The sequence below is a fragment of the Fictibacillus sp. NRS-1165 genome (genome assembly GCF_050468105.1).
Classification (GTDB): Bacteria; Bacillota; Bacilli; order Bacillales; family Fictibacillaceae; genus Fictibacillus_C; species Fictibacillus_C terrinigri.
In genome coordinates this window covers 173,014-229,032 of sequence record NZ_JBDPNU010000026.1, presented here as the reverse complement: position 1 = coordinate 229,032, position 56,019 = coordinate 173,014, and the positions used below count along the sequence as shown (strand labels likewise).

Sequence of the window (56,019 nt, the reverse complement as noted above, 5' to 3'; positions counted from 1 at the left end):
TCAGCGTCGCCATAGAAATTACGCTGAAAGTCCAAAGAGAGTTTGATGGGAGCTACTATATTGCTCGTCTAGAGGAATTTAAACAGAATGAGATAAAGACAAAACGCAACGCGTATACATATGTGAATGCGATTGAAGAAGAGATTACTGTTTCATATTGATTAAAAAAAAGCCGGATATCCGGCTTTTATTGTTTTAAGGCTTGGTTGATCTGCTGCTCGCATTGCTCCAGGGTTTCACGTGCATTCTCCAAGAACATGCCATCCATCCCTGTCGGCTGGTTCAATATTTCATTGTATTGCTGTTTGGCAGTATTCAAAGCCTCTTTCGCAGCATGAAGCTGACCAGGGTCCATACTCATGGTCGCATGGCCGATAATTCGTTGTGCACTTTGAATGGACATGTCGACTTGCTTCAGATCGTTATACGGTTCTGACATAAAATTCACCTACCTGTTTTATTTTAGTATGCCTATTGAAACCAACAATTATCATGAGAAAGGGTAAATTCCATGGAAAGTAAAATAATCGAAGAGGCCCAGCAATATGTTAAAGAAACGTTAAGCGGGGAGGGCAGCGGCCATGACTGGTGGCACATTTACAGAGTGTATAAACTGGCTATCACCATCGCAGAAAAAGAAGGCGCGGACCGCTTTATCTGCAGCATGGCAGCATTGCTCCATGATATCGCCGATGAAAAGCTTAATTCTTCTGAAGAAGCAGGAATGCAAAAGGTTTCGTCATGGCTTTCAGACCATAAAATCACCCCCGCTGATAAAATTCATATACTTGAGATCATTTCATCCATGTCATTTAAAGGCGGAAATTCCCAAGGGATGCAGACGATTGAGGGAAAGGTTGTACAGGATGCTGACCGATTAGATGCCATAGGCGCGATCGGCATCGCAAGGGCATTCGCATATTCAGGATATATCGGGCAATTGATTTATGACCCGGAAATTCCTGTTCGGTCCCAAATGACAAAAGAAGAGTACCGAAATGGACCATCGACGGCCATCAATCATTTTTATGAGAAATTGTTGACCCTGAAAGGGCGCATGAACACAGAGCATGGAAAAAAACTAGCGGAAGCCAGGCATCAGCTGATGGAGACGTACCTTGATGAATTCTTTCATGAATGGGAAGGGATCAAATAAAAAATAAAAGAAAAAGGCTCTTTCCAAAAAGAAGAGAGCCTTTCTTCCTATCTTTATTCAGGAGGACGGGGGCCTGCATCAAGACCGTCTTTTGAAACGGTCATGGCAGGGCGGATCTCAGCATCGTGTTCCACTCTTACCTGACAGGATAAACGAATACCTTCGCCTAAACCTTTGGTTTCAATGATGTTCCGTTCAAAGTCGTTCATCTCTCCAAGATCTCCAGCAACAACCTCTACCCGGCAGGTCGTACATTTTGCTTTTCCCCCGCAGCGGTGAAGGATGTCCACACCATTGTCTTCAAGCCCGATTACCAGTTTCTTTCCATTTTCAATTTCATACTCTCCAAAGCCCTGTACCGTAATTTTTGCCATGAAACTCGATTCCTCCTTTATAGGATTACAAGATCATCTATTCTATTATACGATAAACGCATCTTGGTAAAAACAAAATTATGGATAAACTAAATTCATGTGAATCGACAAGAATGTTTACATTTTATAATTGTTTTTTTGTAGAATGAGAACAGGTACATATATAACAGGGGGTATCTAATACATGGCAAAGGAAGTCAAGCATAAATCGGACATTGAGATCGCACAAGATGCGAACATGCTTCGAATTGAAGAAATTGCAGCACAATTGAACATTGAAGAAGAGGACTGGGAGCCGTATGGCCGATATAAAGCTAAGCTTTCTCTCGGGCTGTTCGAAAAACTGAAAACAAAACAGGATGGGAAGGTTGTCCTCGTAACGTCCATCAATCCAACTCCTGCGGGCGAAGGGAAATCTACGGTAACAGTCGGTCTCGGGCAGGCGCTGAACCGGATCGGTGAAAAAGCCATCATTGCATTGAGGGAACCATCCCTTGGACCTAGTATGGGTCTTAAAGGCGGTGCAGCCGGAGGCGGGTACTCCCAAGTCATACCGATGGAAGATATTAACCTTCACTTTACCGGAGACATTCATGCGATAACCACTGCCAATAATGCTTTGGCAGCCTTCATTGATAACCATATCCATAGAGGCAATGAACTGAATATCGATCCCAGGAAAATCGTCTGGAAGCGCGTTCTTGACATGAACGACAGAGCCCTCCGCAGAATTGTGATCGGTCTTGGCGGTCCGGTACAGGGGGTTCCTCGGGAGGAAGGTTTCGATATTACCGTAGCTTCTGAAGTGATGGCTATCTTTTGCCTGGCGAAGAATCTTGATGACCTAAAGAAAAAGCTTGCGAGGATGGTTGTTGGGTATACGTATGAAAATAAACCGGTAACCGTGGCTGACTTAAAGGTCGAAGGTGCATTGACCCTGCTTTTAAAAGATGCGATCAGACCAAACCTTGTACAAACCTTGGAGAATACGCCAGCTATCATACATGGGGGGCCGTTCGCAAATATCGCCCATGGATGCAACTCCATCATCGCAACAAAATTAGCATGCAAACTCGGAGATTATATAGTAACAGAGGCCGGATTTGGTGCCGATCTAGGGGCGGAGAAATTCTTGAATATTAAGGCTCGTTATGCTGATCTGAATCCGAGTGCTGTTGTGATCGTTGCTACCGCACGTGCTTTAAAAATGCATGGCGGCCAGGGCAAAAGCGAGTTATCGTTAGAAGACCTTCAGGCTTTGGCAGATGGAATGTCCAATCTGCAAAAACATATTGAAACCATCCAGGAATTTGGGGTGCCGTTTGTTGTCGCTGTGAACCGTTTTGTGTCCGATCATGATTCTGAAATTCAGTACATCTTAAAGTGGTGCAGCGAAAGGAACATTCCTGTCGAGATTTCCGATGTTTGGCTCAAAGGCGGAGAAGGCGGAGAGGACTTGGCAAGGACGGTACTCGATATTATTGAAAATGGGACCAATAAGTATCAGCCCTTATATACGCTCGATCAGCCGCTGGAAGAAAAAATAATAACGATCGCTGAAAAGGTTTATGGCGCAAGCGGTGTTCAGTTTTCACAAAAAGCCCTGGGCCAGTTGAAAGAGTTTGACTTGCAAGGATGGTCTACCCTGCCTGTTTGTATGGCCAAAACCCAGTATTCTCTTTCTGACGATCCGAAATTGCTGGGCCGCCCAGAAGAATTTATCATTACGATCCGTGAGCTGAAGGCTTCGATCGGAGCAGGCTTTATTGTGGCATTAACTGGCGATGTAATGACAATGCCTGGGCTTCCGAAATCTCCGGCTGCATTAAACATGGATGTAACCCCTGACGGGAAAGCAGTAGGTCTGTTTTAAAAGCTGAACAGGTTTGGTATACTTAGCGGAGGGGAGGCTGATATTATGAAACCTTTACAAATTTCAGCAGAAACAGCTCTTATGCTGTCAAAGAAGCTGAATGTTCCACTTGAACAGATCATGCATATGCCTCAGCATATTTTAATAAAGAAACTGATGGAAATTTCTGAGGAAGAAGAGAGCAAAAAGGAAGAATAATTCGACAGAAACCTACTTTGACAAGTTAAAAGTAGGTTTCTATTTTTCAATGTTAAAGTCAATACTAGTATAAAAAAGAACAAAGGATTTGAGCTGCTATGGAAAATAAGTTACGAGCCGGAGAGGTCTTCACATTAAAAGTTGAGAGGTTGAGCGACTTCGGATATTTTTTAAGTCTTGGCACTGAAGAAGTAATGCTGCATAAAAGAGAGGCGTCTAGAGAGCTTAAAGAAGGGGAAACGGTTGAAGTGTTTTTATACCAGGACCATGAGGGTCGTCTGGCAGCGACCATGACCCAGCCGAAGGTCCGTTTAGATTCACTGGCATGGCTTACAGTCGTGGGATCTCAAAAAAGGTTGGGGGTATTTCTGGATATTGGCATACATAAGGATGTTTTGCTTTCAAACGATGACCTGCCAGGCCCGTTGGAGCTGTGGCCAGAGGCCGGCGACCAATTGTATTGCGGGCTTCGTCTTGATAAAAAAGGCCGCTTGTTTGCAGATCTTGCGAGCGAACAAGAGATCGTTGAACAGGCAGAAGCTGCGGATGAAAGCCATTTTAATCAGATGGTTACCGGACATGTGTACAAGCTGAACGATTCAGGCGCATTGATCTTTACGGAGAACAGCCTGATCGGGTTTATACACCAGGATGAAATGAACCAGCAGGTCCGACTCGGTGAGAAGATAGAATGCCGCGTGACGTTCGTAAGGGAAGATGGCAGGGTAAATCTTTCCATGAAACCCAGGAAGGAACACGCGTATAGTGAGGATGCTGAAAAAATCTACAGCTATCTCAAGGCAAACAAAGGCCAGATGCCTTATACGGATAAATCCAGTCCGGAAGACATAAAAAATGAATTTGATATAAGCAAAGCAGCATTTAAACGCGCGCTTGGCAAATTGATGAAGGAAAACAAAATCAAACAAGAGGACGGAAAGACGTTCCTTAAGATTTAAACAAAAGCATGCAGAACCGTTGGTCTGCATGCTTTTCCTTTGGTCTGACGGTGGTTAGCAGATCTTGGCTTTGGGTTTTAACAGCCCTTGTAGTCGGAAATATGGTTGGTTCGGGAAGTGGTTTCTGAGTCTATGGCTGAAGCGTTTGACTTTGTTATATTTGTTGCTACGCTGGCTTTTCTTGTTCCATATTTAATGGCTTTATAATATCAAATCAAATTGGTCGTTTTAGGCGGGAGACCTGCGAGAACCATCAGAAAGCATGGCATCATCGCTGGTTTTGCAGCGGTGTACTCCTTATGGGTCATAAAAGCAGGAACCGCGGATATAAAAACCTTTCATTTCGGCATGGAACTTCTAGCTTCAGGAATCATTTTTTATCCGGTGGTAAGAAAGCATTTTTGGAAGAAAGAAAAAGGACAGCTTTAGAATAGCAGCTGTCCTTTTTTATGGATTTCATCTTAAGCATTGTCTCGAAGGCCGATCCCGGTATTTACTTTGACTACGATTTCATCAAACTTGCGAGCATCAGATTTTTTGGAGGAAAGAAGCGTACCTGCTATTGCACCAATAAATCCAAGCGGGATTGAAACAATGCCCGGATTTGCCAACGGGAAGAGAGGTTCTCCGACCAAGATCGCCGCACCGGCTTCTGGGGACCAGACGCTCGGGCTTATAGCTACTAAAACGAGAGAACTTATAAGCCCAACCAGCATTCCTGACACGGCACCCGCTGTATTAAACCTTTTCCAAAATACGGTGAATAATAAGATGGGAAGGTTTGCGCTTGCGGCTACAGCAAAAGCAAGTGATACGAGAAAGGCCACATTTAATTTTTGTGCGAATAAAGCGAGAATGATAGATAATACGGCCACACCAATGGAGGACCATCTGGCAGCTTTCATTTGTTCTTTTTCTGTGGCTTCGCCTTTTCGTATGATTTGACTGTAAAAATCATGGGCGAACGCGGAAGCCGCTGAAAGAACAAGACCGGCGACTACTGCAAGAATGGTAGCGAAGGCGACAGCAGATACGAAAGCGAATAAAAAATCTCCTCCCAGTGCTTTTGCCAGCAGTGGAGCAGCCATATTTCCAGCGGCATTCGCTTTTACGATCGAATCTGTTCCAACGAATGCAGCAGCTCCAAAACCAAGAAAGATCGTCATAATATAAAAGATTCCAATCATCCAGGTCGCATAAACAACTGATTTCCTTGCAGTAGGAGCATCCTTTACTGTAAAGAAACGGATAAGGATGTGGGGAAGCCCGGCAGTACCGAGAACCAGTGCCAGATTAAGAGAGATCGTATCGAGCGGATCCTTGTATTTGTTTCCTGGATGCAGGAAACTCTCGCCTAATGGTGTGGCCGTTTTAATATGTTCAAACATTCCCGTGATGCTGTAGCCGAATTTGGCGAATACCATCAGAGAGATAATGAAAGTACCTGCCATGAGCAGTACCGCTTTTACGATTTGGACCCAGCTTGTCGCCATCATTCCGCCAAACACCACATAGACTGTCATAAGCACGCCAACGATCAGAACAGAAGTGGTATACTTTAAACCGAGCAGCAAGGTAATCAGTGCGCCAGCTCCGACCAATTGGGCAATCATGTAGAAAATAGAAATCGTAATCGTGTTTAACGCAGCAACTCCACGCACTTTCTTATCATCAAACCTTGCCGCAATCATATCGGCCATCGTATATTTTCCCAGGTTTCTCAATGGCTCAGCCACAAGATAGAGGACGACAAGGTACGCTACGAGAAAGCCAATGGAATAAAAAAAGCCATCAAAGCCAGAAAGTGCTATCGATCCAGCAATGCCGAGGAACGAAGCGGCTGACATGTAATCCCCGGCGATCGCAAAGCCGTTCTGCCAGCCGGTCAGCCCACTGCTGGCTGTATAGAAATCATTGGCATTATTCGTTCGTTTCGCTGCAAAATAAGTAATCACCAAGGTAATGGCAACAATCGCAAGAAAAAGAATAAAAGCTGTATTCATTTTTTATCAGCCTCCTTTAAAGACTGATGTACAATCTCATCAGCTTGTTTATCAAAAGACTCCGCTTTCTTAGAATAAAGGCTGCATAATACCCATGTCATAATAAATTGTGAGAATGCAAAAACCCAGGCCCAGCTAATATCACCGATTGCAGATGTATTAAGAATTGTAGAGTATGAGGTCATGATGGGGAGAGTAAAATAAAAAACAAAGAAGAAAATGGACATAGGAAGCAGAAATTTCTTTTTTTCCTGAAGTAATTGTTTAAAGGACGCAGAAGAAGCAATCTTTGAATAGTCAATATCCTTCTCATCAGACCTTTTCTCTGCTAGCACTTGATCCCCTCCTGAGCGATAAAATGGATGAACACGCGCAACACTCCTTTTTCTGAAAATTTAATCATTTTCATTATATAAAAATTGTAGTTTTATATCTAGCTTTTTGGAGATTTAGTTGATGTTCACTTACGGATATAGTATTTTAAGGATATTTACTAAGAAAGAAGGGTGGTGAGGGGCAATGAGCATGATTCTTGTTAAGCTGGGTATTTCTGCATTTCTCGGTTTAGTGATCGGTCTCGAACGTGAACTTAAGCGTAAACCGGTCGGCTTAAAAACCTGTTTGGTGATTTCAATAAGCAGCTGTCTATTAACGATTGTTTCCATCGAATCTGCTAAAAGCTTCTCCGATTTAACCGGACGAACGATGATGGACCCTATGCGTCTCGCGGCACAGATTGTAAGCGGAATCGGTTTTCTCGGAGCGGGGGTAATATTACGCCGAAGCAACGATGTCATTTCCGGATTGACGACGGCCGCTATGATATGGGGTGCATCTGGTCTTGGGATTGCCTCTGGCGCTGGGTTCTATATGGAGGCAGCAGCAGGAGCCCTCATGATTCTGATCAGTGTTGAATTAATTCCACTGGTTATGAAATGGATGGGTCCGAAAACACTGAGAGAAAAAGAAGCCCGTGTGCGCATTATTGTTCCTGATGGATGGAACATGACCGAAATGGTAAAAGAGATTAGGAAGAAGGGGCTTAAGATCCTTAATGTCCGGGTGAAAGATCTGGACAATGGAACAAGCAAGATGGAGCTGACTCTTAGTATTTATGAAAAAAGATATACAACTGACATTTATTATGATATTAAAGAGATAAAAGGAGTTCAAAACGTAGAAATCGAGACGTTAAGCTAACTTCGTAAAAGGAGCCATGTGAATGAAAGCACTAATCATTATCGATTATACTTATGATTTTGTGGCAGACGATGGAAAGCTGACTTGTGGAGTTCCTGGCCAGTCCATAGAAAGAAGGTTGACATCCATAACCAAACATTTTATCGAACAAAATGATTTTGTGGTTTTCGCTGTTGACCTGCATGAAGAAGATGACCCGCATCATCCTGAAGCTCGTCTATTTCCGCCCCATAACATCAGAGGATCACAAGGCCGGGAGCAATACGGAAAACTTGGTGAGCTTGTTCAATCACTTACCGTTCAACAAAAAAACAGCATTTTCTGGATGGATAAGACACGCTACAGTGCGTTTGCAGGTACCAACCTGGACATGAAACTGAGGGAGCGAGGCATTACAGAGCTTCATCTTGTTGGAGTGTGCTCTGACATCTGTGTCCTTCATACGGCAATCGAGGCTTATAATAAAGGTTATGACCTTGTAATTCACGAGGATGCTGTGCAGAGTTTTAACTCGGCAGGACACCAATGGGCTCTGAAGCATTTTACAGACGTTCTTGGAGCAAAGATTGTGAAGGACGGTTATTCTACACCTATATCATAAAAGATAAATGAGTTTATTCCTTTAAAGGAATCCGCTATAATTGGTTGTACATACCTATATGGAGGGATACAATGAACGCTTACGAAGAATACATGAGACAAATGGCTCAGCCAATGAGAGATGAGCTGACAAATGCAGGGTTCACTGAATTGACCACATCAGAAGAAGTGGATCGTTTTATGGAAAGTACAGAAGGTACTTCTCTTGTCTTTATAAACTCTGTATGCGGATGTGCTGCAGGATTGGCACGACCTTCCGCAATTTACTCGTTAAACCATGAAGCGAAGCCGGATAACATTGTTACTGTATTTGCTGGCCAGGACAAAGAAGCGACGGCAAGAATGAGAGAATACTTTGATGGCTATCCGCCATCTTCACCTTCAATGGCCTTATTAAAAGGTAAAGAAGTGGTTCATTTCATCCATCGTCATGATATTGAGAACCACAGCGCAGAAGAAATCGTAGAGAATTTGATTACCGCTTACGAAAAAAACAACAGATAAGAAGAACTCGATAAGAGTTCTTTTTTTTTGTGTAAAAAGTCATCAGGTCCCACCTATTTTAAGAAAATATTCAGAAAACAATTGCCATTTTAGCACTTATGTCATATAGTATACCTAATGATGTTAGAAAACATGACATAAGAAGGGTGGAGATATTACATGAAGGAAAGTACGGTTATGATGTTTATGGATTCTCTATGGGTTATGGTGGCTGCGATCTTGGTTATTGGCATGCAGGCTGGTTTTGCACTTTTGGAAGCAGGTTCCACCCGTATGAAAAACTCGGGTCATGTTGCAGGTAAACAAATTCTAAGCTTTGCCATTGCTACCATCGCTTTTTGGGCAGCGGGTTTCGGCATCACATTCGGTGAAGGCAACAGTTTTTTTGGCACATCAGGCTGGCTCATGCATGGGGACAGCAAAACATTTGATTCCTTATCCTGGGCGAACGTTCCGTTATCTCTAAAATTTTTATTCCAACTGGCGTTTGTAGGGGTCTCTTTGGCGATTGCGTGGGGAGGGTTTGCTGAGCGGGCAAAACTATCAGTCTACTTCATCTTCGGAACGGTATTTACTGTGCTGATCTATCCGATTATCGGCCATTGGGTCTGGGGCGGAGGCTGGCTTGGAAAAATGGGGATGCAGGATTTTGCAGGATCGACTGTCGTTCACCTTCAAGGAGCGATCGCTGCCCTTGTCGCTACTTTGCTTCTTGGTCCCCGTATTGGAAAGTTCAATAAAGACCGCACACCGAATCTCATTCCAGGACATAACCAAGTATATACGGTTCTCGGCGGCATCATCCTATGGATCGGATGGTTTGGATTCAACGCTGGAAGCACGATGGGAACTGCAGATGGATTCTTTGGCTATATTGCTTTGACAACCAATCTAGCTGCAGCTGCAGGGGCGATCGGTGCCATACTCACTTCTAAGCTTCTGACTGGAAAAGCGGACATTCCGGCAATGGTAAATGGCGTACTTGCTGCATTAGTGGCCATTACAGCAGCGTGTGCTTTTGTGGAAGCCTGGGCGGCTATCGTAATCGGAGCGTTTGCTGGGGCATTTACGTTCTGGACTTCTGTTTATTTTGAGAGAAAAGGCATCGATGATCCGATTTATGCCTTTTCCGTACATGGTATAGCTGGAATTTTAGGAACCATCTCAACTGGAATTTTCGCATCACCTCGCCTTGTGGAACAAACAGGCGTTGGAAAGGCTGGGCTTTTGTATGGAGGTGGGTTCCATCAGCTTATTGTTCAAACCATCGGTGTCATAGGAGCCGCAGGGTACGTTGCCATCGTTTCATTCATTCTCCTTTTCGCATTGAAAAAACTGATCGGCTTAAGAGTAACACCTGAGCAAGAAATTTCTGGATTGGATATCAGTGAACACGGCTCATACGGGTATCCAGAACATTTAGACCCAGCCATCACTCAGAAAGCTAACTGATTCTTATGCAATATCCTTTTGATGAACCGAATGTACAGACCTCGAAAAAAGAGCCTGATTTGCAAGAACGTCTGGCAAAAGCTGGTTCTCTTGAGGAACTTAGAGAAATTCATATGCGGATCATCCCCATGATTCAAGGGCTTTCGGCTTCTGGCCACTCGATTGAATACCGGTACAATATGCTCAATAATATGCATGATGTACTGACGCGCAGAGCCGTTTCTCTTGCTTATGATGCGGCAAAAAAAACGTTTGGAGAACCACCTGGTGGAAAACTTTGTTTTTTCAGTATGGGATCCAGTGCACGCCATGAACAAACTGTCTGGACCGATCAAGATAATGGGCTCATCTATCAGACGGTTCGATCAGATGAAGTGGAATACCGGGCATTTGCAGAAGAATTTTCCAGAACCGCTGTCCAATATTTAGCGGAAGTAGGCTATCCCTTATGCCAGGGCAATGTGATGGCATCCAACTGTCGATGGAGGCATCATGAAGAAGACTGGAGGGAACAGCTATTATTCTATTTGAATAATGGATCAGAGGAAAATTTGAAGTATATGATGATCATGCTCGATACTAAGCAAGTTTATGGTGTGCCTGCCCTTCTGTTTCGTTTGCGGAAATGGTTTGTCCATGAATTACACCAGCGGCCGATGATTCTAAAAAAAATGCGAGAGCTTGTTACCTCACATGAAATTCCGATGAATATGTTCGGGATGATCTTTACGGAGAGGTGGGGGAAATATTCAGGCCGGTTCGACTTGAAACAGGGCGTGTTTGCTCCCTACATCAACAGCATAAAAATATTGTCGGTTTTGTATGGGAACGAGGCGCAGTCGACTAGGGAACGTATATTGGAATTGAACGAGAAAGGATTTATAACGGCTACTGAAACGGAGCAATACATGGCTGTATACGATTTCCTATTGGAATTGCGTTTAAAGCACTCGATTGGATTGGCGGAAACGGACGACAGGCTCGATTACCATTTACGGCTATCTGAAATGGAGCCTAAAAATGTCCAGGAGCTGAAACGTATCATGAAACAGATTAAAGCCATCCAAAAACAAACAAAAAAGAGAGGTCCTAGTTTTGAACAATCAACCGGGATCTGAAAGAAATCTCAAGTATATCATGAACCGTTTATTCAGCCTTGGGTTGAAAAGGGAGGAAGTTCCTGCCGGCAGCCCCGGTTCCTTTCAGCATGAAGCCTGGATCAGAAAAATTCTGAAAGAGAAAGCTACAAAACGAGCGGATCTAAAAACAAGGCTCGAGGATATTTTATTTATCATTTTGGATACAGAGACAACAGGTTTCCGACCGGAACACGGCGACCAGATTTTCTCGATAGCAGCAGCTAAAATAAAGAATTTCAAGGTCGTTGACCAGTTTAGTCAGCTAATCAATCCTTGTGTCAAAATTCCAGAGGAAATTAGCATTCTTACTGGAATTTTTGAAGAAGATGTAAAGAACGCACCAACATTGGATGAGAAATCAGAGGCATTCCTTCGCTTTCTCTCGGGAGGAATGATCATTGGGTATCATATCTCGCATGATTTGGCTTTCATTAATCACTTTTTGTGGAAAAGATACCGTTCTTCTCTAAAACAGCCGGCTCTTGAACTGGCATTGATTACAGAAAGGTTAGTAGGTTCTGAAACCTTTGAAACATTGGACAGTGCAGCCTCTTATTTCAACATCGAGTGCAGGAACAGGCATAACGCTGAAGGAGATGTCTTAATCATGGCTGAACTATGGAGAAGCCTATTGCGGCTGTGCAATGAAAAAGGGATTGAAACGCTTGAGGATCTTTATGTCACAATGAAATAAGAAAAAGAAAGCGGGGGATCGTTCTCCGCTTTCTTTTTTTAATGCCCCTTTTAACTGCTGCTACTGCTGCTGCTTTCGCAGCATTCTTCTCCTGAGAAACCAGACCAACAGGAGCAGCCGATAATGATCAATAAGATAAACAAAACAATAATTAATGTATAGCCGTGTCTTCCGCCAAAGCCCAATCCGGCTCCATAGCCGTAGCCAGTTCCATAACCATAACCATCATAACCGCCGTGATGATGATGCGCGAACGCAGGCATGCTTGGAGCAACCGGCATGTTCAGTGATTTATTGATGGGTATGTTGACAGGTGCGTTAACCGGGGCGTTTACTGGTTTATTCATCGGTGCCATAGGTACATTTATTTTCTTATTTTCCATTATTGTCCCTCCGTCATTGAATAATATTAGGTATATATCACCATACAGCCTATGTACGTTCGCCCTGCTCGGTAACGGACAAATGCGGATTTTTTGAAAATAAAAAAAGCATTCCTGCCGGAACGCTTATTATAGCCATTTAATTTTCGGTTCGGTTTTAGCGATAATTCTTCCGATGTTGGACCTGTGCCGATAGAGCAGAAATATAAGGAAAGCCGCCATAACAATGATCAACAGAATGTCACGGATGATGACTCCATAGATCACAGCCGCAGTACATGCGACAAGGGAAGATAAAGAAACATATTTCGTGAGGTATAGGACGATGAAGAAAACTGCAACAAGCAGCAAAAACATGACCGGAGCATAGAACAGCAGGATTCCTGCTGAGGTTGCTACTGCTTTTCCGCCCTTAAACTTCGCAAAGATCGGATAACAATGTCCGATGACTGCGGGTATTCCAGCCAATAGAATATGCAGATCCGTATTCAGCAGCCACGGAAGAGATGCTGCAAGTGTTCCTTTAAGAATGTCGGAGATCGTTACAATAAACCCTGCTTTTTTACCAAGAATCCGAAAGGTGTTCGTGCCGCCCAAATTCCCGCTGCCGTGCTCACGGATATCAATTCCATATTTCCATTTTCCTATGATAAGAGCAAATGGAACAGAACCGATGAGATAGGATAAGACCAAAATTATCAGTATCAAATGATTCACCTTCTGCCTGTCTTTTCTTTTTATTATATATTCAATCGTTTCCAGGCAACAGATGTTTTTTTTGCAGGTGTCTTTCTGCAAAAAATATTTGTCATCTAAAAGCACCATCACGCACGACAAAGACACCCTAATGAGCATGGTTCTTTTGCGTATTCTGCTTCCTGAAAGGCAGCCACCAGTTCCAGCTTCCCATCAATCTCATGAGAGAAGGTACGAGAATCATCCTGACTAGTGTGGCGTCAATGAAGATGGCGAGAGCAATGGCGATTCCGATTTGCTTTACTGGCATTACATCGGTAAAAACGAACGAACCGGTAATCACGATCATGATGGCAGCGGCAGAGGTTATGATCTTAGAAGTGGAAGTTAAACCTTCAAGTGTTGCCTGATCATTATTTCCGGTTTCCTGATAGACTTCCTGAATTCTTGATATGAGAAAAACTTCATAATCCATACTGAGTCCAAACACAATGCCGAACGTAAAGACGGGAATCATCAAACCGATACCGACAGGATCCATTAAGTATCCGCTTTGAAAGATCCATACTAAAATGCCGAATGTGGCTGAGAGGCTAAGCACATTCATGACAATCGCTTTTAAAGGGATAAACAAGGATTGAAAGGCGATAAGGAGAACAACGAACGTCGACAGAAGGACAATGGCAAGGCCGGCTGGTGTTTTGTCCACGATCTCATGAAAGATTTCCTGATTAAACTTGGTCGACCCTCCGAGACTAAGTTTTAATCCGTTTTCTTCGCCTTGCCATTTTTCCACCCACTCTTTAGCTGCTTCTGATGTGACTCCAATCGAAAGGTAAGCTCGGATTACTGTTTTGTTATCATTTACATAGCGGTAAATAACGGGTTTTAACTTTTCGTTACCTTGTTCGGTTCGAGTGGCTGCAATAATTTCTGAAGGTGTAAGATGACCAGTGTACGAGAAAAGGGAGTCCACATGATCGATTATTTTTTCCTTTTCCAGCCGTTCAACGAGTTGACAGGCGTTCGTTAATTGCTTTTCGGTCAGTAGCTTACCGCGGGCGGCAGCTACAATCGTTACTGGATACAATTCCTTTTTGCCGAAAGTACCTTCAAAGCGCTCAAACATGATCCTCGATTCATAATCAGGGGGAAGTGATTCTGCCTCAGGAATGGAAAGCTTCAAATGATGGACAGGCATGATAGCCAGTATTAGGATGGCTACCGAGCAAATGAGCATGATCAAAGGCCTTTTCATGATGAAAGAGGCGAAACTTCTCCACCCGGAACGGCCGTTTCTTTTCTTCAACAGCATGAGTGAGTTGATTCGTTTACCGAGCACTCCCAAAACGGCAGGAAGAAAAGTCAGAGCATTAATAACAGAAATAATGACAACGACCATTCCGCCGAGTGCAACAGACCTGAAGATATCAATCTCAATCAGCAGCATCCCTGAAAGTCCCAAGAACACACAAAACCCAGAGAAGGCAATCGATCTTCCAGCAGTCTGAACAGAGATAACGACAGCTTCCTCGATGCTCTGGTGCTCAAGCTCTTCTCTGAACCGGTTGACGAGCAAAAGTGCAAAATCAATTCCAAGAGCAAGCCCGATCATCGGCACGACATTGAGAATAAAAATGGTTAAGCTAAATTCCTGCCCGACAATAAAAAGAATTCCCATTGAGCAGACCACGCTGACCAAGCCGACAATAATGGGCAGACCCGCTGCGATTAGACCGCCAAACGCCAAGAGCAAAATGATTAATGCCGCAGGGAGTCCGATTGCTTCTGCGCGGGCCAGGTCCTTTTGGCTGGCCGTGTTCATATCCTCTGCAATGACAGGGCCTCCTGTGATCCCGATCTTAATATCCTTTGTGCTTTTCGTCTTGTTTCTGATCTGCTTTATGGATTCCTTCAACTCTCCGAAGCTTCTGTCAAAATTCACGGTGGCATAGGCTGTTTTGCCTTTAATCATCTTCTCTGCGGTATAGGGTGATGTTACACTTACCGCATGATCCACAGATTTTAATTTTATTAATGTCTCTTCTACAATCTTTCTGTATTCGGGATTATTGGGTGAATGGCGGCTGGATTGAAACAATATCATGACAGAAGACTTTGGTTGATGAAACTCATCCTGCATGATATTTTCTACTTTTTTGAAGGTGCCTTCCATCTCAAAGCCGCTTCCGCTTAATGAATCTGGAAGTCTGAACGCAAGGACACTTAAAGCAGCGGCCGCTATTACCCATACAACTATTATGAGCTTCCGGAATCTGAAAGCGCCCTTACCAGTTCTATGAAAGATGCCTTTGTCTCTCATTTCATTCCTCCTTTTCGATCATGCCAGACCAGTAGAATATTGCCCTATGCTGATAAATGTGATATAGATGATAAGATTAAATAAAAAGTAACAGGTGAAACGGATATGATCGTAACTACAGCTGGAAAATTTAATGAGCAACTGATTGAAAAGGCCGAAAAGATCAGCCGAATGGTGAACGGACGGCTGGTTTCAAGAAAAAACCAATCTATATCTTCCTTACATACCCAATTTAATGATCATATATTAATGGTAGGAAAAGAAAAATTAACGCTGCATCCATTGGGTCAATCAGAGCCGCTTTTTTTTCATCCCAATTCTTCTATGTTTCGGGTAAAACAAATCCTGCGGGGTGAAGCGGATCCTTTACTTTCAGCAGCTGCACTTGATAAAGGAATGACGTTGCTGGACTGTACAGCAGGACTGGCTTCGGATGCCATTGTTTGCAGTTTGGCTGTTGGCAGCGAGGGAAAGATCGTTGGTATCGAAAAGAACCGCTATATTGCTTTTTTGGTCGAAAGCGGCCTTTGCACATGGGAAAGCGGCTTGCCGGAAATGGATGCCGCGATGCGCCGGATTACCATTCTGAATGAAGATCATTTTTCCTATTTGAAAAAGCTGCCTGACAATTCTTTTGATGTCGTGTATTTTGATCCGATGTTCGAGGAGTCCATCGACTCACCGGGCCTGAAAGGCTTAAAAGGTATGGCTTCCTATGTGCCAATGACTGAAGAAACGATAAAGGAAGCCAAACGTGTGGCAACGAAAAGAATTGTATTAAAGGACCATTTTAGGAGCTCCAGGTTTGAGGAGTTTGGATTTACAGTAATAAAGCGCCCGTCATCCAAATTTCATTATGCAGTTATTGAACTGGCTGAATAAGGAGATTCCTATGTTAACTGGACTACTTTTGCTTCTCTTAGCAGGTGCTGGGATTGCAGGGTGCATTAAAAAACATATTTTTAGAATAAAAGATCCTGATCTGCAGGCCAATTTGAAACAATTAAAAGAGCAGGTATGGTATCAGGAATTGGCTGAAGATCCCAGGTCTTCCTGGTTATTGGCTTCTTTTGAAGAGAACGGTCCTCTAAAGGATGTTTATTATGTAAAGCAGCTGCTGGAAAATGACGGTTCCAAGGATGGCTTCATCCGCTATATACGTGAAAAAACCCAGTAAACCGCCGTTTACTGGGTTTCTCGTATCCATCATCCGGACAGGACGTCTGTATTCATCGCCCATTCATTAATAACAAAATCTCTTGCCCCTGACGTTACGTAGGGGTCCTTCTTGGCTAGTGAAGTCGCTTCTTCCAGGTCCTTCGCTTTATAAATAACCAGTCCGCCCGATCCGTCTGTGAATCGCCCATATGTAAAGATGTTCCCTTGATCTGCTAATGCAGACAAGTAATTCAGATGTTCCTCCCGATAAACTTGGCTTTTCTCTTCATCCAGAATCGGAAGACGTACTGCATAATAATTCATTTTCCAACCTCCTAGTATTCTTATTCTCTCTTATTATGTAAGGAAACCCTAAAAAAGAAAAGTCATTGATTCTGAAAATTCCGAGAAATATTTTTCATTTCTTCCATATGTTTAACGTATAGAACTAATTTTAACACCTATGGAGGAATGTATGGCTAAACACAGATTGTATCCATCCTGGACATCACATGTTCAAACGAAATCGGTAACTGCAGGCGTTGAAGCGACGGCTGGGAATTGGCCGACCCATTTCTTAAAAAGAAATAGAAGGGGAGAGTTTACCGATTTTAAGGGAGAAGTAATTGAATGGAAGGTCAAAGACCCATCAGAAATTGATTTTTCCGGAAAAGAGTTAGCCATCGTCAGATCAGCATTGAATAACCTGACAGCCAAGCAAGAGAAAATAGCAAAATATTATGCGGGGCTTCCAACAACCAATTGGTCTCTCATCGCCGGAAAACTGATCGAAGCGTATCACCTGTCGCCTCCGCTCGCTGCAAGATTGCTGTCTGTGTTGCAGCAGGGCATTTCCGATACCCTTTGTGCTGTGTGGCATTTTAAATATGTCTGGGATGTGGCAAGACCCGTACAGTTGGATCCGGCATTACAAACCGTGATCAACACTCCAAGCTATCCTGCATATGTTTCTGGTCATGCAGCAGTTGCGGGTTGTGCAAAAACAATACTTTCTCATTTCTTTCCTCATGAAAAAGAGAAATTGCAGCAAATAGCCGAAGAGGAGGCGGCTTCCCGATTATGGGCTGGTGTTCATTTCCGCATAGACACTGTTGAAGGGATCAGGATAGGTACGCAAATTGGAAGCCTTGCAGTCTTTTCCTTGAATTATCAGAAAATCATGCTTGAGGTGCAAAAGACGAACAGACACGCGGACCTCTCCGCCAATTATGCAATACCTATGGATGATGTAAAGCCCCGAGCATTGGTCGCAGACCGCCGCTAACATTAACCGAAACCTAAGATCTTGGAGAAATTGTCTAGCTCCAGCGCTTGTCGAACTTTAACAGGGCGCTTGAGCTTTTCTTATTAATTGTCAGATAATTGTGTTACTATAGATAAAAAAACAAAAAGATGTGAGGGCTGTCCATGATTGATCTGAGAAGCGATACGGTAACAAAACCGACGGAAGAGATGCGCAGGGCGATGTATGAAGCAGAGGTAGGGGACGATGTGTATGGCGAAGACCCTTCGATTAATGAATTAGAAGAGACGGCCGCTGAAATTCTTGGAAAGGAAAATGCCTTGTTTGTTACGAGCGGCACCCAAGGAAATCAAGTTGCCATTCTTACCCATTCGGTTTCAGGAAGTGAAGTCATTATGGAAGCCGACTCACACATTTTTATGTATGAAGCGGCTGCAGCTTCTGCCTTTGCCGGAGTACAGCCAAGGGCAGTTAAAGGCGTCAGGGGAACCATACAAACCGAAGATTTATTGCACGCGATCAGAGGTGAAGACATCCATCATCCTGAGACAAGCCTTGTTTGCCTTGAGAACACCCATAATCGGGCTGGAGGAGCGGTTACGTCCCCAAAAGATATGGCTGCTCTTTATAGAATATGCCGTCACCATGAAATACCTGTCCACCTTGACGGGGCCAGACTTTTTAATGCGGCTGCATCCATCGGTGTACCGGTTAAGGATCTCTCAATCTATAGTGATACCGTGCAAATCTGTTTATCGAAAGGCCTGGGTGCCCCGGCCGGGTCGATATTGGCAGGTCCTGCTTCGTTTATTCAGCATGCCAGGAAGTGGAGAAAACGTCTTGGCGGAGGGCTTCGACAAGGCGGTGTACTGGCTGCTCCCGGAATGATTGCTTTGAAGAAGATGGCTGACCGTCTTCATGAGGACCACGAAAAAGCAAAAAGGCTGGCGCAGCACCTGGGGGAACAGCCCTCCCTTTTTATTGAAAACAGGGTAGAGACGAACATTGTCCTTGTGAATATAGGGCAAACTGGTTTTTCGGCCAGTCATTTTCTCCAGCTGCTGAAAGAAGAAGGGGTGCTTGCTGTTGCGTTCGGTCCGCAAACGATCCGTTTTACTACCCATTATGATGTATCCCTTAAAGAGATTGGTCAGGCCATTGATAAGATTTCAAAAGTTGTATCCGCTAGGGTAATTCTTCACTAATCCTGTAATCTCGAAAAAAAACCAATCCTGCATGGCCAGCAGGATTGGTTTTTTCCTTATAGTTTTGGAGGTACTCTGTGAAGGGTGGCCTGTTCAAAGGAATAGGCGAACCTGATTAAGTCCGGTTCTTTAAAGGCGGAAGATGTAAATACGATGCCAAACGGCCTGCCATCGCTGTCATAGCCTGCCGGTACACTGATCGATGGGTAACCTGCTTTCGCTGAAAACCCATAGCCAGTTTCCCCAGGGTAAAGGAGGGCGTCCAGCTGAGATTCTTTCATTGCCCTGTCGATTCCCAGCGCTTTTGATTTTTGAAGGTCGTTCAGCCTGCTGTCCAAGTATTGCGGTTCCGTTAATGTACCCGATGTTTTTTCGCTTTGCTCCAAAAGAACCTGCCCATGCTGAAGGCAATCGGCCGAGTGATCTTTATTAAAGGCAATGATATCTTGTAAGGAAGTAATGGAAGCCAGACTCGTATGCTGCTTTAAATAGTGGTTAATCCCTGATTTGAACTCGTATATAAGTACGTTATAATCCCAAACCTCAGTTTCCAGAGGAGTTACGGAGTCCAGGAGGATAACCTGTCCTCCCTGCTGTTTAATGGTTTCGATGGCATGATCAAAACGCTCTTTTTCAGATGGAGTGAGATCTTTCGTACAATAATCGTAACAAATACCGATCCTCGCTCCGTCCAGCGCTTTGTTTTGAAGATATTTGGTATAGTCCGTTTCAAAGGAGCCGACTGATTTGTTTGTCGCTGAATCACGTTCATCCACTCCCGTTATAGCCCCAAGCAAGATAGCCGCATCCGTTACTGTTCTTGCCATAGGACCGGCTGTGTCCTGGCTTGTGGAAATAGGAATGATTCCAAAACGGGAGAGTAATCCTGTAGTCGGCTTTATGCCTACGATGCCGTTTGCGGAAGCAGGGCACAGGATGGACCCTGATGTTTCTGTTCCGATGGCAGCCACTGCAAAATTGGCAGCGACAGCAGCTCCGGAACCCGAGCTTGAACCGCTGACATCGAATGATCCTGGGCCATACGGATTCAATACTTGTCCGCCACGGGAACTGAACCCATTCGGCATGTTTTCAGTCATGAAGTTTGCCCACTCGGTCATATTCGTTTTACCTAGTATAACAGCCCCGGCTTCCCGAAGTTTTGCTGTTATTCCAGCATCCTCAAGGGCATAGGAATCGGCCAGGGCAAGTGATCCGGCGCTCGTATGCATCGCGTCCCCTGTATTGATATTGTCCTTTAGCAGGACAGGAATGCCGTGGAGAGGTCCTCTTTTGCCTTTTGATAACCGTTCAGCATCCAGTGATTCTGCGATGTGAAGAGCATCAGGATTCATTTCGATCACTGCATTAATTTTCGAACCCAGGAGGTTGTGACGAGAAATTTGTTGAAGATAAAGGCGTACAAGCTGTTCGGATGTCAATTGTTCCCGATCAAATGCATTTTGAATATCTGCAATCGTCGTTTCTTCAAGAACGAATGAAACGTCTTTCACTTCAGTCATAAAAACCCCTGCTTTCTAATTTTGATGATGATAGTAGACCCTATCCTTTTCCGGGCTGCCATTTTTTGATAATTCAATTAAAACAAAAAAGGGTGAGGTTAGCAATCTTCATTCTATTAACTGAGTTTGGTAGGTAAACTAGTTTTATTTTGCATGGACAAGTATATTTCTGAAAATATTGAATAATAATGGTAAAAAGAACGCGAAGGGCAAGGTGAGCGACGATGAAAGGATTTACTAGTCTTACTTTATATAGCAGAAATGCAAAAGACTTTAGTACAGATGATAGAATCATGCTTTTTATCACGAAATTCCATTTAAAAACGAAGAGGGAAAAATGGATGACGCTCAGAAGGCTGCTGATGAAGAAGGCAAGTCCTCTGGTCGCGCATATTTTGATCAGTTCGGAATATCGAAAAGATTTTTCAGAGCTGCTTGAAGATGAAATCATCAGAGATTTTTATTTGGATTTAAAACAGCCTCGAAAACAAGTGGTGCGGGCGTAATCTCCGGATGAATTCCAATTGTTTCCTTGCTGGAGAACATTATTAATGCCAAGCCTCCAAAGTGTTGCTATAATGAAAGTGAACTTTTACACCAGAGGAGTTTTAAGCATGAAATATTTTACTGTTGAAGAAGCGAATCAGCTTTTGCCGGTCATAACACGTGAGTTAGAGGCCCTTCAGCAGCTTCAGCATTCGTTTGTTCAATTTTATGATGAATTAGAAAGATTGCGGCTGTCAGAGAACCCTCCTGATGACGAGTTTTTCACCATCGAAAGCAAGCTGGACTTTATGGAGATTGAAGCTCAATCGTATATCCATAATATTCATTCTTTTGGAGCTGAACTTAAAGACATCCATACCGGTCTTGTCGATTTCCCGGCGATTATCGGTGAGGAGGAAGTACTGCTGTGCTGGCGCCAGGGGGAACCGGCGATTACTCATTACCATGGGAGAGAAGAGAGTTATGATGATCGGAGATCACTGAAAAATTAACGGTAAAAAATCTTTTGAAATTTATTTTTCAAAAAACGCTTGTATTATTCTCGAAAATTGTTTATGATATATCTCGTGACGGTAACCAAGCGCCTATAGTGAAATGGATATCACACGAGATTTCGGCTCTCGTATTCTGGGTTCGAATCCTGGTGGGCGCGCCATTTAAACGTTATAAATACCACGGGGTCATTCCGGTGGTTTTTTATATGCATTTCAAACAAAAAAATTCAACGTTGCAGGTTGGTGATCATAATGTCAAACGAAATGCAAAAGCCTTATCGTATCTTATTGTATTACAAGTATGTCCCTGTAGAGGAACATGAATATTTTGCCCGTAAACACCTAAAGTATTGTAAAGAATTAGGCGTGCTCGGCAGAATTATCGTTGCTCCAGAAGGCATCAATGGAACCATTTCAGGAACAGTTGAACAGACGGAGCAATATATGAGGGATATTAAAAGCGATCCCCGTTTTGCAGACATGGTATTTAAAATTGACGAAGCGGATGGACATGCTTTTAAGAAAATGTTTGTTCGTCCTAAAAAAGAGCTGGTAACCTGGCGATTTGAAGAAGATGTAAACCCGAATGAACTGACAGGCAAGAGGTTAAGCCCCAAAGAATGGATGGAAATGATCCAAAGAGATGATGTTGTCATCGTAGACGGCAGAAATGATTATGAATATGAGATCGGTCATTTCAAAAACGCCATCCGCCCCGATGTCAAAGCATCCCGTGATTTTCCGAAGTGGGTTCGAGAAAATCTCCACCAGTTTAAAGATAAAAAAGTACTCACATACTGCACAGGCGGTATCCGCTGTGAGAAGTTCTCAGGATTCCTTTTGAAGGAAGGATTTGAAGATGTATATCAGCTTCACGGGGGAATAACGACATACGGAAAGGACGAAGAAACAAAAGGCCGTTTCTGGGACGGTAAAATGTATGTCTTCGATGAACGAATTTCCGTACCTGTCAACCGTACAGAGGAAGATGTCGTTATCGCTAAATGCTACTATTGCGGTAAAACAGAAGACCGTTATGTGAACTGTGCCAATCCGGATTGCAATAGACAGCATGTTTGCTGTGAAGAATGTGAGACCAAATATAAACGATCTTGTTCGGTTGAATGCCGTGAGCATCCAGAAAACCGTTATGAGATCGAAAATCAAATGCAAGAATCAAAAGTTCAATAAAGAAACCAAAGGCAATCAGCTATCGCTGGCTGCCTTTTTCATTCAAAATCTTTCATCCTGGTTTTGAACGATAATGACAGAAAATTATGGGTAATGAAGGTTTTTAAATGTTTTTGAAGGTTTATGAAAGCTTTTGATTGATTTTTGAAAGGGCTTACTTTATAATCGGTCTTATGAAGGAGGGCTGGTATGTTATTTACATTGCGGCAGGAAATCATTCTTTCACTTATTGAAAAACAAAAAGTGGTTTCATTAGAAGAACTTGTTCAGGAAACCGGTTCCTCTGAGTCAACCATTCGCAGGGATTTGGACAGACTTGAAAAAGCAAAGAAACTTAAACGCATACATGGTGGGGCGTCGAGAATAGAAGAAAAATCCGAAGAGCCCTCAATCGAAGAGAAAACGCTCAGGAACATGGAAGAAAAGCAAGCCATTGCCCAATATGCAGCTTCCATTATCGATGAACATGAATGTATTTATTTAGACGCAGGGACAACGACACTGCAGATGATCCCGCATTTAAAGCAATCTCAACTTATTGTGGTGACGAATGGCATTCAACTCGTTGGTCCGCTTGTTGAAAAAGGGATACAGACGTACCTCCTGGGAGGGCTCATCAAATCTAAAACCGGTGCCATGATTGGAAGCGGAGCCATAAAAAGCCTTGAACATTACAGGTTTGATAAATGCTTTATCGGCATAAACGGAATCCACGAAGAGTGGGGTTATACGACCCCGGATCCCGAGGAATCGATATTAAAGCAGAAGGTGCTCGAATTATCTCAGGAAGGATTTGTGGTGGCAGATCCTTCGAAATTTGGGAAGAGCACGTTTGCCAAAGTGGCATCACTGCAGGAAGCGTCCATCATCACAGTGAAAAGCAATATTCAACTGACATCTTATGAAAAGAAGACGATCGTAAAGGCGGTGGAATTTTGATTTATACAGTTACTTTAAATCCATCCATTGATTATTTTGTTACAGTCAATCAATTAGTAGAGGGCTCCATCAACCTGGCAGCCGAACAGAATATTGTTGCAGGCGGAAAAGGAATCAACGTGTCAAAAGTATTAAAAAACCTCGGTGTTGAGAGTATTGCCACAGGTTTTATCGGAGGCTTTACCGGTGATTTCATCGAGCGATCTCTTCATGCTTTGAACATAGCGACCCGTTTTGTCAGGGTGGAGGATAACACCAGAATCAATGTTAAATTGAATACAGGAAAAGAAACAGAGATTAACGGTATTTCTCCTGGCCTTAAGGAATCCGACCTATGCCAACTGGAAGAGAACTTGCTTTCTCAATTAAATCCGTCAGATTATGTTGTCCTAGCGGGAAGTCTGCCAGCCAGTTTACCTGATGGGTTTTATGGTCAACTCATATCAAGATTACGTGCTAAAGGTGCACATGTCATTTTGGATACAAAGGGTACACCGCTACAGAAAGCGTTAAGGCATCAGCCTTTTTTGATCAAACCGAATCATCATGAACTCGGAGAACTTGTTGGAGCGGCTATTGAAACACCGGAAGAAGCGGTCATTTATGGCCGGAAGCTGATCCATGAGGGAGCTGAAAACGTATTAGTCTCAATGGCAGGGCAGGGCGCTGTATTTATTTCAAAGACCATAGCTGCTTACGCTAACGTTCCCGCCGGTACTGTTAAAAATTCTGTCGGAGCAGGAGATTCCGTGGTTGCCGGATTTTTGGCCCATTACACACGCAGCAGAAAGCTGTTGGAAGCCTTTAAATTTGGGGTCACAGCAGGCAGCACGTCCGCGTTTTCAACTGGATTTTGTACCATTACAGAAATAGAGAAGTATTTGCCTGAAGTGCATGTACAAGCAATAAAGGGGGAGTAAGGATGAAAATCACAGAATTGATTACAAAAGAAACGATCAAACTTCATCTCGAATCAAAGAAAAAAGCCGATGTGATCGATGAACTCGTTCAGAAGCTGGATGAAGCGGGCAAATTGAACAGCAAGGAAGATTATAAAGAAGCCATTATGGCCAGAGAATCACAAAGCACAACAGGCATAGGAGAAGGCATCGCTATTCCCCATGCGAAGACAGCTGCAGTTAAAACCCCTGCCATTGCGTTTGGAAGAAGTGTGGATGGGCTTGATTACGACTCTCTGGATGGCCAGCCCTCCAAGCTCTTCTTTATGATTGCTGCGAGTGAAGGTGCTAACAATGAGCATTTGGAAACATTATCAAAGCTGTCGACTTTTTTGATGGATACAGCGTTCCGCGAAGGCCTCCTTCGTGCTGCGGATGAAGATGAAATCCTTGCGATGATCAATGCGAAGGAAGAGGCTGAGGCAGAAGAAGACGAGGAAAAATTCCCGGTTGAAACAGAACAAGACCAGCCTCTCATTCTGGCAGTCACCGCCTGCCCGACAGGAATTGCCCATACGTATATGGCCGCAGATTCTTTAAAGGCAAAAGCTGCAGAAATGGGTATGAAGCTCAAAGTGGAAACCAATGGTTCCAGCGGTGTGAAGAACAGGTTAACATCATCTGAAATTGAAAAGGCGACAGCGATCATCGTGGCTGCAGATAAACAGGTGGAAATGGACCGGTTCAGCGGAAAAACAGTGATTCAGGTTCCAGTTGCGCAAGCCATCAGAAACCCCGAAAGACTTCTTACCGATGCCGCGGCTAAAAAAGGAACCGTTTACAGCCATGGGAGCAAATCTTCAAATTCTGAAAGTAAGGAGAATGCAAAGCAGAAATCAGCGTTATACCGCCATCTCATGAATGGGGTTTCCAACATGCTTCCATTCGTCGTCGGCGGCGGTATCCTCATCGCCATCTCATTTATGTTCGGCATCCATTCTGCTGATCCTAAAGATCCTTCTTACAACCAATTTGCTGCTGCTCTGGATACCATTGGAGGGAAAACGGCATTTGCACTGATGGTAGCAGTGCTTGCGGGTTTCATTGCAAGAAGTATTGCTGACAGTCCTGGATTTGCTCCGGGAATGGTCGGAGGGTTCTTGGCATCGACCGGCCAAAGCGGATTTTTAGGAGGTCTCATCGCAGGGTTTCTGGCAGGGTACATCGTCCTCGCATTGAAAAAACTGCTGGCATGGCTGCCTTCCTCACTTGAAGGCGTTAAACCTGTGCTCCTTTATCCTGTTTTCGGAATCCTATTTACAGGGCTCATTATGATTTTTGTCATTAATGGCCCGGTACACGCATTAAATGTTGCGCTTTCTGACTGGCTCCAAGGATTAGGGAAAGGAAATGCGATTTTAGTGGGCTTATTGCTCGGTGGAATGATGGCTATTGATATGGGCGGGCCGGTCAATAAAGCAGCCTTTACGTTTGGTATAGCGATGATTGATGCGGGTAACTTCGCTCCTCATGCCGCAATTATGGCAGGAGGTATGGTTCCGCCGCTCGGACTAGCCATTGCAACCACCATCTTTAAAACCAAGTTTACGAAGCAGGAAAGGGAAGCCGGAAAAACCTGTTATGTAATGGGTCTATCTTTCATAACAGAAGGTGCCATTCCTTTTGCTGCCGCTGACCCAGGGCGTGTCATCCCATCCATCGTTGCCGGTTCTGCAACAGCCGGAGCACTGACCATGCTGTTCGGCATCGGCCTGCGGGCCCCCCATGGAGGAGTATTCGTTATTCCATTTGTTCAGGGAAATCCTCTCCTTTACGGATTAGCCATCGTAATTGGAGCCATTGTCACAGCATTACTTGTTGGGTTCTGGAAAAAACCTGTTCAGCAGCAGTAAGAGAAGGAAGCCGTCCAGCTTTAAAAGGATGGCTTTTTTCTTTTTTTCGAAGTGATGCTATGATAGGGAAGAGGATGTAACAAGGAGTGGTTATGATGGATCCTAAAGAGATCGAGCACAAAATTATCCAAAATTATAAACAAGATGAAGGAATGATGATTCTTGTATTTGCCCAATGGTGCATCAATCATGATATTGATCCGAAAGAGCTCTACTTCCGGGCATACCCTGGTCAGGCTGAAAATGAATTGTTAAATCATATGCTTGAACAAACGGTTCCTAAACAGGAATCAGAAGAAATTCCAGATTCCACCGTTCTTGGAGTATTATCGCTGTTCGGTAATGAAGATCTGGCATTTGAGGTTTCAAATGAAATGGAGAGGAGAGCAAAACATGGAACAGATTGAATCGGGAATGAAAGTGACGGCTCTTTATAAAACAGGAAAGTACATAGGTCAAGCTGAACAAATAAAAAACGGAAAAGTGCTCGTCAGTATTCTTTCTGTGCTTAAACATCCGAAACAAGGCGATCTCCATAACCCAAACCAATCGGAGGTCCCATTTTTTCATCAGCGAAAAGCATTGGCATTTCATGAAAAGACGTGGGCACCGCTGCACACGGTTAAACCGTATGCAGGAGATATCCCTGACTATTCTGGTTCTTTGAAAGCAGCTTACGAGGACCTCCTCCTCGAGTTAAAAGAAACAGATAACGAGTGGGCTTTAAAATCATTGGAACGATTAGAAAATCTAAAAAAAGAGTACATGATAAAATAACAAGTGTTATAATATGATGTGATAAAACCTGACATAGTTTTGAAGTTATTATAAAGGGTAATATATAGTTATCACTCTGATAAAGGTGGATGCATGATGAATGAGACACAGCAAAAAATTATACAAGACCTAAACGTAAAACCTGAGATTAATCCTCGGGAAGAAATTCAGAGCCGTGTAAGCTTTATGAAGGAATACCTGAAAAGGAACGGTCTTCAAGGTTTTGTTCTTGGCATCAGCGGAGGCCAGGATTCATCACTCGCCGGAAGGCTTGCACAGCTTGCAATCAATGAACTAAGACAAGAAACTAACGATGACAACTATCAATTCATTGCCGTCCGGCTTCCGTATGGAGTACAAAAGGATGAGGAAGATGCCCAGCACGCATTAAAATTTATCCAGCCGGATAAAACGATTACCGTTAATATCAAGGGAGCGGTAGATGCTTCTGCTCAGGCTTTTCAAGAGGCAACAGGACAGAAAATCACTGATTTTCTAAAAGGAAACATAAAAGCGAGAGAACGCATGAAAGTACAATATGATATAGCAGCTTCCAATCGTTCGCTTGTTATCGGTACTGATCACGCAGCTGAAGCCATCACCGGCTTTTTTACCAAGTATGGCGACGGGGCATGTGACCTAGTTCCGCTTACAGGCCTCAGTAAAAGGCAAGGAAAAGAATTATTAAAAGAATTGGGCGCTGAAGAGAGATTGTACATGAAAGTACCTACAGCTGATTTGGAAGATGACAAACCACTGGTGCCTGATGAGACCGCTCTTGGAATCAGCTATGAAGAGTTGGACGACTATTTGGAAGGAAAAGAAGTTTCTTCCGAGGTGAAGGAAAAAATCGAACACAGGTATCAAATCACTGAGCATAAACGCCATTTACCTGCTGCTCCCGGTGATAATTGGTGGAAATAAGCAATCCTAAGGAAAGCAGACAAAAGTCTGCTTTTTTTCATGGAAAAGATGATGTATACTTATTTTGGAATGAATTGAGAAAGGAAGCAAGCTGTGAGCAAAAAAGCAAAAATTGTATTTGTCATCAGTACCATCGTTTTTGTTTTTGTACTCTTTTCCTCGATCCAAAGGGAAAATGAGCGGAAAGACAACCTTAAGGCACTTAACAGCTATTTCAACAAAAAGTTTGAGCTGGATGAAGACTTGAAAAATCAGTACGATAATGAATTTAAAGTAAAAGTCGGTAAAGAGCGGTATATCGTCACGGTGAAGAACAACAAAGTGGTATCATCTAAAAAAGAATCCTAAGAAAGAGGCTTCCTTTAAAAAGGAAGTCTTTTTTTAAGACAATGCAAGTTAGAAAGTTTAGAAAACTTAATGTTTTCCGCCAAAAATATTGACAGTAAATGTTATTTTACATATAGTTAGTAAGCTGATATTCAAACACTTTATTTACTAAACCAATAAAAAGAGAGGAGGGTGAATATGCGTTTTAAAGATTTTCACCCCAATATAAAAATCCGCATCTTTGAATCATTGCTTTCCGGCTCGATCGGTGCAATGATTTATCCTTTTATGGCCATTTATTTAGCAGAGAGAGTGGGAGAATCACTGACTGGTATTTTACTGATCATCAACATAGCCGTTGGGTTTCTCGTTGGTTTTTACGGAGGATATTATGCAGATACGATTGGACGCAAGAAAATCATGGCGATCGCGGAAACATTAAGGTTTATAAGTGTAATCGTTATGGCATTTGCAAACGGACCGTGGATTCATTCTGATTTGGCTGCTGCCTACATAACCATAGCCATGATGACGGTCAACAGCATCTGCTGGGGATTGGCCGGACCTGCAGCCAGTGCGATGCTGATCGATGTGAGCACTCCTGAAAACCGAAAATTTATGTACGGCATCACATATTGGACAAACAATCTTTCCATTGCGCTTGGGGGATTGGCGGGGGGTTATTTATTTAAGGACTATCTTTTCGAATTGCTTGTGGGGCTATCGTTTGTTTCGTTGATTTCCGCTATGCTTGTTATATTTTTTATTCAGGAAACCTATGTCCCTGTAAAAAAGGAAATTAAGAAAAACGTGCTGGCCGATATCCTATCCAGCTATCGATTGGTGTTTAAAGATACAACGTTTATATTATTTATCGTTGCCTATCTTTTGGTCTTGTCTCTTGAATTTCATTTATCAAACTATGTATCTGTCCGTCTGAGCCAGGATATGCCGGCCCAGCAGCTGTTTCACTTCTCAGTGGATGGCTTCAACATGCTGGGGATCTTAAGGACTGAAAACACACTGCTTGTGGTACTGCTTGCGGTTCTGGTCAGCAAACTCGCCGCCAGGTTTAAGGATAAGCGAGTGTTCTTTCTCGGTCTGGGTTTATATGCGGTTGGCTACTTAACCATTTCTTACAGCAGCCATGCTATCCTTCTGCTAACCGTCATGGTCATCGCAACTGTAGGTGAATTAATGTTTGTTCCAATTGAACAGTCCTACTTGGCCGACATTCCTCCAGAAGAACTCCGCAGTTCTTACATGGCCGTAAGCGGAATGGTATATCGGGGAGCAATGGCCATAGCCGCCGTAAGCATCACCCTTGGACATTTTATCCCCCGGATGGGTATGACCCTTATATTTATGGTAATGGCTTGCATCGGAATCACCCTTTTTCTGAAAGTCCTGCCAACGCTTGAGGAAAAACGTTTGAAACAAAAACAAACCGCCTAATCGTTAACCTGAGAAAGACAGACGTTTTCCCCCGGTTTTTTTATGACATTGTCAGGAATCTCTTCTTGAGGGTAGATAAATAGTCCGGTGCTGTCATATAATCGATTACGAGGTGATATCAAAATGGAAACTCAATATGTACTCTATGGAGACAAAATTGTTGAAAGAGAACATGCATCCATAGACTTGGAAGACAGAGGCTATAATTTCGGAGACGGGATTTATGAGGTGGTTTACATTTATGGCGGTAAGCCTTTTTCAATGGAGGAGCATTTCAAGCGTTTTGCTGACAGTGCTGCTAAACTGGAGATGAAACTGCCATATACACTCGAAACAGTAAATGATCTGACGGTTAAGCTGATTGAAGCCAACAAGATTCATAATGGCATAGTATACATACAGATGACAAGAGGAGCATCTCCAAGGAATCATCTATATGACAGGGATTCCGCTTGCTTGATCACCGGCTTTGCCAGAAAAATGGATCCTCCCGTGCAGGCTCAGGAAAACGGGATAAAAACCTATCTTACAGAAGATATCCGCTGGCTCAGATGTGACATAAAGACCCTTAACCTGCTGGGCAACACAATGGCAAAGAGAAAAGCGGCAGACCATGGCTGCCACGAAGCGCTTCAGCATCGGGAAGGAACATGTACAGAGGGTTCCTCTTCCAACTTGTTTATCATTAAAAACGGAACATTGTACACGCATCCGGCCACGAATCTAATTTTAAACGGCATTACCCGACAGCATATCTTGAAGATCGCAAACGAACAAGGGATTGACATTGCCGAGGAAGCATTTTCAACCCGTGATCTCATCCATGCAGATGAAGTGTTCATCTCCAGCACGACAATGGAGATCGCACCCGTCATTGCGGTGACAGGTGATGAGGAAGGAGATTTTCCAATCGGGCCTGTCACGCGTCTTCTTCAGAAAAAATTGAAAGAAAAAATAAAGAAGCCTACCGTTTTAAATTAAGGAGTATGGATTTGAAAGCTATTGCAAAATATTTTATTAATGGAATTTTAACTGCGCTTCCCATCATTCTGGTTTTTTATGTCCTCATTAAGGTGTTTGATTTTTTAGACAGCATTCTTGGCGACACCTTGAAGGACTATATGAAAAACGATTATATTCCGGGAATCGGCATATTAGCGACTGTTGTTCTTTTAACCATTTTAGGCTGGCTGTCGTCGCAATATATCAGCGGCAGGTTTATATCTTTGCTGGATTCTGCCTTGGAAAGAATTCCGCTCGTTAAAACTCTCTATTCTGTCATTAAAGATACCTTTCAGTCACTGCTGGGCGAGAAACGATCGTTTTCCACAGTAGTCTTGGTAGAAATGCCTGCGACCGGTTTAAAAAGCATCGGATTTATTACGACTGAGAATCCGGAAGTCCTTTCTGATCATTTCATGGATCATGTAGCGGTCTATATTCCGCAAACGTTTCAGATCGCCGGTTTTACCTTCTTAGTTCCTCGAAGCAGCATAACCGTATTGGACATTAAGCCCGAGGATGCCATGAAATTCATCCTCTCTGGCGGTGTGGCATCGAAATAGGAACTTATGAATAACCTTTACCTCCGGATCAACTTGACGCAGGTAAAGGTTTATTTTTTCATACTCCCTCATACCTTCTTAATAATATAGATTAAGGAGGCTGTGCTTGGATGAACACACGTTATCGATCCTTTTCAAAGACTGTCATTATTCCCTCCGCCTTCTTTATCCGCACCCTTCGCAAGCTCATTCCATCGAAGAAAAACATATTATGGGCCATACCGGAGCAAGACCGTAAATGGATCAGATCTCGATTGAATCACGAGAGTTCGCAAAGCGGACCCTCTTTTTATTATGGAAGCGAAAAAAGTTTGATCCGCTTTATCAAAGAGAAGACTCAAATACATAACAAAAATAATATTACTCGAACAGAAGCGACTATCACTTCTTTAAAAACCACCGTGAAGTACATTGGGCATTCCTTGCACATATGGTATCGAGGAATGCCTGCTATCATATGACAGATTTAAAAGGAGAATTCTTACCAAGACTCCTCAATGAGGAGCAGCTTTTTCAAATTTATTGGACATTGGAGACAGCGAACAGTTTAATCTTTCAGGATGTCTACCTCAGCTTCTTTTATATGAGGAGAGCAAGAGGAGAAGAAGCAGTTTATTTCACTTGCTGAAAGGATTGGAGACATCCGTTTTCATGAAACCCGTTTGGGAGCATTTCTGGGAAAAACGAGAGAGCCGCATTCTGACCATGGCTCTCATTATTAATGAGCAGAACTTTATCCAAGACCGGCTTATCCATAATAGCAACTACTCAAAGGCTTTATACAGCATTCCCTTTCAACTTCAAAATCTTCTTCAACTCACTAAAATTCTCTTTCCGGTGCGCCTCAATCAAACAAAACTTGCTGGAATATCAGTTTCAGGCTTCAACGATTTAGCCAGCAGGATCGAAACAGGCAAAAGCCTTTATTTGCAGCTCTTTCATGAGCGACTGCATCCTGGTATTTTAAGATTTGCCGATCAGCAGCCACATACGGGGTCGCGATCCGATTATTGGAGAGAGGTATTTACTCCTGATGCCTCCGCTTATTCCCCGCATTATAACAAGGAAAGGATCGGCTTGTTTAGAATGAAAAAAAAGGCTGTCCGGCTTTACAGTCCAAGACTGATGGGCTGCTGGGGGGCATTCCATTCAGATGTTCCGGAGCAAGGCGATTGGCACGATGGTATAACGCTGCCTGATTCTTTTCGTTTCTTACTAAACAGCAATCCTTTATTCATAGAAAGAGAACATTGGACCGATCTTCATCATTTGGAAGGGGCAGTGCTTGCCAAACAACTTTTTTTCTGAAAATGAAAAAAAGAGAGCTCAGTAAAGCAAGAGCTCTCTTTGTACCATGGTTATTTAAAGATAGAAATGATAGAACCTAACTGCTGCATCATACCCATAGCCGAGTTGATCCCACTAATTGTTTTGCCCCAGTTGAACGTACTGCCCTGATTGCCTTGAAAAGGCTGCTGGTTAAAGGGGAATTGCTGCCCGCCGGGAAAGCCGCCGGGGCCGAATGGAAAACCGTTTTGCAGATTCGGGAACATTCCATTGCCTGCCTGATTATTTTTTTGCTTATTAAATTTACCGTTTCCCTTAGCTCCTAAATAAGGATTAAAGGGATACGGCGGGCGGGGAGGGAACATAGAGTGGTTCATAAAAGGACCCGGCGGGGGAGGATACGCTGCGAAATAAGGGTTCGGGTTTGCTGCTCCAGCTTGCTGGTTCCCTGATGGGGGAGAAGAAGGAAGCGGGGGACGCGGAGGAGAATGTTCAATCATTTCCGGATGATGCGAGACGGATTCTTTATGAAACGGATCATAGCCTCCGTACGGAAAATAACGCAATGAACCATTATTCTTCCTTGTGTTATACAAATTTTTCACCTCAAATTTTTTTCCCTATATGTATATGCTTGTTTTATAAAAAGGTATAGACAAGGGTCTTTGTTTCATGAAAAGTAAAGACCGCACAAAAAAACCCCCGGGAATTTCTTCCCGAGAGTTTTTTATACAAACAGATGCAAAATTTGATAGATGATGGCTGCAATGATAGCGGAGATCGGCAGTGTAATGATCCAGGTCAGAACAATGCGCCGGGCAACTCCCCATTTAACACCTTTCACACGCTTGGCAGAACCTACCCCCATGATCGCAGAAGAGATAACATGAGTGGTACTGACTGGCAATTTTAAAGCAGTAAACGTAAAGATAATCAGGGCAGAAGATAAATCCGCTGCTGCACCGTTAACCGGTTGAAGTTTCATAATCTTACCGCCGACCGTTTTAATGATCTTCCAGCCTCCAACTGAAGTCCCGACTCCCATTGAAACTGCTGCGGCGACTCGTACCCACATTGGGATGCCTTCTGTGGCGTGGTATCCGCCTGCAATCAATGCGAGAGTAATGATACCCATCGCTTTTTGTGCATCGTTTGTGCCGTGTGAGAAGGATTGCAGAGCAGCGGTGAAAATTTGAAACGTACGGAAACCTTTATTTGTTTTTGATTTGTTGAAGTTTTTAAAGATCGCTGCAAAAAGTGTCATGATAATAAAACCGACAGCTAGAGCAACAAATGGTGAAATGATTAAAGCCTGAATAATTTTTAGAAAACCGTCATAGTTCAAGACACCAAATCCAGCTGCGGAAATGGCCGCACCGGCGATTGAACCGATAATGGCATGGGATGAACTTGAAGGGATCCCGAAATACCACGTGATCAGGTTCCAAGTAATTCCGGCAATCAAAGCCGACAATACAATGAGCAAACCTATCTTTTCGTCATTGAATTGGAATGGGTCAACGATATCTTTACTAACACTTTTGGCTACGCCGGTAAAGGTTAATGCTCCGACAAAGTTCATTGTTGCCGCGAGCGCAATCGCAACCTTTGGCGGAAGGGCTTTCGTTGACACAGAAGTCGCAATCGCGTTGGCTGTATCATGGAATCCATTGATAAAGTCAAACGCCAGAGCAAAGATAACAACTAAAACGATAAGAAAAAACAAAATATCCATTGCCAATCTCTCCTTATGCGTTACGCATGATAATGGTTTCTAGAGTATCGGCAACATCTTCTGTGCTGTCAGAAATAGCCTCAAGAAGCTCATAAAGCTCTTTATATTGCATGATTTTAATAGGATCTTTTTCAACGCTGAATAAGTTTTTGATGCTTGTACGAAGCAAGTCATCAACGACAGATTCAAGATCGTTTAGCCTAATTGCATGCGGACGAATGTCCATTAGCTTTTTCTTGTGCAGCAATTTAGCAGATTCGGCAACTTCATAAGTTGCTTCTAGGATATGGCCAGCGAATTGAACCATGTATTGGTCAGGTTTTGTAATGTTATACATTTCAAATCTGGAAGCACATTGTTCCATGCCATCCAGGATATCGTCCATCTTATTGGCAAGCTCTAAAATGTCTTCTCGTTCTAGGGGAGTAATAAAGGTTTTGTTCAAACCGATAATCAGCTCATGAATGAATTTATCGCCCTTGTTCTCATATTCCTTCATTTTTCTTGCAAATTCCTTTAAATCTTCATCGGATTTGATTTTAAAATCCACAAAGTATTGAGCGGAGTCGCGGACGTTGTCTGCGATGCTTGTTAGTAAATCCAAAAATAAATCCTTTTTTGATGAAAATATCATGTACTAAAACCTCCGTTTGTTAAGAAAAAGTAAATTTCCCCTAAATTTTTTGCTAACCCAAACCATTCGTATTATAACTTTAATGATTCTAAAGATAAACAGCTTTTTTAATTTGAAATAAAACATTTACAAATGATTTACAATCAAGATGCTTCCCTTATAGAGTATACCCCCTAAGACATAAAAAAAGCAGCATTTCGCTGCACATTCATTCGTATGTAGTGGATGAAAGGATTCATGAGAACGGGCTCGCTGCGCTCAAGGCATGTACATCCCTCAATAAAATAGAATTTAACACTCTCTAAAAAAATTTAGCAAGGATTTAATCTCTCCTCATTTTCGTACCCTTTTTTTAGTGTATTCATATTTATATTGTAACCGAGTGTAAAAGGTGGGGAGTACGATGGGTTTATCATGGAAAATTAATTCTCACTATACCGCCTTAGGGGATTCCATTTCGGTGGGAATTGGATCCTCTGATCAATGTGGGAGCTTCGTCCAGCGGTATTCCATTCTCCTCGAACATACGCTTTACAAGACCTATCATCTCTCGAATTTCTCGAAGAAGGGTTTTACTACACATGATGTATTAGCCTCCATCGAACTGCCCAGCGTCAGAAAATCATTGATTAACTCAGAAATCATTACAATTACAGCAGGTGGAAATGATTTGATCAAGGCCGGAAAGAGATATTTATTAAAAAAGGAAGAAGTGGAACTCCTTCAAACGCTGAAAACGTGTCAAAGAAACATGTCTGCGATCTTAAAGAACATCATTCATATGAAAGAAAAAGGAAGGAAAAGTTACATTATCCGCTTGACGAATATTTACAATCCGTATCACAAATGGGATCTTTCCTATAAATGGGTCAACTTATTCAACGCTCATATGCAGACGTTCCAGAATTACCCAAACGTCAAGGTCGCAGATATTTACTCTTTATTCGTCGGGAGAGAAAAAGAACTGTTATCCTGGGACAGTATCCACCCTAATAACATTGGCCATAAAATGATCGCTCAAGCGGTTTACGGTACTGGTTTCGGTCCGCTATACCCGCATTTTGACTAAACATATTTTCGGTAAACATGGCTTAGTGCAGTGAGGGGCCAAATGCGGGTATAGCTATGGTACAACACATAAAATGCACCAGGTAAACCAGATCCCGCCGGGTAATCGAAGGCTGGTGCCATGAGATTTGGAGACAGCAAATAATTCACTCCATCGGCGATGGGTTTTGTGGGGCGAGAATGGATGGAGGCGAGGGCGTCGATCGCCCATGCCGTTTGGACAACCGTTCCATACCCGAGCGGTATATACGTCTTCGCATCATCACTTAAACATGATTCTCCCCAGCTTCCGTCCTTGTTTTGAATCGATTCAAGCCACTTTCCTGCTTTTTCAAGGCTTTGATCATGGATAACCGATCCGCGAACAGTTGCCAGGCCGGTCACTGCAGCCCATGTCCCATAAATATAGCAGACACCCCATCTTCCATACCATGAACCATCAGGCCCCTGATGGGATTTCAGCCAGTTGACCGCCTGTTTAACGGGGTGATCGTTTATCGTCAGATCGGTGTAACTGCCGAGAAATTCAAGGACTCTTCCCGTGATATCTGCATTAGAAGGATCGATTAATGCATCAGCTGCATTTTTTACAGGGATCAATCCTAACCATTCCTTGTTCGTATTTTTTTCAAATGCAGGCCAGCCTCCGTCATCATTTTGCATGGCCAGCAGCCAAGTGATTCCTTTGTTCCAGGACTGAAGGGAAGTAGGAGAGATGCGTACATGTGTGGAAATAGATCGCAAAGCAGCTTGGGTATCGTCCGTATCGGGATGGAGTGTGTTGCTTTCAGAGAATCCCCAGCCCCCAGGAGCGGTATGTCCGCAATGAACCGTCCAATCGCCCTTTTTAGACTGCTGATGATTGAGAAGAAATCGAATACCCTGTTGAATTTGGCGATTTTCGCGAGAAACACCAGCTTCTAACAAAGAATATAGTATTAATGAGGTGTCCCATATGGCCGAAGGAGAATTTTGGACGAAAAGATGAGTTCCATTAGAACATAGAAGCGAAATGATTCCTTCAATCGCCTTTATAAGCGCTGGAGAATTTTTAGAATAGCCTAAGGAAAGCAATCCATAAACCATAAAAAACGTGCTGCTCGCATAACTGAGAAGAGTACCGTCTTTTTCAATTCTGTTCAGCATGTATCTTTCCATTTTTGCAGGAAGGGAAGAAGAGGTCGCTTCTAAATTGCTGAAAAGCCGGCTAACCGTATCATTTTCGAACTCTGGCCAAAATGGGCCGGATTCCCGGTTACCTGATAAAGGACTGAGATACTGGTTACAAGGATGGCTTACGTAAAAATCATTTCGCATGGCTGCAATGATCGGTACAAAATGTGCTCTTGCATAGCTGCTCATATCGTAGAATTTGATGGGTGAAAGGATTGGTGGATCCAACAGAATCCCCGGATCAAAAGGAATACGGGGCCACGGAACGATTCCGTTAACAGACAAAAAGGCGCGTGTTAAAAGATTGGCCTTTTTGAATCCACCTTTTGCGCTTATATATTCTCTTGCCTTTGTCATAAGCGGATCTTCCATATTAACAGACTTTGAATAACAAAGCGCTACATAAGCTTCAATAGTAACTGAAAGATTGCCTTCTTTCTCATCAGGGTATACTCTCCATGTTCCATCCGTTCCCTGTTTTGAGAGAATGCGATTTACCAGGTTTCGCTTTAAAGGCTCATCCCTCCATTTCCAAATGATCAAAAGGACAAGCAGGTACGCATCTGTTGTAACTGGGTTTTCAAAACAAAATCGAAACGATCCATCCGCCTGCTGGCAGGACAAAAGTTCATGACTGCGGCGTTCCAGCTCCATTTTAATCTTACCTAAATCAAGCATGGGGAATTATCCCTCCCGTATAGAAAAGTGCGAAAGAAACGATACATCACGTCTCCAAACTATATGAAGCAGGTGAAGGAAATTATGAATAGTGATCAAGAGACAGAGTTGTTGAAAAAAATGAAAGAACATCTGAACCAGCTTTATGATCCGGCAGATTCTTTTTACATCAGAAGAATAACCGGTGGCAGCATCAATAAGGTTTATGCTGTTCAAACAAAGAAACAGACGTATCTTTTAAAAGTGAATCATCAAGCACCTGCACGTTTCTTCGAATGTGAAGCTGCTGGTCTGGATGAGATTAAGAACACTCAAACCATCAATGTTCCGGAAGTTTTTGCTTATAAAGACAGAAGGACTGAAGGGGAAGCGGGCTATTTACTGGCAGAGTGGATTCAAGGTGAGAAAACGAAAGACACTGAAAGGATGTTAGGAGAAAAACTAGCCGCACTTCATAGCTTCCCTGTACCCAAAAAGTATGGTTTAGAGCAAGACAATTTCATCGGAAGCCTCCCCCAGCTAAATGGCATTTTTTCGTCATGGACCGTTTATTTCTTAAAGAAACGGATATTGCCGCAGGTTGAACGAGAAACAGCAGAAACAGGAATGCATACGGCACGAAAACAAAAGCTGTATAAACTCATGGAGAGGATGGAAAAGGTTATTCCTGAATACCCGAGAGCTTCTCTGCTGCATGGAGACCTCTGGGGAGGAAACTGGATCACCGGAAAGAACGGAGAACCTGTTCTCATTGATCCGGCAGTTCTTTACGGCCATCATGAGATGGATTTGGCTTTCACAGAGCTGTTTGGCGGTTTCTCAAGTGATTTCTATCAAGCCTATACTCATTTTCAGCCACTGGATCAAGAGTATCAGGACCGTAAAGGACTTTATCAATTATTTTATCTGCTCGTTCATTTAAATTTATTTGGAGAAGCATACGGTCCCCCCGTGGATCGGATTTTAAAGAAATATTTATCGTAATCTTTCCAGCTGGTGATCATGAAAGCGGAACAGCAATCCATAGGCAATAAGCGAGCCGGCAAAGGACAGTGACATGTCCCATTGGGAGTCCCAGATATCCCCTTGGGTTCCTAGACAATCTTTGGTAGTACGGCCGGCAATAATGGCAGCCATCCATTCGATGATCTCATATGCAGCCGCCAGGGAAAGGATGATACTTATACTGAGAATTACAAGCCAGAAACGGCGAGGAAGGCCCACTGTCTTAATAAAACTTCTCTTAAGTGTATTACCGTGCCTCCCTTAAAGAAATGTCCGAATCGATCGATTTCGTTTCAGATTAAAGGTGTCCTGACTCGAGTTCAAAGAGGGGAACATCATCGTACGTATACTGGCCGCCAATAAACATCAAGATCAACACGAAAGAAAAAATGCAGTAGAAAAAATGAAGTAGGAAAGAGTGGTAAACTGAAAATATTTATAAGTAAATATGAGGTTAAAAATCGGTAGAACGGCTGGTGCCACTTCAAGAATCCAAGTATACGGACCGGTTGGCCGGATGGCCGACCAAATCAATACAGAAGCCGTTATGGCTAATATACATGCATGATATCCTGCACGTTGTTTTACCATTCGTCCATGTTCCTCCCAAACAGCCTTTTTATCAGTATGACAGACACAAATGGCTGTTATACCTTATGTTGCATTTTAAAAAACATCGCCCGTTTAAGGCGATGTTTTTTTATCATACAGACACTTTTTCATACTCTTTTCGGATGGCAGCCGATCTTTCTTTTGCACTTAAAATGGCCTCGGCAAAAGCCTGGCCTGCTTTGTTTTCTTTTAGTGCTTTTAATCCTGCTGCGGTCGTACCATTTGGCGACGTTACTTTTTTCCTCAGTGATTCAGGGGAAGCCTGAGTATCCAACACCATTTTACTGGCACCGAAAACCGTTTGGGCTGCTATCTCCCTCGCAAGGTCCTCATCGAATCCTTCAGCTTGGGCTGTTTTTTCAATATGCTCCAACACATAGTAAATGTAAGCCGGACCGCTGCCCGCTATTCCTGTAAACACATCCATCTGTTCTTCATCGATCACTTTTACACGGCCGATCGCAGAAAATAACTCTTTTGCCAGTTCAATATGTTCCATTGAAACGGATTGTCCGCCGGTTATCGCTGTGATGGATTCTCCAATGGTACTTGAGGTGTTCGGCATAATCCTGATGACCGGCTGTCCCTCAGGAAGAATTTCTTCCATGAAACCCGTCGAAATTCCAGCGAGAACAGACATTACAATTTGATTAGCCTTTACCTTCGGTTTCAGTTCAATGAGCGCTGTTTCGGCGTCTTTCGGCTTCATGGCCAAGATGATGAGATCTGCTTCTTGTACTTGGACTTCACTGTAAGGAAGAGCAACCACTTTATAATTTTTCATTAGTTCAATTCGTCGCTGATCATTTTGTTTGTTTGTCATCACAATGTTGCTGGGCGGTAATTTTTCCTGATTGACCATTCCGGCAGCAATCGCCTCGGCCATGGAACCTGCTCCAATAAAAAGCACTTTTTTTGTTTTTAACATGCAACCTCTCCTTATTGCTGTGTTAAGTTCACTTAAGGTCCTATCTTAACATGTTAAGAAGAGGTTTCAACCCTTTGATGGAACATCGTCCGTTATAGGCAATAATCTCTTAAGAAAGTGAGAATGAGTGATGATAAATAGGACAGGTTGTAAGAAATTATAGAAAAACCTATTAAATCACTGGATTTGCGAAAATAAAATTATGGCTTGGCATGCTGTGGCGGAAGAAGAATCGTCTTCAGCAGCTGTCGTTGTTCATCCGGCCACCATGCGCCACAATCTTCGGAGACAATGCAAGCTGCACATTTTTCAAGGTCAAATACTTTCATACCTGAAATGGGGGGAGAGTAGACATGCAAGGTGATCAATGGTTTCTTTTCATAAGTACCCATCTTATGGATCATGCCTCTTCCCACATTCAAAAGTGAGCCCTTTTTTTCAATCTCCTTTTTTACCGCCACGGGCAATCCCCCTGGCTGCAATTTATACAGCGTGTGGTTTGAGGATCCAGATATAACTTGTACCCACCCAAACGACCGCCCGTGGTCATGCGGTGAGCAATCCAAGGTCTGAGACCAGGCCATGACCAGAATTTCTACATGGTCGCTCTTAAAAATTAATTTCCTGCCATAAGGTTTATTTTCTGGATTCATCACAAAAGGAGCGGCGTCAGTTTCAGCCGCCTGTAGTTTTTGGATCGCCTCCAGCAAATCGTCTGAAGAGGGAAAAACGAGCGGAGAAAATATTTTTTCGATTCTTTTAAGGAACGGCACGTTATCATCCTCCTGGTGTCATTGATCTATAACCAGTATATTGGATGGTCACAAAATAAATGAAAAATCCGAAACATAACCCTTAGGGGCTGAGCAAGTCCGCAAAAAATGGGTGTACAGGAATCGTCCATAGGCTTTTGACGAAACGAAACGATTCAAGGAGGTACAAAATTTTATGTATAAAAAGATCGGTTTAATTACAGGGATAACAGCCATTGCGCTTTCGATCGCGGGAGGAACATCTGCAAGCGCACATACGGTTAAAGAAGGGGATACGTTATGGAAGCTTGGACAGTCTTATGACGTTTCCTACGAGGATATTAAAAGGGACAATAACCTGGAAGGAAATATCATCCGCCCTGGTCAGCAATTAAATATACCGGCTGTTAAAGGGGTTAGCCAGGAGCGGGCAAAAGCGTCTTCCGCAGATAAAAGACTGCTGGCTTCCCTCGTTGAATCCGAAGCGATGGGTGAAAGTTTCGAAGGCAAAACAGCAGTCGCCGCTGTTGTTTTAAACAGAGTAGAGGCTGACAGCTTTCCGGATTCGATTCAAGGCGTCATTTTTGATAAAGGGCAGTTTCAGCCGGTATTTGAAAACAACCTGAAAAAGCCTTCTTCACAATCTGAGAAGGCGGTGGAAAAAGCACTGGCGGGATATGACAATACAAATGGCTCGCTTTTCTTCTATAATAAAACAACAGCGGTAAGCCGCTGGCTCGACACTAAACCAGTGAATAAAGTGATCGGAAACCACACATTCAGCAAATAATGAAAAACAGCCTCATCCCTGTCATCAGCAGAGATTGAGGCTGTTTTACAATTTACTCGTACTTTTAATGCTAAGACCCGACACCTCAATCTTATGGCTGTTCCGGGCAATCAGTACATCACAAGTCGCATGCCTCGTAATGTATTGTGACACGCTTCCAATAAAAATGCGCTCCATCGCGTTTAAGCCTGTTGCACCGCAGACAATTAAATCAGCGTCATGCATCGAAGCAAATGACAGGATTTCGGTTTTGGGAGACCCGTAATTGGATAAAGTCTTCACATGTTTTAATCCAAGTTTTCTGGCCTTTTGTTCATAATCTTCGAGTAGGGTTCCACCATGGTTTTTGCCAGATCCCTTTTCAATATCCACAGTACCTGAATCCATGGGAGCCGCAGGAATCCGCTCCTCAGAGATATGGACAATCAAAAGCTGGGCATGATATTCCTTTGTTATTTCAATCGCTCTGTAAAAAGCTACTTCTGAAGATTCCGATCCATCTACACCTACAAGAATTTTCTCATAATATGGCATATAAACCCCCTCTTTTTCGTATGCTTTATAAATTCTTTCCCTTAAATTTTATTTGACAAACGTGGGAGAGTACGGTAATTTGGAACATATTAAAGTATTTATTATTTGAAAAATTCATAATTAACTCTTATCAAGAGTGGTGGAGGGACTGGCCCGATGATACCCGGCAACCTTTAGATTTATTCTGAACAGGTGCCAAATCCTGCAAGGCAAAAAGCTTTGACAGATAAGAGAAGGTCACGCCCAAACGGATGATTGCACCTCTCTGAATCTTTTAGAGAGGTGCTTTTTTGTTATATAAATTGGGGGGATATCTGTTGGAAAATACAAAGCTGCCTGCTGTCAATCATACAGCAGCAATAGGAGAACTAACATTAGAATCGGGTAAGGTGCTGAACGATGTACATATCGCCTACCAGCGGATTGGTGCAGCGGACGCGCCTGCGATCTTCGTATGCCATGCACTGACAGGCAATCACTATACATTAGACAGCGAGATAGGAGAAGGATGGTGGACAGGGTTATTAGGAAGCGGGGAATATATTGATTTGGGCCGATACCAGGTGATTACTACAAATGTGCTCGGTGGCTGCGATGGCTCAACCGGAGCACTTTCCATCAATCCCGACACAGGTGTGCCGTACGGACCGGATTTCCCTGTCATCACGATTAGAGATATGGTGCATGCGCAAAAAAAACTTTTAGATGTTCTCGGGATCAGACGATTGGAGGCTGTAATCGGCGGATCGCTAGGAGGCATGCAGGTACTGGAGTGGGGCTTGCTGTATCCAGATTATATGGAGCGCTTAATTCCCATTGCCGTGACACCGACACTAAGTGATTATGCGATTGGTTTTAACGCGGCCGGCAGATCGGCCATCATAAGTGATCCTTTATGGAATAACGGGAGATACAGCCCTGATTGCGGGCCAAGAAAAGGGCTCGGCATTGCCCGCATGATCGGTATGCTCACCTACCGTTCAGGACGTTTATTCGACCACCGTTTTCAGAGGAAACAAACCGGAAATTGGGAAACCATACAGGAGGAAGCTGTGTTTTCGGTGGAATCGTATCTTCATTATCAGGCGGATAAATTAGCCGACCGATTTGATGCGAACTGTTATCTCACTTTATTAAAAGCGATGGATACTCATGATATTGGCAGGGGAAGAGGTGGAGTAGCTGCCGCTTCACAAAATTATAATGTACCTATGCTATGTGTTGGGTTTTCCGGGGATCTGCTTTACCCGGTTGATTCGATGCAGGAGTTTATTCTTTTGGTCCAATCAGGAAATAAAGAGGCACGTTTTCAAGAGGTAAATACAATGTTTGGCCACGATGGGTTTTTGACCGAGTTTGATAAGTGGGGAAACCTGTTCGCGAATTTTATGAGAGAAACAATAAAGACATGAGGTAAATTTCTCATGTCTTTATTTAATGGTTTATTCAACAGCTGGTTTTTCAACAACCATCGACTTATCAGCCGGTGCAGATTGTTCTGGCCGCTGGCGGCTGATTCTCCCGCCACCGACAGATAAAGCGACCAATATACCCGCGCCAATAAAAATCAAGCCCGTTAAAAAGACGGTGGTGAATGAATTGCTCCAGGCAGTCTGTATGGAGTGAATCACCGTATTTTTAATGCTGCCAGGCAGTTTAAGAAGGTCGGGATGGATTAAAAGGCTGAACAGAGCATCCGTTTTGTCTGCGAGTTTTTGAAAGAGCCCTTGAAGCATCGGGTTCGATTGTTCACTCACGACATCTTTCATTTTTGTCTCTAAGGAGTGGTTCATTACTACGTTTAAGACGGTAATACCAATCGTACCTCCGATCGAACGGAAGAACGTAGAAGCGGACGTTACAGCTCCCAGTTTTGATTTTGGAAATTCGTTTTGAATAGCGATCATCAAGGTCGGCATGACGAGACCCATTCCTAATCCCATAACAATCATGTAAGCATAGGCTGTTAATTCCTTAGAATCTACACCCATCGTACTCATTAAGTAGAACCCGACAGCTGTAATAATCATACCGACCGTCAGTACGGTTCGGTAAGGAAGTTTCAATAGAAGTCTTCCTCCGATGATGCTTGCGAGGATAAGAGAGATCATCATAGGTGTCATGGTGGAACCTGCTTGTGTTGGTGTGACACCCAGGATCCCCTGCATAAACATCGGCACGAACATGATCGCGCCAAACATCCCCAAACCAAGCAAGAAACCTAAAGCGTTGGTTGTTGCGAACACACGGTTTTTAAATAAGGAGAGATCCAGTACAGGCTCTTTTGCTCTCTTTTCTACAAACCCAAAAACGATCATGAGAACGATGGAAGAGCCGAAGATCAATCCGCTTTCCATTGAAACCCATTCAAATTTATCTCCGCCAAACGTTAACCCAAGCAGCAACAGGACGATGGCTGGAATCAGTGTGATGATTCCAAGATAATCGATATGGACTTCGTCTTTTGGCCTTACCAATTCATTTTTCATCCCAACGAAGATAAGGATGGCAGACAGGATACCAAACGGTACATTAATTAAGAAAATCCAGTGCCAGCTGATCGTGTCGACTAAAAATCCACCGATGAACGGACCGATGACGGAGCTTAACCCAAAGATTGCTCCAAAAACACCCTGCCATTTTGCACGCTGTTCCGCTGTGAAAATATCACCTATGATGGTTTGGGAAAGGGGCATGATCATTCCGCCGCCTAGACCCTGCAACCCTCGGTAGAAGATCAATTGTTCCATGGAGGTAGCCGTTGCACATAAGCCGGAACCAATGACGAAAATGACGGTACCGATTAAATAAAGTGAACGGCGCCCGTATAGATCTGAAAGCTTCCCGACGATCGGAATAATCGTAGTCGAAGTGATTAAATAGGCGGTTGTTACCCAGGCAAAAATGGAAAAACCATTTAGTTCGCCGATAATGGTAGGCATCGCAGTACCGACGACCGTCTGTTCCATTGCACTGAAAAACATTCCGATAATAAGGCCTAATAAGACCATATTACGGTTGATAGGTTTCTGTTGTTCAATTTTCATAGGATAGTTCTTCTCCATTCTTTTTTATACTATTTGAATCTTTAAGTGCTGTGCTATTTCTTTACAATACGGTTTCAACTCAGAAACTTTTTTTAGATTGGCGAGTACTCCTTGAATGGAAAATCGATCGGGTGCCTTCTGTTCAAGGCACCTTTTTAAATAATCAATGGCTTTGAGGTGTAAGTCGTAATCCTCTTCATCCATTCCGAGTATATCGAGCTGATCCTTCATGTTAGCGACGATTTCCCTCAAGACATCATCAGCGCAGCTGGAATGGTCGGAAAAGTAAGCCTTCACCATTGTTTCTTCCATTAAAGGAGGACCACCTTCAAGCAGAATTCCGTCCACCAAATGATCCATCCGCTTGAGAATATAGGCAGGGAGCCGCTCGATATCCAAAGGTATTTGGCTGACAATCATCAATTTCACAAAGATCGTTCGTATTCCGTCCAACAATAGGGAGAGATCATACAGGTAAGGGGCAGCTTCAGACCCGTAAATCTCCATGAGGGTATCTTCATACCACGTCTTCATTTCCATCTGCATCTTTCTCATGTAGCGGTGAATATCTTCATTCATGGCGACGGCTTGTTCCCGAAAATGCATAATTATAAAATCTTTATGTTCTGCGATTTGTTTCAGTTGTACAAGAATCTGCTGTTTGAATTTTTCCCTCGGGTCCATGTTCAATTTATCCACTGCTGTAATTTGAGCCTTCATGTTTTCATGGTTGTATTTAAAGATCGACAGGAGCAGTTCTTCTTTGGATTTAAAATGAAGATAGAAGGCGCCTTTGGAAATATTGCTTTCTGTGGCGATTTCCTGTATCGAGGTGAATTCATATCCTTTTTTTGCAAATAAAGTTAGTCCGCTTTCAATGACTTTTATCTTTTTACGATTCGTTTTAATCACCTTCCCAGCATGTTCCCCCAGTGAAAACTCTGTTTATTTAACTTTATTAACTAAATAACACTCAATCATTATATTACTGATATGACCAGTCAGTCAATCTTTTTATTTAAAAAAAAACGCTCATATTCTAAAGCGTTTTTTTCACTGTATTTAAGCAAGCAATGACAAACCGCCGTCTACGATAATCGTCTGTCCTCTGATCATGCTGGCAGCTGGTGTGCATAGAAAAAATACAGTTTCAGCGATATCGTTCGGCTCAACAATACGTCCCGCCGGGTTTTTTTGTTTTGCCTCGTTCAGCAACTCCTCACGGTTCGGGAAATGTTTAAGTGCATCCGTATCGACTGCCCCACCGGACACCGCATTCACCACAATTCCTTTAGATGCTAGTTCTACTGCAAGATAACGGGTGATGGCTTCAACTGATGCCTTTGATACGCCAACGGCCACATAATTTGGAAGCGCCCTGATCGAGCCGAGGCTGGAGAGGGCGACGATAGCGCCTGATCCTTTTTCTGCCATAAGCATGGCTGCCTGCTGAGAGGTAAACAGATAAGCTTTTGCGTTGATGTCCTGAGTCCAATCCCAGTGGCTTTCCTCAATCTCCAGCACGGGCCGCAAAACTCCAGAAGCCGCATTGTTTACAAAAACATCAAGCCGTCCAAAGGTTTCTTTTACTTCGGCAAATAAAGCTTTGATCTGGCCAAGGTCACCGACATTTGCTTTCACCAGATGAACCTTGATTCCGTATTGGGATTCAAATTCTTGTTTTGTCAATTCTGCATCTTTCTTTTTTCTCATGAAATTTAACACGAGGTCATAACCTTCGGAGGCAAATTTGGAAGCGATCGCTTTTCCGATGCCTCTTGTACCGCCTGTTATCAGAGCTACTTTTTTCGTCAACAAAAACACGTCCTTTATCACATTCTGCATTTAGTACCTGGTCCTAATATTAAGGCGGTTCCTTCCGAATGTCAATGCAGGACCCTAAACCAGGCAGTTGAAAGGAAAGAAGATGAGATATACTATATAATAGATTTTTATAGTTTTAATGATGAAAGGGATATTTATATGACCATAGATCAATTGCGATTACCGAACGCACTTGCTGAAAAATTAAATGATGAAAGAAACAGGCGGAGGGAAACGACAATACCTGAGTTTAAAGGTCTTATTGGTGCTGAAGGGTATACAGCAGAAGATCCTGAGATTGTAAAAGATGCAGTTATTGCTCTGTTGATGGGAAAGAACGTACTGCTGAAAGGGCCGACAGGATCGGGGAAAACAAAGTTAGCTGAATACTTGTCATTTTTGTTTCAGCAGCCTCTCCATTCCATCAACTGTTCCGTCGATCTCGATGCGGAAGCGTTATTGGGGCACAAGACAATCTCCTATGAAAAAGGACATTCTGAAATTGAGTTTATTCCAGGCCCCGTGACAAAGGCCGCAACATTCGGCCATTTCTTGTACATTGACGAAATCAATGTGTCAAAGCCCGAGACACTTCCGATTCTGAACGGGATCTTAGACTATCGAAGAACCGTGACAAATCCTTTTACAGGTGACATTGTTAAAGCAGCAGCAGGTTTCAGTGTCATCGCAGCGATCAATGAGGGATATATCGGAACCGTACCACTGAACGAAGCATTAAAAAACCGGTTTGTTGTGATTGAAGTTCCATATATTCAGGGAGAAACACTATTCAAGATGCTTCAATTCCAATCTGAGCAGAAAGACAGCGACATTTTATATCAATTCGTTCAATTTTCATCAGATCTGGTCCAGCAGACGAAGACAGGGCAGCTATCGGAAGATGCTGCCTCCATCCGTGCCTTGCTTGATGCTGCAGACCTGTCGGCGTATATGCCTCCAAAGCGGGCCATACAGCGGGCGGTCGCTGATAAATTAGAAGATGCTCGTGAAAAAACATTAATCCATAACATTGCCGACACGCTGTTTGTATAGAAGCGGATGTCCGGGAGGTCGCGTGACCGATGAAATTTCTAACATTTGCAGATACAAAAATCGATCCTTTTTTGCATATGCAGCTGATTGATCTAGCGAAGACGCTTTCTAAAGATCCTAAGATGGATGTGGAATTCTCATTTCATTCGTATTTGAATAAACCAGGCCATGTGCTTCATGTCAGCCAGTTCTGGATGACCTATCCCGGCTCTGTTCAGCTGGATGGGTTAAAAAGCGAAGTGTATTTAAGAAGCTTTGGAAATTTCTTTTTCTCTGACCATGACGAGCTTCAAGAGGCCATGCAATCGTTAAAGATTGAAGAACATTTTCAATTCCTTAAGCATCTGCTCTTGTTCTCTGAAGATTACCGGCTTGAAAAAGTTTGTATATCCAAGCGGCCGGGGATGTCGGCCGCTTTCTCAGAAAGGAAGAGAATTCTTCTCACCCATTTTCAAAGGCAGTATCGCCAGCACATTCAGCAAAGAAGGTGGATGGACGCATTTTTCTGCAGTATATTTTTATTGGCCAACCACCGTCTCGTTCAGCTTCAAACACCGCTCAAAGAATGGTATGGTGAACTCCGCCCTTTCCTGGTGAATTTAAACACTGCTGAGAGCACAGCACATATCATTGCAGAGATTCATGATATTAAAATAGCATTAAGAGCTTTTAAAGAAGGGGACATGACGAGTTCCTATCTTTCGTTCTATGAGTCGGATCCCCTTCATTTCAAAGACATCACAAGAGAGAATGAAGCGAAAACCCCTCATTCAATGACCGAATCAGAAGATGAAAGTAGCGAAGAAACGGCACGGGAGGAGATGCCAAGCTGGCACAACGAAACGTCTTCTCCGTCTGATTCGTTTCTTCAGTTCGACCTGGATCAAGGTACATCAACCGACTTGCTCGGTGAAGGGGGAAGGAAAGCTGAAGAAGGTGACCAGGCTTTCGGTGCCGTACAGGCTGGGGCAAAAGATTCAAAAGGCAACGATTTTAAAGGGGAAACCGGTGCAGGTGTAGACGATGCATCCCCGCGATCTGGTCAAGGTCTATATCCGTACGGACAGATGAATCGTTTTGCGGTGGAAAAAAAAGTCTTTCCAAAGAACTCTTCCTTTCAGGACATGCAGGATTATCAGCAGATTAAATCTGCTGTTCAATCGTCTGTCAGCCTGTTAAAGCAAAGCTTTTTGAAGACCATTGAACATAAAAAAAACGTGCCAAACCACGATCTTCATTTTGGCAGGTTGAACAAAAAGCTGACACGTCTTTTAACGGATAAAAACCCAAGACTGTTCTTTAAAAAAGCGGAGTCGCCTCAGGAGCTGGATGCCGTCTTTACTTTGCTCGTCGATTGCTCGGCGTCTATGTTCGACAAAATGGAAGAAACACACAAGGCCATCGTCCTTTTTCATGAGACCTTGAAAGCGGTGCGGATACCACATTCCATCACAGGCTTTTGGGAAGATGCTTCTGATGCAAAAAAAGACAGTCAGCCAAACTATTTTCAGGAAGTGATCTCGTTCACAAGCTCTTTAAAAAATCAGTCTGGAGCGGAAATTTTGCAGTTGGAGCCACAGGAGGATAACCGGGACGGTTATTCCATCCGCAAAGCGGCAGAGGATCTGCTTCGACGGAAGGAAAAACAAAAGTTTTTACTTGTTTTTTCGGATGGAGAACCGGCTGCGTTTGATTATGAGGGCCATGGCATCCTTGATACGTATGAAGCGGTAGTGAACACACGGAAAATGGGAATCGATACGCTTGGTATGTATATTTCTAACGGAAAAGTAACGGAGGAAGCACAAATCTTAATGAAAAATATATATGGCAGCCATCAAGTTGTCGTGCCGAGCGCAGCAGAACTTGTCAGTTATTTAGTTCCTGTCCTGCGCAAGCTGCTATTTAAAATTGCATAAATGTGATTGAAGAGCCGAATGAAAAGCGTACGGGGATATGCGAGCTAATCTCCGTACGCTTTTAAGGTTCTTCATTGGTTCACTAAATAGTTGGCAGCATCCGTCCCATACTCGAAAATAAGATTTCAAGCATCATGGTGCATCCAGGATTTCCTGGATTTTTTTATTGGATGGAGGCTGTTTTGGTTTGTTTTTTCTGAATATGTGCAAGCCTGAAGTAAAGAGTCACCGCCCCCATCGCAAGGCCTGAAATCAATCCAACCCAATAGCCAAAGGCTTCGAGCGAAGTGTGGTTTGCCAGCACATAGCCGACCGGGAGTCCGATCACCCAATAGGAGATTAAGGACAATACGAGAGTAACGTTCACATCCTTATATCCTCTCAGCGCTCCTTGGATGGGAGCAGCTATCGCATCGGAGAGTTGAAAAAAGATCGCATAAAGGAGAAAATGCTTGGTTAAATGTATGACCTCTGAATCGTTGGAGTACATGAAGGCCACTTGGCTAGGGAAAATCAGCAGTGCCCCGGCACAGAGCAAGGCAAGAATGACTGCTGTTCCAATACCAAGATAGCTGTATTGTTTTGCATCCTTATAGCGGGTCGCCCCGACCTCAAACCCGACTGCGATGGTAAGGGCAAAGGAAATGCTCAAAGGCAGCATATAAAGAAAGGAAGCGAAATTCAAAGCTGATTGATGTGCGGCGATCGTCACTGTGTTGAATGAACTCATCAGCAATGTTACAGCTGCAAAGATACTCGTTTCAAAAAAGATGGAAAATCCGATGGGCAGACCGATTTTCAACTGGCTTTTCCAGGCTGCAAGTGAGAGTGGATAAAATTTTCCAAAAACCTGATATTCAGAAAAAGGCTGTTTTTTGTGAATGATATAGATCGCCATGAATGTAATGAACCAATACGTCAAGGCAGAAGCATAGCCTGAACCGACACCGCCCAATTCCGGAAATCCAAATTTGCCAAAAATGAAAAGATAGTTGAATATTCCATTAATGGGAAGAGCCGTTAACGTAATCAGCATGGAAACCCGCGTACTGCCGAGTGCGTCAATAAAACAGCGAAGTACGTTATATAAAAACAGAGGAATCATACCGAACGAAAGCGCTCTTAAGTATCCATATGCGACTTCTCTGACTTGAGGATCCAAATCCATGGCATTTAAGATAGGGCGAAGCAACAAGAATCCAATAGCGGCTACTGCAAATGACAGTGCAAACGCAAGATAGATGCTCTGGATAACAGAGTAGGGTACTTTTTCCCTTTTTCCAGCACCATTAAATTGGGAAACGATGGGAGTGAGTGCCATTAATATCCCGCTTAATCCCGTGAAAACAGGGACCCAGATGCTTGAGCCGATCGCCACACCAGCCAGCTGTTTTGGGCCTGCATGCCCGGACATCACGGTATCCAGAAAATTCATCGCATATAATCCGATCTGTGTAACCAATACAGGAAGCACTAATTTTATAAACAATAAGAATTTTTGCTGGATCGTTTGAGTTTGTTCCATATTCCATATCGCATTCCTTTTCCAAATCTGTAATAATGGAAATTATATCATATGGACGACGAAGCGAGGTTATTTTATTTCAAATGATGAAAGATATGGTAGGATAAATAAAAAAGATGGCCCAAATGGACCATCTTCATAGAGTTAGGAAGTATGAACAGCTGTGTGTTTCTTCAGTTCGTTCATAAAATCGTGGAATTGTGGAATATTCATTTGCTGTGCAGAGTCAGATAGAGCGACAGCCGGGTCTGGATGGACTTCAGCCATTACACCGTCAGCTCCGATCGCAAGTGCTGCTTTTGCCGCAGGAAGCAATAGATCTCTTCTTCCAGTAGAATGAGTGACATCTACCATAACGGGGAGGTGGGTTTCCTTTTTAAGAATCGGAACGGCTGAAATATCAAGCGTATTCCTCGTCGCTTTTTCATAGGTGCGAATTCCGCGCTCACAGAGGATGATCTGGTCATTTCCTTGAGCAAGGATGTATTCGGCGGCATACATGAACTCTTCAATTGTTGCTGAGAGGCCGCGTTTCAATAATACTGGTTTGTTGATGGCACCTGCAGCTTTTAATAGTTCGAAGTTTTGCATATTACGGGCACCGATTTGGACGACATCCACATAATCCAGAGCTTCCTCAAGATCGTTCGGGTTCAAAATTTCACTGATGACCGCCAGGTTTTCCTCATTGGCTACTTGTCGTAAAATTTTAAGTCCTTCCATGCCAAGACCTTGGAAATCATAAGGAGAAGTACGCGGTTTGAACGCTCCGCCGCGCATGAGGGTCAAGCCTTGATCTTTTAATGCTTTCGCCACTTGTTTAACTTGATCATAGCTTTCTACCGCACATGGCCCCATCACAAAATGCTGTTCACCGGTTCCGATAAGCTCGCCTTTTATGTTAATAATCGTATCATCCGGTTTCTTCTTACGTGATACCAGCAGCGCTTTACGGTGGTCATCTTCCTGAAGCTCCAGGCTGGCTTTAAAGATTTGTTTAAAAATATATTGAAGGGTAGACGTTTCGAATGGCCCTTTATTACGGTCTGCAATCAAGTCAAGAAGCTTGCGTTCACGAACAGGGTCAAAACGCTTAACACCCTGCATTTCTTTTAATTTTCCAATCTCTTGTACGATGGAAGCACGGTCGTTTAACAGGTCTAGAATCTTTTGATCGACGGCTTCAATCTCACTGCGTAGCTCAACCAGTTCTTTTGACATCCTAAGCTCCTCCTCATGATTCATAATGTGTTTACTCCTTCAAAATTGCTTCTTTCATCGGGGCGGCGCCGGCCCCTTTTCCGAATAATTTTTTGAGTATTGTTTGCTACTTTAAAGCACGATAGTGTATCTTGTCAAGGGGTTATTTTCAGATTTATTCAAAGCCTTTGATAATTTTCAAAAAATTGGTCCGTCCCCCTTTACAATCGGCTCTAACCGTGTTAAAACTTGATATAATACAATTAAACGATCGCAATGACAGGCAACAGTAGTATTCTTCTCCCTGTTTTTAAGAGAGCTGGTGGACGGTGCGAACCAGTACAAAGGAGAATGCGAATTACACCCTCGAGCTTCCTTGTTGAACGGTCCGGTAACGGGATCAGTAGAGAAGGACGGTTTTATACCGTTATCCATGAATGAAGTGGCGGAAGGTTCCATGTGTTCCGCAATGAGGGTGGTACCGCGAATGAATTCGTCCCTGCTATTAATAGCAGGGGCTTTTTTGTATTTCTAAAGAATTTAAGGAGGCACAATCATGAGGTATTTAACAGCCGGAGAATCACACGGACCACAACTCACGACTATACTAGAAGGCATTCCATCAGGACTGCCGCTGACAGCAGCAGAGATTAACGAAGAACTGTCCCGCAGGCAGAAAGGCCACGGACGGGGAAGAAGGATGCAGATTGAAAAGGACCAGGCGATTATTAACAGCGGCGTCCGGCACGGCTATACTCTCGGGTCTCCGATTACCCTGACTGTAAAGAACCGGGATTTTAAACACTGGACAAAGATCATGGGAGCTGAACCTCTGGAAGAGGACAGTGATGAAGTAAAACGCCAGATCACAAGGCCTAGACCGGGGCATGCTGATCTCAACGGGGCCATCAAGTATAACCATAGAGATATGAGGAATGTCTTGGAACGGTCATCCGCCAGGGAAACAACAGTGAGGGTAGCAGCAGGGGCAGTGGCAAAACAGCTTCTGAGGGAGCTTGGGATAAAAGTAGGCGGCCATGTGATTGAAATTGGAGGAGTCGTGGCGGAGGAGCTTTCCTTTGAATCCATAGAAGACCTTCAGGAAAGAACTGAAGCATCTCCTGTACGCTGTTTGGATGAAGCGGCTGGAAAGAAAATGATGCTTGCCATTGACGAGGCGAAGGAGAAGGGTGACTCAATAGGAGGCATCGTTGAAGTGATCGTAGAGGGCATGCCGATAGGGGTTGGAAGCTATGTTCATTATGATCGGAAGCTTGATGCGAAGCTTGCAGCGGCCATCATGAGTATCAACGCATTTAAAGGTGCAGAGATCGGCATCGGTTTTGAAGCCGCTCATAAACCAGGAAGCCTCGTCCATGACGAAATTCTTTGGAATGAAGAAGATGGTTATACCCGACGAACCAATAACGCTGGCGGGTTAGAGGGAGGTATGACGACCGGGATGCCGATCGTCGTGAGAGGCGTGATGAAACCCATCCCAACTCTATACAAGCCACTTCAAAGTATTGACATCGATTCTAAGGAGCCGTTCCAGGCCAGTATTGAACGATCAGACAGCTGTGCTGTTCCTGCGGCCAGCGTAGTGGCTGAAGCGGTTGTGGCTTGGGAGCTTGCAGCGGCGATCGTGGAACAGTTCGGTGCAGATAACCTGGAAAGAATCAAAGAAAACATTGAACGGCATAACCGTCAGGCGCGTGAGTTCTAATGGAAACACTGCAGATTAACACGGAATCCAAGAAATACCCCGTTTTCATTGGAAATACTGTTCTCGAAGGCCTGGCTCCATTTATACAGGATCTGTCTCCAAAAGTGACCAGTATCTTAATCATTTCTGATGAGACGGTAAACCGCCTTTATTTTCAAGGAACAGCAGAGAAACTTGAATGTATCAGCCGATCTCTTCATTCCTTCGTGATACCGAGCGGAGATAGGGAAAAATCATTTGATAATTATTATAAGTGTCTTACTTTTGCCCTTGAGAAGGGCTTGGATAGACATTCACTGATTATTGCCCTAGGCGGGGGGATGATCGGGGACCTGGCCGGTTTTGTAGCAGGAACGTATATGAGAGGCATCCGTTTTATACAGCTCCCGACGACTCTATTAGCTCACGACAGTGCGGTAGGCGGTAAAACAGGGATCAATCATCCACTTGGGAAAAACATGGTCGGCGTTTTCCATCAGCCTGAAGCTGTGTTTTATTCTACTTCATTTTTGAAATCTCTTGCAGAAGAAGAATGGAGATCAGGGTTTGCAGAAGTCATCAAGCATTCCCTTATTGCTGATGAGGCATTCTATCATTGGTTAGTAAATGAAGTTACCGAAATACAAAAAATACCGGATGAAAAACTAGCCTATATCTTGAAAACGGCGATAGCAATAAAGGCACAAGTAGTAGCCCAGGATGAGCGGGAAAGTGGACTTCGGGCGATTTTAAATTTCGGGCATACACTTGGCCATGCGATAGAGAGCAAAGCAGGGTACGGTGCAATCTCCCACGGCGACGCGGTGTCCATCGGAATGCGGTTCGCACTGAAGC

The 56,019-nt window shown here is 43.4% G+C and carries 59 protein-coding genes, 1 tRNA gene, 1 pseudogene, 1 riboswitch and 1 other annotated feature (1 of these 63 only partly in view); of the genes and pseudogenes, 39 read left to right on the top strand and 22 right to left on the bottom strand.

Annotated features, from left to right (window positions below; all coding sequences use genetic code 11):
* The first annotated feature begins 11 nt into the window (after nt 1-11).
* Nucleotides 12-161 (top strand): DUF6123 family protein, encoded by a 150-nt coding sequence (locus ABHN01_RS13785; protein ID WP_429876028.1) that lies wholly within the window; start codon nt 12-14, stop codon nt 159-161.
* 26 nt (nt 162-187) lie between these two features.
* Here the strand turns inward: ABHN01_RS13785 and ABHN01_RS13780 are convergent, their stop codons facing one another.
* Nucleotides 188-439 carry a DUF2564 family protein gene (locus tag ABHN01_RS13780; protein ID WP_429876019.1) on the bottom strand — a complete coding sequence of 84 codons (252 nt, stop codon included), beginning with the start codon at nt 437-439 and terminating at the stop codon, nt 188-190.
* A 72-nt stretch (nt 440-511) separates the two neighbouring features.
* On the opposite strand from ABHN01_RS13780, the gene ABHN01_RS13775 reads away from it, so the two are divergent.
* Nucleotides 512-1,156 (top strand): HD domain-containing protein, encoded by a 645-nt coding sequence (locus ABHN01_RS13775; protein ID WP_429876018.1) that lies wholly within the window; start codon nt 512-514, stop codon nt 1,154-1,156.
* Between the two features lie 53 nt (nt 1,157-1,209).
* On the opposite strand, the gene ABHN01_RS13770 is transcribed toward ABHN01_RS13775, so the two are convergent.
* On the bottom strand, nt 1,210-1,530 hold the full coding sequence (locus ABHN01_RS13770; RefSeq protein ID WP_429876017.1) for a 2Fe-2S iron-sulfur cluster-binding protein: 321 nt from the start codon (nt 1,528-1,530) through the stop codon (nt 1,210-1,212).
* Nucleotides 1,531-1,714: 184 nt separating this feature from the next.
* Here ABHN01_RS13770 and ABHN01_RS13765 point away from each other — a divergent pair, with 184 nt between their 5' ends.
* From ABHN01_RS13765 to ABHN01_RS13755, 3 genes are all read left to right on the top strand, one after another.
* On the top strand, nt 1,715-3,403 hold the full coding sequence (locus ABHN01_RS13765) for a formate--tetrahydrofolate ligase (protein ID WP_429876016.1): 1,689 nt from the start codon (nt 1,715-1,717) through the stop codon (nt 3,401-3,403).
* A gap of 45 nt (nt 3,404-3,448) precedes the next feature.
* Nucleotides 3,449-3,601, top strand: a complete 153-nt coding sequence (locus ABHN01_RS13760; protein ID WP_290399389.1) for a YycC family protein — start codon at nt 3,449-3,451, stop codon at nt 3,599-3,601.
* Between the two features lie 98 nt (nt 3,602-3,699).
* Nucleotides 3,700-4,560: a CvfB family protein gene (locus ABHN01_RS13755; protein ID WP_429876015.1), complete on the top strand. Its 861-nt coding sequence runs from the start codon at nt 3,700-3,702 to the stop codon at nt 4,558-4,560.
* Between the two features lie 461 nt (nt 4,561-5,021).
* Here the strand turns inward: ABHN01_RS13755 and ABHN01_RS13750 are convergent, their stop codons facing one another.
* Both ABHN01_RS13750 and ABHN01_RS13745 read right to left on the bottom strand, forming a co-directional pair.
* Complete coding sequence (locus ABHN01_RS13750; RefSeq protein ID WP_429876014.1) at nt 5,022-6,563, bottom strand: solute symporter family protein; 1,542 nt, start codon at nt 6,561-6,563, stop codon at nt 5,022-5,024.
* Nucleotides 6,560-6,898, bottom strand: coding sequence for a DUF485 domain-containing protein (locus ABHN01_RS13745; protein ID WP_290399386.1), 339 nt, complete (start codon nt 6,896-6,898; stop codon nt 6,560-6,562). The genes ABHN01_RS13750 and ABHN01_RS13745 overlap by 4 nt, the downstream gene beginning before the upstream one ends.
* A gap of 184 nt (nt 6,899-7,082) precedes the next feature.
* On the opposite strand from ABHN01_RS13745, the gene ABHN01_RS13740 reads away from it, so the two are divergent.
* From ABHN01_RS13740 to ABHN01_RS13715, 6 genes are all read left to right on the top strand, one after another.
* Nucleotides 7,083-7,763, top strand: a complete 681-nt coding sequence (locus tag ABHN01_RS13740; protein WP_429876013.1) for an MgtC/SapB family protein — start codon at nt 7,083-7,085, stop codon at nt 7,761-7,763.
* Nucleotides 7,764-7,785: 22 nt separating this feature from the next.
* The gene (locus tag ABHN01_RS13735; RefSeq protein ID WP_429876012.1) at nt 7,786-8,364 is read left to right on the top strand and encodes a cysteine hydrolase family protein; all 579 of its coding nucleotides are present in this window, start codon (nt 7,786-7,788) and stop codon (nt 8,362-8,364) included.
* A gap of 71 nt (nt 8,365-8,435) precedes the next feature.
* Nucleotides 8,436-8,867, top strand: a complete 432-nt coding sequence (locus ABHN01_RS13730; RefSeq protein WP_429876011.1) for a BrxA/BrxB family bacilliredoxin — start codon at nt 8,436-8,438, stop codon at nt 8,865-8,867.
* Between the two features lie 159 nt (nt 8,868-9,026).
* Nucleotides 9,027-10,319, top strand: coding sequence for an ammonium transporter (locus ABHN01_RS13725; protein WP_429876010.1), 1,293 nt, complete (start codon nt 9,027-9,029; stop codon nt 10,317-10,319).
* 5 nt (nt 10,320-10,324) lie between these two features.
* Entirely contained in the window at nt 10,325-11,437 is a 1,113-nt protein-coding gene (locus tag ABHN01_RS13720; RefSeq protein WP_429876009.1) for a DUF294 nucleotidyltransferase-like domain-containing protein, read from the top strand.
* Nucleotides 11,415-12,152, top strand: coding sequence for an exonuclease domain-containing protein (locus ABHN01_RS13715; protein WP_429876008.1), 738 nt, complete (start codon nt 11,415-11,417; stop codon nt 12,150-12,152). The genes ABHN01_RS13720 and ABHN01_RS13715 overlap by 23 nt, the downstream gene beginning before the upstream one ends.
* Before the next feature lie 50 nt (nt 12,153-12,202).
* Here the strand turns inward: ABHN01_RS13715 and yjcZ are convergent, their stop codons facing one another.
* The 3 genes from yjcZ to ABHN01_RS13700 form a co-directional block, all read right to left on the bottom strand.
* Nucleotides 12,203-12,535 (bottom strand): sporulation protein YjcZ, encoded by a 333-nt coding sequence (gene yjcZ / locus ABHN01_RS13710; RefSeq protein ID WP_429876007.1) that lies wholly within the window; start codon nt 12,533-12,535, stop codon nt 12,203-12,205.
* A gap of 129 nt (nt 12,536-12,664) precedes the next feature.
* A complete protein-coding gene (gene plsY, locus ABHN01_RS13705; protein ID WP_429876006.1) occupies nt 12,665-13,243 on the bottom strand; it encodes a glycerol-3-phosphate 1-O-acyltransferase PlsY in 579 nt (192 codons plus the stop codon).
* Between the two features lie 136 nt (nt 13,244-13,379).
* Nucleotides 13,380-15,554: an MMPL family transporter gene (locus tag ABHN01_RS13700; RefSeq protein WP_429876005.1), complete on the bottom strand. Its 2,175-nt coding sequence runs from the start codon at nt 15,552-15,554 to the stop codon at nt 13,380-13,382.
* 105 nt (nt 15,555-15,659) lie between these two features.
* On the opposite strand from ABHN01_RS13700, the gene ABHN01_RS13695 reads away from it, so the two are divergent.
* Both ABHN01_RS13695 and ABHN01_RS13690 read left to right on the top strand, forming a co-directional pair.
* A complete protein-coding gene (locus ABHN01_RS13695) occupies nt 15,660-16,436 on the top strand; it encodes a class I SAM-dependent methyltransferase (protein WP_429876004.1) in 777 nt (258 codons plus the stop codon).
* Between the two features lie 10 nt (nt 16,437-16,446).
* Nucleotides 16,447-16,731, top strand: a complete 285-nt coding sequence (locus ABHN01_RS13690) for a hypothetical protein (protein ID WP_429876003.1) — start codon at nt 16,447-16,449, stop codon at nt 16,729-16,731.
* 29 nt (nt 16,732-16,760) lie between these two features.
* Here ABHN01_RS13690 and ABHN01_RS13685 read toward each other — a convergent pair whose 3' ends face one another.
* Entirely contained in the window at nt 16,761-17,036 is a 276-nt protein-coding gene (locus ABHN01_RS13685; RefSeq protein ID WP_429876002.1) for a YciI family protein, read from the bottom strand.
* A gap of 151 nt (nt 17,037-17,187) precedes the next feature.
* Between ABHN01_RS13685 and ABHN01_RS13680 the strand changes: the two genes are divergently transcribed.
* Nucleotides 17,188-17,997: a vanadium-dependent haloperoxidase gene (locus ABHN01_RS13680; protein WP_429876001.1), complete on the top strand. Its 810-nt coding sequence runs from the start codon at nt 17,188-17,190 to the stop codon at nt 17,995-17,997.
* Between the two features lie 143 nt (nt 17,998-18,140).
* Nucleotides 18,141-19,181, top strand: coding sequence for a threonine aldolase family protein (locus ABHN01_RS13675; RefSeq protein ID WP_429876000.1), 1,041 nt, complete (start codon nt 18,141-18,143; stop codon nt 19,179-19,181).
* Between the two features lie 56 nt (nt 19,182-19,237).
* Here ABHN01_RS13675 and ABHN01_RS13670 read toward each other — a convergent pair whose 3' ends face one another.
* Complete coding sequence (locus ABHN01_RS13670) at nt 19,238-20,704, bottom strand: amidase family protein (RefSeq protein ID WP_429875999.1); 1,467 nt, start codon at nt 20,702-20,704, stop codon at nt 19,238-19,240.
* A gap of 224 nt (nt 20,705-20,928) precedes the next feature.
* Between ABHN01_RS13670 and ABHN01_RS13665 the strand changes: the two genes are divergently transcribed.
* The 16 genes and pseudogenes from ABHN01_RS13665 (at nt 20,929) to ABHN01_RS13590 (ending at nt 33,003) form a co-directional block, all read left to right on the top strand.
* Entirely contained in the window at nt 20,929-21,210 is a 282-nt protein-coding gene (locus tag ABHN01_RS13665) for a hypothetical protein (RefSeq protein WP_429875998.1), read from the top strand.
* Between the two features lie 108 nt (nt 21,211-21,318).
* Nucleotides 21,319-21,702, top strand: a complete 384-nt coding sequence (locus tag ABHN01_RS13660) for a DUF2203 domain-containing protein (RefSeq protein ID WP_290399371.1) — start codon at nt 21,319-21,321, stop codon at nt 21,700-21,702.
* 89 nt (nt 21,703-21,791) lie between these two features.
* Nucleotides 21,792-21,866: transfer RNA gene (locus ABHN01_RS13655), tRNA-Arg, on the top strand.
* Between the two features lie 91 nt (nt 21,867-21,957).
* A complete protein-coding gene (locus ABHN01_RS13650) occupies nt 21,958-22,896 on the top strand; it encodes a rhodanese-related sulfurtransferase (protein WP_429875997.1) in 939 nt (312 codons plus the stop codon).
* 189 nt (nt 22,897-23,085) lie between these two features.
* Nucleotides 23,086-23,835 (top strand): DeoR/GlpR family DNA-binding transcription regulator, encoded by a 750-nt coding sequence (locus tag ABHN01_RS13645; protein ID WP_429875996.1) that lies wholly within the window; start codon nt 23,086-23,088, stop codon nt 23,833-23,835.
* Entirely contained in the window at nt 23,832-24,755 is a 924-nt protein-coding gene (pfkB, locus tag ABHN01_RS13640) for a 1-phosphofructokinase (RefSeq protein ID WP_429875995.1), read from the top strand. The genes ABHN01_RS13645 and pfkB overlap by 4 nt, the downstream gene beginning before the upstream one ends.
* Before the next feature lie 2 nt (nt 24,756-24,757).
* Nucleotides 24,758-26,647 carry a PTS fructose transporter subunit IIABC gene (locus ABHN01_RS13635; protein WP_429875994.1) on the top strand — a complete coding sequence of 630 codons (1,890 nt, stop codon included), beginning with the start codon at nt 24,758-24,760 and terminating at the stop codon, nt 26,645-26,647.
* 95 nt (nt 26,648-26,742) lie between these two features.
* The gene (locus ABHN01_RS13630; RefSeq protein ID WP_429875993.1) at nt 26,743-27,054 is read left to right on the top strand and encodes a hypothetical protein; all 312 of its coding nucleotides are present in this window, start codon (nt 26,743-26,745) and stop codon (nt 27,052-27,054) included.
* Nucleotides 27,041-27,424 carry a kinase-associated lipoprotein B gene (locus tag ABHN01_RS13625; RefSeq protein ID WP_429875992.1) on the top strand — a complete coding sequence of 128 codons (384 nt, stop codon included), beginning with the start codon at nt 27,041-27,043 and terminating at the stop codon, nt 27,422-27,424. Before ABHN01_RS13630 ends, ABHN01_RS13625 begins: the two co-directional genes overlap by 14 nt.
* 96 nt (nt 27,425-27,520) lie before the next feature.
* Nucleotides 27,521-28,348 carry an ammonia-dependent NAD(+) synthetase gene (gene nadE / locus ABHN01_RS13620; RefSeq protein ID WP_429875991.1) on the top strand — a complete coding sequence of 276 codons (828 nt, stop codon included), beginning with the start codon at nt 27,521-27,523 and terminating at the stop codon, nt 28,346-28,348.
* 93 nt (nt 28,349-28,441) lie between these two features.
* Nucleotides 28,442-28,696: a hypothetical protein gene (locus ABHN01_RS13615; protein WP_429875990.1), complete on the top strand. Its 255-nt coding sequence runs from the start codon at nt 28,442-28,444 to the stop codon at nt 28,694-28,696.
* A gap of 177 nt (nt 28,697-28,873) precedes the next feature.
* Complete coding sequence (locus tag ABHN01_RS13610; RefSeq protein ID WP_429875989.1) at nt 28,874-30,130, top strand: MFS transporter; 1,257 nt, start codon at nt 28,874-28,876, stop codon at nt 30,128-30,130.
* A gap of 123 nt (nt 30,131-30,253) precedes the next feature.
* Nucleotides 30,254-31,111, top strand: a complete 858-nt coding sequence (dat, locus tag ABHN01_RS13605) for a D-amino-acid transaminase (protein ID WP_429875988.1) — start codon at nt 30,254-30,256, stop codon at nt 31,109-31,111.
* A gap of 11 nt (nt 31,112-31,122) precedes the next feature.
* Nucleotides 31,123-31,695, top strand: coding sequence for a DUF502 domain-containing protein (locus ABHN01_RS13600; protein WP_429875987.1), 573 nt, complete (start codon nt 31,123-31,125; stop codon nt 31,693-31,695).
* Between the two features lie 106 nt (nt 31,696-31,801).
* Nucleotides 31,802-31,933, top strand: coding sequence for a hypothetical protein (locus tag ABHN01_RS13595; RefSeq protein WP_429875986.1), 132 nt, complete (start codon nt 31,802-31,804; stop codon nt 31,931-31,933).
* Nucleotides 31,934-32,125: 192 nt separating this feature from the next.
* Nucleotides 32,126-33,003: pseudogene (locus ABHN01_RS13590) on the top strand (DUF2515 family protein).
* Nucleotides 33,004-33,053: 50 nt separating this feature from the next.
* Here ABHN01_RS13590 and ABHN01_RS13585 read toward each other — a convergent pair.
* The 3 genes from ABHN01_RS13585 to ABHN01_RS13575 all read right to left on the bottom strand — a co-directional run bounded on the left by ABHN01_RS13585 (nt 33,054) and on the right by ABHN01_RS13575 (nt 35,351).
* On the bottom strand, nt 33,054-33,578 hold the full coding sequence (locus ABHN01_RS13585) for a hypothetical protein (RefSeq protein ID WP_429875985.1): 525 nt from the start codon (nt 33,576-33,578) through the stop codon (nt 33,054-33,056).
* A 131-nt stretch (nt 33,579-33,709) separates the two neighbouring features.
* Nucleotides 33,710-34,717: an inorganic phosphate transporter gene (locus ABHN01_RS13580; protein WP_429875984.1), complete on the bottom strand. Its 1,008-nt coding sequence runs from the start codon at nt 34,715-34,717 to the stop codon at nt 33,710-33,712.
* A 13-nt stretch (nt 34,718-34,730) separates the two neighbouring features.
* Entirely contained in the window at nt 34,731-35,351 is a 621-nt protein-coding gene (locus ABHN01_RS13575) for a DUF47 domain-containing protein (protein ID WP_429875983.1), read from the bottom strand.
* Nucleotides 35,352-35,754: 403 nt separating this feature from the next.
* Between ABHN01_RS13575 and ABHN01_RS13570 the strand changes: the two genes are divergently transcribed.
* On the top strand, nt 35,755-36,420 hold the full coding sequence (locus ABHN01_RS13570) for a GDSL-type esterase/lipase family protein (RefSeq protein ID WP_429875982.1): 666 nt from the start codon (nt 35,755-35,757) through the stop codon (nt 36,418-36,420).
* Here the strand turns inward: ABHN01_RS13570 and ABHN01_RS13565 are convergent.
* On the bottom strand, nt 36,417-38,270 hold the full coding sequence (locus ABHN01_RS13565) for a terpene cyclase/mutase family protein (protein WP_429875981.1): 1,854 nt from the start codon (nt 38,268-38,270) through the stop codon (nt 36,417-36,419). The genes ABHN01_RS13570 and ABHN01_RS13565 overlap by 4 nt on opposite strands.
* An 84-nt stretch (nt 38,271-38,354) precedes the next feature.
* Between ABHN01_RS13565 and ABHN01_RS13560 the strand changes: the two genes are divergently transcribed.
* Complete coding sequence (locus tag ABHN01_RS13560) at nt 38,355-39,254, top strand: fructosamine kinase family protein (RefSeq protein ID WP_429875980.1); 900 nt, start codon at nt 38,355-38,357, stop codon at nt 39,252-39,254.
* Here ABHN01_RS13560 and ABHN01_RS13555 read toward each other — a convergent pair.
* The 3 genes from ABHN01_RS13555 to ABHN01_RS13545 form a co-directional block, all read right to left on the bottom strand.
* Nucleotides 39,246-39,494 carry a DUF2238 domain-containing protein gene (locus tag ABHN01_RS13555; protein ID WP_429875979.1) on the bottom strand — a complete coding sequence of 83 codons (249 nt, stop codon included), beginning with the start codon at nt 39,492-39,494 and terminating at the stop codon, nt 39,246-39,248. The two genes, ABHN01_RS13560 and ABHN01_RS13555, sit on opposite strands and share 9 nt — an antisense overlap.
* Before the next feature lie 484 nt (nt 39,495-39,978).
* The gene (gene proC, locus ABHN01_RS13550; protein WP_429875978.1) at nt 39,979-40,815 is read right to left on the bottom strand and encodes a pyrroline-5-carboxylate reductase; all 837 of its coding nucleotides are present in this window, start codon (nt 40,813-40,815) and stop codon (nt 39,979-39,981) included.
* A gap of 200 nt (nt 40,816-41,015) precedes the next feature.
* A complete protein-coding gene (locus ABHN01_RS13545) occupies nt 41,016-41,588 on the bottom strand; it encodes a cysteine dioxygenase (RefSeq protein ID WP_429875977.1) in 573 nt (190 codons plus the stop codon).
* A 175-nt stretch (nt 41,589-41,763) separates the two neighbouring features.
* On the opposite strand from ABHN01_RS13545, the gene ABHN01_RS13540 reads away from it, so the two are divergent.
* Nucleotides 41,764-42,357 (top strand): cell wall hydrolase, encoded by a 594-nt coding sequence (locus ABHN01_RS13540; RefSeq protein WP_429875976.1) that lies wholly within the window; start codon nt 41,764-41,766, stop codon nt 42,355-42,357.
* Nucleotides 42,358-42,402: 45 nt separating this feature from the next.
* Here ABHN01_RS13540 and ABHN01_RS13535 read toward each other — a convergent pair whose 3' ends face one another.
* Entirely contained in the window at nt 42,403-42,891 is a 489-nt protein-coding gene (locus tag ABHN01_RS13535) for a universal stress protein (RefSeq protein WP_429875975.1), read from the bottom strand.
* 124 nt (nt 42,892-43,015) lie between these two features.
* Nucleotides 43,016-43,124: riboswitch (SAM riboswitch) on the top strand.
* 84 nt (nt 43,125-43,208) lie between these two features.
* Between ABHN01_RS13535 and metX the strand changes: the two genes are divergently transcribed.
* The gene (metX, locus tag ABHN01_RS13530; protein ID WP_429875974.1) at nt 43,209-44,303 is read left to right on the top strand and encodes a homoserine O-acetyltransferase MetX; all 1,095 of its coding nucleotides are present in this window, start codon (nt 43,209-43,211) and stop codon (nt 44,301-44,303) included.
* A 30-nt stretch (nt 44,304-44,333) separates the two neighbouring features.
* On the opposite strand, the gene ABHN01_RS13525 is transcribed toward metX, so the two are convergent.
* From ABHN01_RS13525 to fabL, 3 genes are all read right to left on the bottom strand, one after another.
* Nucleotides 44,334-45,938, bottom strand: coding sequence for an MDR family MFS transporter (locus tag ABHN01_RS13525; RefSeq protein ID WP_429875973.1), 1,605 nt, complete (start codon nt 45,936-45,938; stop codon nt 44,334-44,336).
* Between the two features lie 24 nt (nt 45,939-45,962).
* Nucleotides 45,963-46,850 carry a TetR/AcrR family transcriptional regulator gene (locus tag ABHN01_RS13520; protein ID WP_429875972.1) on the bottom strand — a complete coding sequence of 296 codons (888 nt, stop codon included), beginning with the start codon at nt 46,848-46,850 and terminating at the stop codon, nt 45,963-45,965.
* A gap of 150 nt (nt 46,851-47,000) precedes the next feature.
* Nucleotides 47,001-47,753, bottom strand: coding sequence for an enoyl-[acyl-carrier-protein] reductase FabL (fabL, locus tag ABHN01_RS13515; RefSeq protein ID WP_429875971.1), 753 nt, complete (start codon nt 47,751-47,753; stop codon nt 47,001-47,003).
* Nucleotides 47,754-47,921: 168 nt separating this feature from the next.
* Here fabL and ABHN01_RS13510 point away from each other — a divergent pair, with 168 nt between their 5' ends.
* A complete protein-coding gene (locus ABHN01_RS13510; RefSeq protein WP_429875970.1) occupies nt 47,922-48,815 on the top strand; it encodes an AAA family ATPase in 894 nt (297 codons plus the stop codon).
* Between the two features lie 29 nt (nt 48,816-48,844).
* Nucleotides 48,845-50,734, top strand: coding sequence for a vWA domain-containing protein (locus ABHN01_RS13505; RefSeq protein WP_429875969.1), 1,890 nt, complete (start codon nt 48,845-48,847; stop codon nt 50,732-50,734).
* 163 nt (nt 50,735-50,897) lie between these two features.
* Here the strand turns inward: ABHN01_RS13505 and ABHN01_RS13500 are convergent, their stop codons facing one another.
* Entirely contained in the window at nt 50,898-52,259 is a 1,362-nt protein-coding gene (locus tag ABHN01_RS13500; protein WP_429875968.1) for an MATE family efflux transporter, read from the bottom strand.
* Between the two features lie 144 nt (nt 52,260-52,403).
* Nucleotides 52,404-53,480, bottom strand: coding sequence for a bifunctional 3-deoxy-7-phosphoheptulonate synthase/chorismate mutase (locus ABHN01_RS13495; RefSeq protein WP_429875967.1), 1,077 nt, complete (start codon nt 53,478-53,480; stop codon nt 52,404-52,406).
* Nucleotides 53,481-53,726: 246 nt separating this feature from the next.
* Nucleotides 53,727-53,963, top strand: a binding site (T-box leader).
* A gap of 52 nt (nt 53,964-54,015) precedes the next feature.
* On the opposite strand from ABHN01_RS13495, the gene aroC reads away from it, so the two are divergent.
* Both aroC and aroB read left to right on the top strand, forming a co-directional pair.
* Nucleotides 54,016-55,185: a chorismate synthase gene (gene aroC, locus ABHN01_RS13490; RefSeq protein WP_429875966.1), complete on the top strand. Its 1,170-nt coding sequence runs from the start codon at nt 54,016-54,018 to the stop codon at nt 55,183-55,185.
* Nucleotides 55,185-56,019: the 5' portion of a 3-dehydroquinate synthase gene (gene aroB / locus ABHN01_RS13485; RefSeq protein ID WP_429875965.1), read on the top strand. The gene runs 269 nt beyond the window's last position; only the first 835 of its 1,104 coding nucleotides appear in the window; its start codon is at nt 55,185-55,187; the stop codon falls past the right edge of the window. Before aroC ends, aroB begins: the two co-directional genes overlap by 1 nt.

What these genes read in the sequence shown, in the direction of transcription:
- ABHN01_RS13740 (WP_429876013.1), top strand. Translation starts at nt 7,083, where the DNA reads ATGAGCATGATTCTTGTTAAGCTGGGTATTTCTGCATTTCTCGGTTTA.
- ABHN01_RS13610 (WP_429875989.1), top strand. Translation starts at nt 28,874, where the DNA reads ATGCGTTTTAAAGATTTTCACCCCAATATAAAAATCCGCATCTTTGAA.
- ABHN01_RS13665 (WP_429875998.1), top strand. Translation starts at nt 20,929, where the DNA reads ATGAAAGGATTTACTAGTCTTACTTTATATAGCAGAAATGCAAAAGAC.
- ABHN01_RS13575 (WP_429875983.1), bottom strand. Translation starts at nt 35,351, where the DNA reads ATGATATTTTCATCAAAAAAGGATTTATTTTTGGATTTACTAACAAGC.
- ABHN01_RS13730 (WP_429876011.1), top strand. Translation starts at nt 8,436, where the DNA reads ATGAACGCTTACGAAGAATACATGAGACAAATGGCTCAGCCAATGAGA.
- ABHN01_RS13495 (WP_429875967.1), bottom strand. Translation starts at nt 53,480, where the DNA reads ATGTCAAAAGAACTGGTTGAGCTACGCAGTGAGATTGAAGCCGTCGAT.
- ABHN01_RS13690 (WP_429876003.1), top strand. Translation starts at nt 16,447, where the DNA reads ATGTTAACTGGACTACTTTTGCTTCTCTTAGCAGGTGCTGGGATTGCA.
- ABHN01_RS13680 (WP_429876001.1), top strand. Translation starts at nt 17,188, where the DNA reads ATGGCTAAACACAGATTGTATCCATCCTGGACATCACATGTTCAAACG.
- ABHN01_RS13625 (WP_429875992.1), top strand. Translation starts at nt 27,041, where the DNA reads ATGGAACAGATTGAATCGGGAATGAAAGTGACGGCTCTTTATAAAACA.
- ABHN01_RS13695 (WP_429876004.1), top strand. Translation starts at nt 15,660, where the DNA reads ATGATCGTAACTACAGCTGGAAAATTTAATGAGCAACTGATTGAAAAG.
- ABHN01_RS13650 (WP_429875997.1), top strand. Translation starts at nt 21,958, where the DNA reads ATGTCAAACGAAATGCAAAAGCCTTATCGTATCTTATTGTATTACAAG.
- ABHN01_RS13765 (WP_429876016.1), top strand. Translation starts at nt 1,715, where the DNA reads ATGGCAAAGGAAGTCAAGCATAAATCGGACATTGAGATCGCACAAGAT.
- ABHN01_RS13755 (WP_429876015.1), top strand. Translation starts at nt 3,700, where the DNA reads ATGGAAAATAAGTTACGAGCCGGAGAGGTCTTCACATTAAAAGTTGAG.
- ABHN01_RS13670 (WP_429875999.1), bottom strand. Translation starts at nt 20,704, where the DNA reads ATGACTGAAGTGAAAGACGTTTCATTCGTTCTTGAAGAAACGACGATT.
- ABHN01_RS13675 (WP_429876000.1), top strand. Translation starts at nt 18,141, where the DNA reads ATGATTGATCTGAGAAGCGATACGGTAACAAAACCGACGGAAGAGATG.
- dat (WP_429875988.1), top strand. Translation starts at nt 30,254, where the DNA reads ATGGAAACTCAATATGTACTCTATGGAGACAAAATTGTTGAAAGAGAA.
- ABHN01_RS13570 (WP_429875982.1), top strand. Translation starts at nt 35,755, where the DNA reads ATGGGTTTATCATGGAAAATTAATTCTCACTATACCGCCTTAGGGGAT.
- ABHN01_RS13580 (WP_429875984.1), bottom strand. Translation starts at nt 34,717, where the DNA reads ATGGATATTTTGTTTTTTCTTATCGTTTTAGTTGTTATCTTTGCTCTG.
- ABHN01_RS13760 (WP_290399389.1), top strand. Translation starts at nt 3,449, where the DNA reads ATGAAACCTTTACAAATTTCAGCAGAAACAGCTCTTATGCTGTCAAAG.
- ABHN01_RS13560 (WP_429875980.1), top strand. Translation starts at nt 38,355, where the DNA reads ATGAATAGTGATCAAGAGACAGAGTTGTTGAAAAAAATGAAAGAACAT.
- proC (WP_429875978.1), bottom strand. Translation starts at nt 40,815, where the DNA reads ATGTTAAAAACAAAAAAAGTGCTTTTTATTGGAGCAGGTTCCATGGCC.
- ABHN01_RS13700 (WP_429876005.1), bottom strand. Translation starts at nt 15,554, where the DNA reads ATGAGAGACAAAGGCATCTTTCATAGAACTGGTAAGGGCGCTTTCAGA.
- ABHN01_RS13725 (WP_429876010.1), top strand. Translation starts at nt 9,027, where the DNA reads ATGAAGGAAAGTACGGTTATGATGTTTATGGATTCTCTATGGGTTATG.
- nadE (WP_429875991.1), top strand. Translation starts at nt 27,521, where the DNA reads ATGAATGAGACACAGCAAAAAATTATACAAGACCTAAACGTAAAACCT.
- ABHN01_RS13645 (WP_429875996.1), top strand. Translation starts at nt 23,086, where the DNA reads ATGTTATTTACATTGCGGCAGGAAATCATTCTTTCACTTATTGAAAAA.
- ABHN01_RS13565 (WP_429875981.1), bottom strand. Translation starts at nt 38,270, where the DNA reads ATGCTTGATTTAGGTAAGATTAAAATGGAGCTGGAACGCCGCAGTCAT.
- ABHN01_RS13685 (WP_429876002.1), bottom strand. Translation starts at nt 17,036, where the DNA reads ATGAATTATTATGCAGTACGTCTTCCGATTCTGGATGAAGAGAAAAGC.
- ABHN01_RS13720 (WP_429876009.1), top strand. Translation starts at nt 10,325, where the DNA reads ATGCAATATCCTTTTGATGAACCGAATGTACAGACCTCGAAAAAAGAG.
- ABHN01_RS13630 (WP_429875993.1), top strand. Translation starts at nt 26,743, where the DNA reads ATGGATCCTAAAGAGATCGAGCACAAAATTATCCAAAATTATAAACAA.
- ABHN01_RS13770 (WP_429876017.1), bottom strand. Translation starts at nt 1,530, where the DNA reads ATGGCAAAAATTACGGTACAGGGCTTTGGAGAGTATGAAATTGAAAAT.
- ABHN01_RS13510 (WP_429875970.1), top strand. Translation starts at nt 47,922, where the DNA reads ATGACCATAGATCAATTGCGATTACCGAACGCACTTGCTGAAAAATTA.
- ABHN01_RS13635 (WP_429875994.1), top strand. Translation starts at nt 24,758, where the DNA reads ATGAAAATCACAGAATTGATTACAAAAGAAACGATCAAACTTCATCTC.
- aroC (WP_429875966.1), top strand. Translation starts at nt 54,016, where the DNA reads ATGAGGTATTTAACAGCCGGAGAATCACACGGACCACAACTCACGACT.
- ABHN01_RS13540 (WP_429875976.1), top strand. Translation starts at nt 41,764, where the DNA reads ATGTATAAAAAGATCGGTTTAATTACAGGGATAACAGCCATTGCGCTT.
- ABHN01_RS13500 (WP_429875968.1), bottom strand. Translation starts at nt 52,259, where the DNA reads ATGGAACAAACTCAAACGATCCAGCAAAAATTCTTATTGTTTATAAAA.
- ABHN01_RS13660 (WP_290399371.1), top strand. Translation starts at nt 21,319, where the DNA reads ATGAAATATTTTACTGTTGAAGAAGCGAATCAGCTTTTGCCGGTCATA.
- ABHN01_RS13775 (WP_429876018.1), top strand. Translation starts at nt 512, where the DNA reads ATGGAAAGTAAAATAATCGAAGAGGCCCAGCAATATGTTAAAGAAACG.
- ABHN01_RS13735 (WP_429876012.1), top strand. Translation starts at nt 7,786, where the DNA reads ATGAAAGCACTAATCATTATCGATTATACTTATGATTTTGTGGCAGAC.
- ABHN01_RS13505 (WP_429875969.1), top strand. Translation starts at nt 48,845, where the DNA reads ATGAAATTTCTAACATTTGCAGATACAAAAATCGATCCTTTTTTGCAT.
- ABHN01_RS13535 (WP_429875975.1), bottom strand. Translation starts at nt 42,891, where the DNA reads ATGCCATATTATGAGAAAATTCTTGTAGGTGTAGATGGATCGGAATCT.
- ABHN01_RS13750 (WP_429876014.1), bottom strand. Translation starts at nt 6,563, where the DNA reads ATGAATACAGCTTTTATTCTTTTTCTTGCGATTGTTGCCATTACCTTG.
- yjcZ (WP_429876007.1), bottom strand. Translation starts at nt 12,535, where the DNA reads ATGGAAAATAAGAAAATAAATGTACCTATGGCACCGATGAATAAACCA.
- ABHN01_RS13780 (WP_429876019.1), bottom strand. Translation starts at nt 439, where the DNA reads ATGTCAGAACCGTATAACGATCTGAAGCAAGTCGACATGTCCATTCAA.
- ABHN01_RS13525 (WP_429875973.1), bottom strand. Translation starts at nt 45,938, where the DNA reads ATGAAAATTGAACAACAGAAACCTATCAACCGTAATATGGTCTTATTA.